This is a genomic window from uncultured Sulfitobacter sp., from assembly GCF_947499945.1.
Taxonomy (GTDB): Bacteria; Pseudomonadota; Alphaproteobacteria; order Rhodobacterales; family Rhodobacteraceae; genus Sulfitobacter.
Map to the genome: position 1 here is coordinate 283,933 of NZ_CANMQD010000003.1, position 54,732 is coordinate 338,664.

Genomic DNA, 54,732 nt, shown 5'->3' on the forward strand with positions numbered 1-54,732 from the left:
ATTGATATTATCCGCCGCGCGGCCTCTTTGGTGGACAAGCTGGTGATAGGGGTTGCGATCAACCGTGATAAAGGTCCGCTTTTTGATCTCGAAGAGCGTGTAGCGATGATCGAGGAGGAATGTGCAGCCCTTGCGCTGGACACAGGAATCGAGATTGTCGTCCATCCCTTCGAGAATCTGCTCATTGATTGTGCCAAAGATGTCGGCGCGTCACTCATTATTCGCGGCTTGCGTGCAGTGGCGGATTTTGAGTATGAATATCAGATGGTTGGCATGAACCGTCAGCTTAACAACGAGATTGAGACGGTTTTCCTGATGGCCGAAGCCCAACATCAGGCGATTGCCAGCAAGCTTGTAAAAGAAATTGCACGGCTGGACGGGGACGTCAGCAAATTCGTGACGCCCCGCGTAAATACCGAGCTTAAGGCGCGTTTCGGCAGGTAGGCCTCAGGCGGACATCATCGCCTTGGCCGTGTCGAGCATACGGTTGGAAAAGCCCCACTCGTTGTCGTACCAAGCGAGTATGCGGACCATGTTGCCGTCCTGAACCGCGGTCTGGTCCAGCGCTACGATTGTGCTGTGGGGGTCATGGTTAAAGTCGATCGAGACCAGTTTGCGTGCGGTAACAGCCATAACACCATGCATGCCTTTTGCCGCCTCAATGAGGGCCGCATTGACTGTATCGACATCTACATCACGGCCCAGTTCGACTACCAGATCCACACAAGAGACGTTGGGTGTGGGGACGCGAATGGACGTTCCCGAAACACGGCCTGCCAGTTCGGGAAGGACAAGGGCCAACGCCTCGGCTGCGCCTGTAGTTGTCGGAATCATCGACATGGCGGCAGCGCGCGCACGGTAAAGATCGCTGTGGGCGATATCGTGCACAGGCTGATCGCCCGTGTAGCTGTGCACGGTTGTCATAAAGCCGCGCTTGATCCCGAAGGCGCTGTGCAGGGCGTGGGCCACAGGGGCAAGGCAGTTTGTCGTGCACGATGCATTTGAAACGACAGTATCATCCGCAGTCAAATTACCTTCGTTCACACCGTAAACAATGGTTTTCATGTCACCTTTGCCTGGTGCGGAGATCAAAACCTTGCGCGAACCATTGGCGAGATGCTTGCCTGCGCTCTCCGTGCTGCGAAAAATACCAGTACATTCCAGCGCAATATCCACGTCGCCCCACGGCAGGTTTTCGGGTGCACGCTCGGCTGTGACACGGATCGGCCCGCGGCCCACATCCATCACACCATCGGAAAACGTGACTTCGCGGCCAAAGCGTCCATGCACGCTGTCGAATTCGAACAGGTGAGCGTTTGTTTCAAGCGGTGCCAGATCATTGATCGCAACGACTTCGATGTCTGTACGGCCACTCTCGATCAGGGCGCGCAGAACGTTGCGGCCAATGCGGCCAAATCCGTTAATTCCTACCTTGATGGTCATATTTAGCCCCTATAAAGCGATGTTTGCGCAAACATATGAGTAAACGAGCAATTGTCAATCGTTGAAGATGCGTCATTGGTCGGGATGTCGTCGGGGGTACTAGCGCCAGAAGGCGAGCCACTCGATCAGCTCGGTCATCTTCTTTGCGAGAAACACAATATGTTCTGTTCCGTAGTAGAAGTAGTCCATAACAATTGCGCCGACGATGATCAGGCCAAGTACAAATGCGATGGGATTGGTCATGGGGGGCGCCTTTAAAGTTGCCTGCCCCTTCTAGGGCAGGCAGATCATCGCGGCAAGGCTTAGGGTCAGCCCAGTTTGCCCATGGCAACGGCCACGTCGGCCATGCGTACAGAAAACGCCCATTCATTGTCATACCACGCCAGCACACGCACCGTGCGGCCCCCTGTCACGATTGTCTGGTCAGGGGCAAAGATTGCGCTGTGCTCGGTCTGGTTAAAGTCGATGGAGACTTTTTTCTCCGGATCATAGGCCATCACATGTGACATATGTCCGTCTACGGCTGCTTTTGCGGCGGCGTTAACTTCATCAATGGTGGTTTCGCGCGACGCAGTGAATGTCAGATCGACAACGCTCACGTTCGGGGTTGGAACGCGCAGGCATGTCCCGTCGAGTTTTCCTTTGAGCTCTGGCATGACCTGACCCAGTGCTTTTGCCGCACCTGTCGAAGTGGGGATGATCGCCATTCCGGCGGCGCGAGCGCGGTAGAGGTCCTTGTGACGCTTATCGAGCGTGTATTGGTCACCCGTATAGCTGTGGATCGTGGTCATGATACCACTCTCGATGCCGACGGATTCGTGCATGACTTTCGCCAGTGGAGCGAGACAGTTGGTGGTGCACGAGCCGTTGGAGATCATCACATCGCTCGCCAATATCTGATGGTCGTTCACACCAAAGACAACAGTGCGATCCACGTTTACGCCAGGGCCGGAAAGCAGAACCTTTTTCGCGCCGTTCTTGATATGCGCGATTGCGATTTCGCCATCGTTGAACTGGCCTGTGCATTCCAGCACGACGTCACAACCCGACCAGTCAAGCGCGTCCAGATCGTAGGAGGACATTACTTCGATGTCGTTTTGACCGATATTTACCGTGCCATCGCCAATCGTGATCTCATTGGGAAAGCGGCCATGCACCGAATCGTACTTCAGCAAGTGCATAGCTGTCTCGATGGGGCCTGTGGCGTTCAGCTTGATCACCTCAATGTCGTCGCGGCCAGAGCGTGCGATATGCGAAAGGGTGCAACGGCCGATGCGGCCAAAACCGTTGATGCCGACTTTGATGGTCATGATAGGCTCCTTTAGGGATTAGTTAAGGGTGCTATACCCCCGCGCTACACAAAGGGGCCAGAGCCAATGGCCCCCCAAATCCTCATGTTAGCGTTAAAATTTTCGGGTTAGCGGTAACGGCCTTGCCTCGGTCATGATCCAGTCCTGCATTGGCATTTTCGCGTCGCTGCTTTAGCTGTGTTTCAACCAAAAGCGGAGCGGATAGATGAGCGGATTGATTGCACTGTTGGACGATGTGGCAGCCATTGCAAAAGTGGCGGCATCCTCAGTTGACGATGTCATCGGGCAGGCGACCAAAGCTTCTGCAAAAGCGGCGGGTGCGGTGATTGATGATGCGGCTGTAACCCCCAAATACGTGCATGGCTTCGAGGCCAGCCGCGAGTTGCCGATCATCTGGCGTATCACAAAAGGATCTTTGAAGAACAAACTCGTCTTCTTGCTGCCCGCAGGCTTGGCTCTGTCTGCCTTCGCACCTTGGGCGATTGCACCGCTCCTGATGCTGGGGGGCGCATATTTGTGCTTTGAGGGGGCCGAGAAGGTTGCCCATGTGTTGGGATGGAGCCATGGCCACGAGGACCACCCTCATAAAGAGACAACCATTGATGATCCTGCTGCGCTGGAAGAGGAAAAGGCAAAAGGAGCGATCAAGACCGACTTTATCCTCTCTGCCGAAATTATGACCATTTCACTTGCTGCAATTCCCGAAAGCGGATTTTGGATGGAGGCCGCGACATTAGCTGCAGTGGCCGTCATTATCACCGTGGCGGTCTACGGCTCTGTGGCTCTTATCGTGAAAATGGATGATCTGGGACTTGCCATGGCGAATGGTGGGCGGCTTGCACCGACACGCGCCATTGGTCGCAGCTTGGTCAAAGGGATGCCGGGTTTTCTGAGGTTGCTAACTGTTGTGGGTACGGCTGCGATGCTCTGGGTGGGTGGCTCAATCATCGTTCACGGTCTGGAAGAGTTGGGCGTCGCAGGTCCGGCCCAAATGATCCACGATGTCGCCTATGCGATTGGCCATGCATTGCCAGAGAGAATCGCCGGCTTCAGTGAATGGCTCTCTAAGGCCGCGATTGATGGTGTGTTGGGGTTGGCTCTTGGCCTGCTGCTCATCCCACTAGGAGAGCGTATCGTCACCCCGATCTGGCGCAAGGTCTTTTCAAGTTAAAGTGGATCGGGCTGAGAGCCGCTGTATGGACTCAGCTGTCCGTATTGCGGTCAAAGCGGCGTGCAGTGATTGATGCAACAATAAGCGTCGCCATGCCGAGATGGCCGTAAATCACGTAGTTCAACATGACCTGACCGAACGTATCGCCAGCAAACAAAGACAGGATCGCGGCAACGCCGCCGGTCATAATTGCTGTCAAAAGATAGGCCATTCTCACACTCCGCACTCAAATAAACTGTTCAACTTTGGGTCGTCTCACTTTGGATCTTAAACGTTAACGAAGTATTAGTTTCGTTCAAGACCCCCTCTGTTTAGGCGGCGCATGTGGCCGAAGATCGCCCGAAATGTGGCGAAAGTGGCGCAAACTGGCTCATCCGGGCATTAATCCATTCCTGAATTGGAAACAAAAAAGGGGAAGCTTCTTTCGAAGCCTCCCCTTTGGGTATCTTATTTATATAGGCCTACAGCAGCGCTTTTGCCTTTGCGGCAATATTTTCGGCTGTGATGCCAAACTTCACAAACAGCTCTTCCGCGGGGGCGGATGCCCCAAATCGGTCCATGCCGACAAAATCTGCTTTGCCATATTTGCCGCGCTCGCCGAACAGCCAGCGGTCCCAGCCTTGGCGCACGCCAGCCTCGACACCGACACGCACAGCGCCGCCCGGCAAGACGCGTTTGCGGTAAGCATCTTCCTGCTCGGCAAACAGCTCCATACACGGCATGGACACAACGCGTGTGCCGATGCCTTCGGCCTGCAACAGGTCGCGTGCTTCAAGCGCGATCGCCACTTCGGAGCCTGTGGCGATCAGGATGACCTGACGTTTGCCTTCCGCATCAACCAATGTGTACGCACCCAGTGCGGCCATATTCTTGTTCTTATGCTCAAGACGTACTGTGGGCAGGCCTTGGCGCGTCAGGGATAAAACGGAGGGGCGGTTTTTCTCGGTAAACGCAACTTCCCACGCTTCTGCTGTCTCCACCGTATCCGCAGGGCGGAAGACAAGGGTGTTGGGCGTAGAGCGTGAGATCGCCAGATGCTCGACAGGCTGGTGTGTCGGGCCGTCTTCGCCCAGACCGATGCTGTCGTGTGTCATGACATAAACCACAGGCACCTGCATTAGCGCTGACAGGCGCATCGCGGGGCGTGCATAATCGGTAAAACACATGAACGTGCCGGAGTAGGGGCGCACGCCACCGTGCAGCGCCATACCGTTCATGGCAGAGGCCATCCCGTGCTCACGGATACCCCAATAGACATAGCGTCCACCGCGGCTATCCAGATCGAACACACCCAGGTCGGAAGTCTTTGTGTTGTTTGAACCTGTAAGGTCAGCAGAGCCGCCTACAGTCTCGGGCAGGATCGGGTTGACGACTTCGAGGACTTTCTCGGAGGAGGCGCGTGTCGCCAGCTTTGGCGCAGTCTCGGTGATCTGCTTTTTGAACGCTTTGATGGTGGCGCTTAGTTTCTTGGGCGCATCCCCTGCCAGCGCACGATTGAATGTCTCGCGCTTGTTGCCGGGCATTTTGTCGAAACGCTCTTCCCATGCGCGGCGGGTGTCTGCACCGCGTGATCCAATAGCTTCCCATGCGGACTTGATGTCTTTCGGTATGTCGAACGGCGCTGATTTCCAACCCCATGCTTCTTTCGCCGCGACCATCTGCGCAGGATCGGTCAATGCACCGTGACCTTTGGATGTGTCCTGTGCCGCGTGACCCAGTGCGATATGCGTTTTGCAAGCAATCATGCTGGGCGTGTCGGTCTTTTTGGCCGCTGTCAGGGCCGCATCAATCTCGTCAGGGTTATGACCGTCGATTTCCTGCACATCCCAACCCGCGGCGCGGAAACGTGCCGCTTGGTCAGTTGTATCGGAGAGGGACACAGGACCGTCGATGGTGATGTTGTTATTGTCCCACATGACAATCAGCTTCGAAAGCTTGTGACGCCCTGCGAGCGTAATCGCCTCTTGGCTCACACCTTCCATGAGGCAGCCATCGCCCGCGATGACATATGTGTGGTGATCCACAACTTTCGCGCCATAGGTGGCACGCTGGATTTCCTCGGCCATGGCAAAACCGACGGAGTTGGCGATGCCTTGTCCCAAAGGGCCAGTGGTCGTTTCAATCGCGTCCGCGAGGAAGTTCTCGGGGTGGCCTGCGGTGCGTGCACCCATCTGGCGGAAATTCTTGATCTCTTCGATGGGGAATTGTGCGTCGCCCACAAGGTGCAGCAAAGAATAGATCAGCATGGAGCCGTGGCCCGCTGACAGGATGAACCGGTCGCGGTCAGGCCAAAGCGGATTGGCCGCATCAAACTTGAGGTGGTTCTGAAACAGGACAGTTGCGACGTCTGCCATCCCGATGGGCATGCCGGAGTGGCCTGAGTTGGCCTCGGCTACGGCATCAAGGGTAAGCGCACGAATAGCGGCGGCCTTGGACCAGTGATCGGGGTGGGCGGCTTGGAGGGCTTTGAGATCCACGCGGGAGGGCTCCTTTGCAAGGTGAAAAGCTTTGAGGTTCCATATCAGGGCAGGGCAAAAGATCAAGCACGGCTGACGCCTCCTGAATTGACGCAAGAAGTGAGCATAGAGCGCCAAGTCGCTGATCTGAAAGGGGGGCAGTATTTTACCTGTGCTTTGGGTAGGATTGACGAATAAAAGCGTAAAGCGATTCGCCGATGCAACCAGTCGGCGCACGTTTGAGTGAGTGAGAGGTACTTATGAGCGATATTGAAGAACTACAGCGACGAATTACCGCCGCAATGGATCAGGTCGCGTTCGGGTTGGAAAAGCTGGGACCGGCGGCGGCCGCAGGCCCCGATGAGGACACGCTGCGCCAACTCGAAGAAGAAAAAACAGCCAATGCACAGTTGCAAGAGCGTGTGCGCGCCCTGCGCACCAAGACGGATGGCGAGATTTCCAGCCTGCGTGCCCAAGTCGACGAGGGACAAGGGCGTATGGCCGCGCTTGACGTAGAACTTCAGCGCGTGCGCCGCGCCAATGCCCAACTGTCAGAAGCCTGTGCTGCATTGCGGGCCGCCAATAGCGAAGGGGTGGGCGAGCCGCACCTTATCAATAAGGCGATGCTGGCCGAGCTCGAGGCCCTGCGCGCGTCGCGTGCCGCAGATGTTGCCGAGGCTTCGGTTATCCTTGCCAGCCTGCAACCGCTTGTGGATGCAGCCGCAACAGATACCCCCACGCAGGAGGACGCGTAATGCCAGAGGTCAAGATTTCCATTGGCGGTCGCCATTTTGATGTGGCCTGTCAGGAGGGGGAAGAAAGCTATCTGCACTCCGCCGCCAAGATGCTTGATGACGAGGCTCAGGTGCTTGCCGATGCGGTAGGTCGTATGCCAGAGGCGCGGATGCTGCTCATGGCGGGGTTGATGCTGGCTGACAAAACCGCCAGCGTCGAGGACAAGATCGTAGAAGTCCGTGCAGAGCTGGCCGAGCGTGAAGCAGAGCTGGAAGGCTTGCGTAACGTTGTGGTCGAGCCTGAGCGCGTCGAAGTCCCCGTTGTGCCGCAATCGGTCACCGACACACTGCAAGAGATTGCCGCACGCGCGGAATCACTTGCTGCGGAAGTGGACGAGAAGGTCGGCGGCTAACTGGCACTGCTAAAACACGCGATTGCAACGAAATAGGGAGGATGGCTTTCACCATCCTCCCTGAGTCATCCTAAGGCTGCGCTACGAGGCGTTAAACAGCCAAAAGACTTTTCTCCAAGCTCTGCTTAGAAGCCCAGAACCAGCGACACACCAAGAGTGTTATCTGTGGATTTCTGGCCCAGAACTGGATCAGTGTTATACTCGGTCCGGTAGCTGACGCGCGTGGACAGGTTGTTGGACAGCTTGTAGTTGATGCCCGCATCGTTAGAGACCAGCGTATTCACATCAGAACCCAGAACATCTGTATCCATGGTGAAGGACATCACGTCATTGATCGCATAGAAGTAACGCGAAGAAGCGATCATGCCTACTTCTGTTTCCGAGCTACCAGTTGCGTCTTTGAAGTACCGAACGCCGGGGCCTGCTTGAACGCGCCATGTTTGGTTTGGCTTGTTCAAGACACGGTAACCAGGACCAAAGCCCAAGAATGCGTTTGTCTCATCACCATCAAGGGCATTGTTTTCGTCATCAGTCAGGTAACCATCATACTGGTAGCGACCAACTGCAAAGGCATAAAGCTCAGGCGTGAAGTAGCGGTTGGCCTCATACGTCATGAAGAATTTCTCTTCTGACTTGATGCCATTGGCTTCGCCGTATTCAACTGCGAAACCGACGAGGTGGCTCCAGTTGCCGATGCCATATGTCAGACGCCCCGCGCCAGAAACTTCACCGTTGTCAGTGTTGCCCGAAGTGCCGGATGCAGACAGGGCAAACGAGCCTTTCCAGCCTTGTGCCACACCATTGGGGCCAAAACGATCAGTGTCATTGCCGCGTGCAAGATCTGTGTTCACGTCATCGGTGATATCGTCGATCTGGTCGTTGAGTGCCTCAACGCCTGTAATAGCTGTTTGTGCCATGGCAGGGGCAGCAACGATAAGTGCGAGGGCGGATACGGTCGCAAATTTAACGAAAGTATTCATAGTCGTTCCCTTTCGAGGAGTTGATCCGTCATCCAGCGCAGTGCTGAAGATCGGAAGCATCTCTGCTGTCCCCACATTATGATAAAGGCGAATATGACGGAAATTCGTATTAGTCGTGTCTGAGGTGATAATTACTCATTTGTAATTATGGGGAACAACCCAGGTTCGTAGTGTTCAACCAGTTCAAGGTCAGCAACAATATATTCTTGTTCAACTTCAGCAGCTTGCACCACTTTTGCGAGGGCGGCTTTGGCAACGGCAGAGATGTCTTCTTCGATGTCTTCACGCCAAACCACCCACGAGGGATAGGGAAACCGTGGTGCATCTGCCACAAGGTGGAGCTTTTTTTGGTCCATGTACCGCTTGGCGGTGCGCGCAGGCATATATGCGGCCGCTTTTCGATTCACGATATAGTCGGCGGCCAAGGCTCCCAATGCCATAGAGCGTCCTGAATCCGTCAGATGCGGCAGGTTCAACGCGAGCGCATGGGTGAATTCCGGCCCCCAATCAACAGAGACATAATCCCTTCCCAGATCAATAGGTGCGTCAGGATAGGAGGCGACGAGGATGAGTTCGTCGTCCAGTGCAGGTTCTGCGAGCAGGCCAGGGCGCAGTTGCGGCGTATACATCAATGCCGCCTGTACAACGCCCTCTACCAAGAACCGCGTCATCCGGTCTGTCATGCCCAGTTCTGCGTGAACGCTTAGCTCTGGCATGCGGGTCTGCATCTCGTCGATCCAGCGAAACCCCAGCCGCGGCCAGAGGGAGTATTGTGCACCAATGGTTATGGCACGGGTATAGCCGTCGGGAATGGCGATCTGCTGACGCGCCTCTTGCCAAAGGCGCAGCAGGCTCAGGGCATACCGTTCGAATTGAACACCCGCTGGCGTAAGTATAGCTCCCGCTTTGGAACGGGTGAACAATGCATGGCCCAGACTGTCTTCAAGACGCTGGATGCGCAGGCTCACGGCAGACTGGGTAACGAACAGCCGATCACAAGCCGCCACAAACGATCCCGTGTTTGCGACTTCGATGAATGTTTTAATGAGAGTGATGTCCATTCTTGATTTCCCATGAGTGATACGCGTTACAAACATAATTCTTATTCGTTTTTCTATTGTAAAGATAGTCGCTATCTCTGTCTCATCGGAAAAGGACAGAAGGTCTGCTCCGAAAGAGAAACACCAGCGCTTTGCTGAAAGGAATTGAAATGTTGAACACACGTAAAATGATGATCGTAGCCCTTATGGGCGCACTGGTATCTGTCTCTGCGTGCTCCACAGGGCAAGTGCTGGACAACACTGTGGACGCCACAGGCTTTGTCGCAAAGACAGCCGTAAAAGGCACCATTGGCGCAGGTAAACTGGCCGTCAAAGGCGTGAAAGCTGCCACTGCAGACGAGTAAGCCCGCTACCTCCTGAATGACGCAAGCGCGCCCCGATCCGGTGGCGCGCTTTTTTATGGTAAAGCTTGTGGCCTGATCAAACCTGCTTTGACTGCGCCCTCAATCAGATTGGGCGCGATAAGATGTCCCTGCGCGATGAGGGTTTTCGAAGGGGGGACAAGATCAGGTATCTGCACTGTGAGCGCACTAGAAGCCAAAGCCGCTCGCGTGCCCGTCTCACTGTCCTCGAATGCGATACACTGTGAGGCGGTAAGCCCGATGAGTGCCGCCGCCTTGTGATAGGTTTCGGGGTCAGGTTTGCCGCGCTTAACAAGATCACCACCAATGACATCACGAATGTGGGGCAGCAGGCCTGCCTTTGCCAAATGCGCACGCGCCGTTGCCGTTTTGGTAGAGGTCGCAACAGCCATTTTGTAGCCGGACGCAGCAAGCATTTGTAGCAGAGGCAGGGCGCCGTGCTTCAACGGGATATCCTCGGCGAAGCGGACCGCGATGCGTTTGTCCCACTGCGCGTTGAATTGATCCAGCCCAATCTCGCGGGGCAGGCTTTCGCGGATCACCTCATCGCTTTGATCTTGCCTCAGGCCGATAGAGCGCAGGTAAACCTCTGGTGTCTCTGGAAGGGCAAAATGCGCTCTGGTGAGGGTAAAGCACTCAAAGAAAAGCCGCTCGGTATCCAGCAACAGCCCGTCCATATCAAACAGCACGCCCTGTGCGGGTCTGGTCATGAGCGTATCCTTGCAGCGGTTAGCACTGAAAAACACGCCCCCCATGAGGAAGGCGCGTTATGTCGTTTCATAGCAGGAGGGAGAATTACGCGTTGGCTTCGCGAATCTTGTCTGCTGCTTCTTTGTCAAAGGTCACGCCGTTGTCAGCGAAGAACGTATCAAGCTCACCTGAGAGGGTCATCTCGGTGATGATGTCACAGCCGCCCACGAATTCGCCTTTGACATAAAGCTGCGGGATTGTGGGCCAGTCGGAGTAATCCTTGATGCCCTGACGGATGTCCTCGTCTGCGAGTACGTTCACATCGGCAAACTCTACGCCCATGTAATTCAGCACGCCTGCCACTTTGGAGGAGAAGCCACACTGCGGCATCTCTTTTGTGCCCTTCATGAACAGGACAACATCGTTATTGGTCACGGTCTCTTTGATTTTGGTGTTTGCGTCGCTCATAGGTCTAATCCTTGTTTTTCATAAATGCGGCATGGAAGCGCCGTGCATAGGTTTCATCATCAGGCATGGCGTCAACGCTTGTGTCGATCCTGCCAGAGGAGCCGTTCCCGCGTGTCCATATGTGATTGACGCGCTCAAGGCTCTCGTTGCTGCGTTGGGTGCGGCGAATCTCGGCCATGTCTATGGCTTCCATTCCCAGTTCGGGCGCCTGTGACGGGCGGCTTTGCGGCTGGCGGCTGGACAGGGGGCGGTATGTGCCGCTGGCAGCACGGTATTGCCGCACCCCGAGTATCACGACGCCCAGCAGAACAGCCCCCAGTATCAGCGGCCAGTCCATGTCTATTCCGGCACTTTGGTTGTCAGCGCAAGCGCATGAAGCTCGCCTGAGGGACCGTCCATCTTGCCCTTGAGGGCTGCATAGACGGCACGCTGTTGCTGCACACGGTTTTTCCCGCGAAAGCTTTCGTCCATCACCATAGCAGACATATGCACACCGTCATTGCCTTCAACCACGATCTGCGCGTCGGGAAAGGTCACCCGCAGCAAGTCTTCAATTTCAGTGGCTGTCATGGGCATGGGCAGTCTCCAATTGGGATGTCTTTGATTAGATGTAGTAGGGGCCGCGTCCACGTGCAAGGGAGAGCGATCACGTCTTGCGCATGGGGCGCGATTGTCAGACGGTAAGGGCAAATCACTCCACAGGAGGACAGACCCCATGAACCCCATATCAGGCGCCCCGGAACAAGCAATTGCATGGATCAAAGGCGGCAAACGCGCGGCATTAGCCACAGTGGTCGAGACATGGGGATCGGCACCCCGCCGCGTGGGCGCACAGATGGTTGTCTCCTCTGAAGGGGAGATGGAAGGCTCTGTCTCTGGCGGCTGTGTTGAGGGGGCTGTGGTGCTGGAAGCGCTTGAAGCGCTGGAGGAGGGCGAGACCAAGCTTTTGGAATACGGGATCAGTGATGGCGATGCCTTTGCTGTGGGGCTGGCCTGCGGCGGGACCATCCGAGTGCTGGTGGAGCCTATGGATGAGGGCGGTATGCCGCTTGATGTGTTAGAGGCGCTGGTGGAGGCCCGTGCTGCGCGCACGCCTGTCGCCTATGAGGTGGCGCTGGATGGGAGTAGCCGTGCATTGGTCAGTGAGGGTCATCAGGACCGCTTTCGCAGGGACCGCTCTGGCATAGACGAAGACACCAAGACATTTATCGCTATTCACAACCCACCTTTGCGCCTTATCGTTGTTGGGGCCGTTCACATCGCTCAAGCGCTTGTGCCAATGGCTCAGATTGCAGGGTTTGATCCCTTTGTTGTGGACCCGCGCGAAGCCTTCGGCTCGCAAGCGCGTTTCCCCGATGCCCTTGTGATCAACGACTGGCCCGATGCCGCGTTGAAGGAGGTGGGGGTAGACACCCGCACTGCCTTGGTCTTACTCACCCACGATCCCAAGCTTGACGATCCTGCGCTGCATGTTGGCCTGCGCTCTGGTGCGTTCTATATCGGGGCGCTGGGCTCCAAACGCACCCATGCGGCGCGGGTGGAGCGTTTGACCGAAGCGGGGTTTGATCCCCATACCATCGCACGGATCAACGGCCCTGTCGGTTTGGACATCGGTGCTGCTGGCCCCGCAGAGATTGCCGTCTCCATCCTCGCCCAAATGATCGAGGCCTTGCGCCAACCATGAAGTTTGGCCCGGTCCCCATCCACGCCGCGCTAGGCGCGATCTTGGCCCATTCCGTCGCTCTGCCCGAAGGACGTCTGCGCAAAGGGCTGGTGCTCGAAAAGGATGATCTGTCCGCTTTGGAGGCTGCTGATATACCTGAAGTCACTGTTGCCACGCTTGAAAAAGGCGACATAGACGAGAACGCCGCAGCCGACAGTCTGGCAGATGCGCTTATGGTGAATGGTATGGGCCTTCACCGGAGCGCGGCTTTTACCGGACGGGTCAACCTGATTGCGGATACCGCAGGCGTTGTTGTGTTGGATATTGACGCGCTGCACGCGATCAACAGTGTCGACCCGATGATCACAGTCGCCACTGTGCCGCCGCACCATCAGGTGCGCACAGGGGATATGGTCGCCACGATAAAGATTATTTCATATGCGGTCCCAGAGGAAGCGCTGGCCAGAGCGTTGGCCGCGGCGCAAGATGCCATTACTGTGGCTGCACCCAAGTTAACCGCCGCAACACTCATCATCACCGAGATTGCAGGGGGCGCGGGGGAAAAGGGGCGCAACGCGATAGAAGAGAGGCTTACCGCGCTGGGCGTGACGCTGGCCGATGTGCACACGGTGCCTCATGAGCGAGTTGCGCTGAGCGGTGCTATTTCAGCGACAACCACCCCTCTGGTGCTGATCCTCACCGGATCTGCTACTTCAGACATTCATGACGTAGCCCCTTCGGCGCTGGTGCAGATCGGTGGCCGTATCACGCGGTTTGGTATGCCTGTCGATCCCGGTAATCTGTTGTTTTTGGGGACGTTGGGCAAGCAGTGTGTGATTGGTTTGCCAGGCTGTGCCCGCTCTCCCGCGCTTAACGGCGCGGATTGGGTGCTGGCGCGGATGGTCTGCGGCGTAGACGTGAGTGCCGCTGACATTGCTGCCATGGGAGTAGGGGGGCTGCTCAAGGAAATCCCAACCCGCCCCCAGCCGCGCCGCCCGAAAACCGAAGCTAAACCAGCGTGAAATGACGACTTCGCGCGTCAAGCGATTTTTTTGGTTCTCAACGGCTCGGCGCCATGCTTAACTCAACTCAAACCATAAATACAGAAGTCTGGGAGGACGTGAATGACACAGCTAAAAATGACTGTGAACGGCAAAGCCGCATCGGGTGAGGTCGAAGGCCGCACGCTTTTGGTGCAGTTTTTGCGTGAAAACCTTGGCATGACAGGCACCCATGTTGGCTGCGACACAAGCCAGTGTGGCGCGTGTGTGGTGCATGTGAATGGCGAAGCGGTGAAATCCTGCACCATGCTGGCGGTTGAAGCCAATGGTGCGGAAGTGGCGACGATTGAAGGTCAGGCAGCGCCAGACGGCACGCTTAATACAATTCAGCAGGCGTTTCAGGACCACCACGGTCTTCAATGCGGCTTCTGTACTCCGGGTATGGTGATGTCCGCAGCAGCTCTGCTCAAGGACAATCCAAAGCCCACAGTTGACGATGTGCGTCATTACCTCGACGGCAACATCTGCCGCTGCACGGGCTACCACAACATTGTCAAAGCGATCATGGCCGCATCCGGTCAGGACGTTTCCGCCATCGCGGCAGAATAATTAGATAACGGTCTGCGGCCCGCGGGGAGGCGGGTGGCATATCTTGCGGTATTGTCCGCGAAACGATTGGGCGCGCAGAGCCGCGCCACCCCTAGGGAGGAATTGAAATGCCAAAGGATCATGGTATCGGCGCCAGCAGCAAGCGGCGCGAGGACGTCCGGTTTTTGACCGGAGAAGGTAACTACACCGACGACATCAACGTAAACGGGCAGGCCTATGTCTATTTTCTGCGCTCTGACATTGCCCACGGCACGCTGAACTCTGTCGACACTTCAGCCGCTGACGGTATGGAAGGTGTCGTAAAGATCTTTACCGGAGCGGACTTTGAAGCCGTTGGCTCGGTCCCTTGCGGCTGGCAGGTGACGGACAAGCACGGCGAAGTCATGCAAGAGCCACGCCACCCCGTGCTGGCCCACGGAAAAGTGCGCCACGTAGGGGAGCCGATCGCCGCCGTTGTGGCCGAAACGCTGGAACAGGCGCGTGATGCGGCTGAGGCGATTGTCCTCGACATCACCCATCTTCCGGCGGTTGTGGACATGAAAGAAGCCGTCAAAGAAGGTGCGCCAAAAGTACATGATGATCTAACCTCAAACCTCTGTTATGACTGGGGTTTTGTGGAGGAGAACAAGGCGGCCGTCGATGCGGCATTTGAGGAGGCGCATCACGTCACCACGCTTGAGCTGGTTAACAACCGCCTCGTCGCCAACCCGATGGAGCCGCGTGTGGCAGTGGGTGATTTTGCCCGTGGCACGGGCGATCACACACTCTACACCACCTCGCAGAACCCCCACGTCATTCGCTTGCTCATGGGGGCGTTCGTACTGGGCATTCCAGAACATAAATTGCGTGTTGTGGCCCCTGATGTGGGCGGCGGCTTTGGCACAAAGATCTTCCACTATCAGGAAGAAGCCTTTGTGACATATGCGGCCAAAGTCTGTAACCGTGCGGTCAAATGGACATCGTCACGTTCCGAAGCCTTCATGTCGGACGCCCATGGCCGAGACCATGTAACCAAAATCCAGCTCGCACTGGATAAAGACAACAACTTTACTGCTTTGCGCACCGATACCTACGCCAACATGGGCGCTTACCTATCGACCTTTGCACCATCAGTCCCAACATGGCTGCATGGCACGCTGATGGCGGGGAACTACAAAACTCCACTGATTTATGTGAACGTGAAGGCTGTTTTTACCAACACGGTCCCAGTTGATGCCTATCGCGGCGCGGGTCGTCCCGAAGCGACATACCAGCTTGAGCGGTTGGTCGATAAAGCGGCTCATGAGCTGAAAGTAGACCCCATCAAACTGCGCCGCCAGAACTTCATCATGGAATTCCCATATGCGACACCAGTGGCTGTGGAGTATGACACGGGTGATTATGTTGCCACGATGGACAAGCTCGAAGAGATGGCGGACATCGCAGGCTTTAAGAAGCGCCGTGAAGATTCTGAAGCCAAAGGCAAATTGCGCGGATTTGGTGTGAACTGCTATATCGAGGCTTGCGGCATTGCGCCATCAAACCTTGTGGGTCAGCTTGGTGCGCGTGCAGGTCTGTTTGAGAGCTGTACTGTGCGTGTGAACGCCACGGGTGGTCTGGTTGTCATGACAGGCAGCCATAGCCACGGGCAGGGGCATGAGACGTCCTTTGCTCAGGTCGTTGCAGACATGATTGGTATCCCTGAGGATATGGTCGAGATCGTGCACGGCGATACGGCCAATACACCAATGGGCATGGGCACCTACGGTTCCCGCTCTCTCGCGGTGGGTGGCTCTGCTATGGTCAAAGCCACTGAGAAGATCATCGCGAAAGCCACCAAAATCGCCAGCCATTTGCTGGAAGCATCGGAGGGGGATGTGGAGCTTAAGGATGGTGCGTTCACTGTTGCAGGCACGGATAAATCCGTTGCTTGGGGTGATGTGACACTCGCCGCTTATGTGCCGCATAACTATCCGCTGGAAGAGATCGAGCCAGGTCTGGAAGAGACAGCGTTTTATGATCCATCCAACTTTACCTACCCCTCGGGCGCCTATGCCTGCGAAGTTGAACTTGACCCTGAAACGGGTCAGGTCACGGTAGAGCGCTTCTCGGCTGCGGATGATTTTGGCAATATCGTGAATCCGATGATCGTGACGGGTCAGGTCCATGGCGGTCTGGCACAGGGTATCGGGCAAGCGCTGCTCGAAAATTGTGCCTACGACAGCGATGGCCAACTTCTGAGCGCGTCCTACATGGACTATGCGATGCCACGTGCGTCCGATCTGCCATTCTATGACGTCGATCATTCTTGCCAGACACCGTGCACGCACAACCCCTTGGGCGTGAAAGGCTGCGGCGAGGCGGGCGCGATTGGCTCTCCGCCAGCAGTGGTCAATGCTGTGCTTGATGCCATGCGTTCGGGTGGGAAGGATGTAGGCCATATCGACATGCCTGTATCGCCACACCGCGTCTGGGAAGCGATGAACAGCTGAGGTTGACTTACAACCGATGCCCGAGGGGCATCGGTTGTACATTGAGATTTGAAAAGGATGCAAAGGCTTCGGCCTGTATCCGAAAGGAAGATAAAATGTATAATTTTGATGTTGAGATGCCGACGTCGATTGCGGATGCAGTCAAAGCGTTGGGCCGTGAAGAAGCGCAGCCGATGAGTGGGGGGCAGACGCTTATTCCGACGCTGAAAGCGCGACTTGCTGCGCCTTCGGTTCTGGTGTCGTTGCACAGCATTCCTGAGATGAAAGGCGTCTGCAAAAATGACGCGGGTGACATTTGTATTGGCGGTGCGACCACCCATGCAACCGTTGCAGCAGAAGCGGTTGATTATCCTGCCTTGGCGTCTCTGGCGGCGCGGATCGGTGACCCAGCGGTGCGTAATCGTGGTACGATTGGCGGATCTGTGGCCAACAATGACCCGTCAGCATGCTATCCTGCTGGGGTGCTCGGCTCCGGTGCGACAATTGTGACCAATAATCGTGAGATTGCGGCAGATGACTATTTTTTAGGAATGTTCGAGACAGCGCTTGAAGAAGGCGAGATCGTTACCGAAGTGAAGTTCCCGATCCCCGAGGTCGCGCACTATGAGAAGCATTTGCAGCCTGCGTCGCGCTTTCCGCTTGTGGCGGTGTTTGTTGCAAAATTTGCGGACGGTGTTCGGGTCGCGATCACAGGGGCATCAGAGAATGGTGTGTTTCGCTGGACTGAGGCAGAAAATGCGCTGAGCGGCAATTTTTCTGCATCTGCACTCGACGGATTGTCTCTGTCAGGGGACAAAATGATCAGTGATTTGCACGGCTCGGGGAAATACCGTGCGCATCTGTGTGGTGTTATGGCAAAGCGGGCCGTCGCTGCAGCGAGTTGAGCCAAAACGTGAACGACTTTTGAAAGGGGCGCCAAATAGGTGCCCCTTTTTATTTCTCAAGCGTAGAAAAAAGGCCCGCTAGAAAGCGGGCCTTTGAAATCCATGTCAGAGGATGCTGCCGTTACTTGCTTGGCAATTGACCGATCAGCATGACCATCTGGCGGCCTTCCATCTTTGGAAAGTTCTCGATCTTGCCATGCTCTTTGACGTCTTCTGCGACGCGCTCAAGCAGCTCACGACCAAGGTTCTGGTGCGCCATCTCGCGTCCGCGGAAGCGCAGGGTGATCTTTACCTTGTCGCCATTGGCCAGAAACTTGAACACATTGCGCATCTTGATGTCATAGTCACCGCTGTCCGTATTTGGGCGGAACTTGACCTCTTTGATCTCAATGATCTTTTGCTTCTTACGGGCTTCGGCTTCACGCTTTTGCGTTTCGTACTTAAACTTGCCAAAGTCCATGATTTTGCAAACAGGCGGATTGGCATTTGGCGAGATTTCGACCAAGTCGAGCCCTGCCTCGTCAGCCATTTCCATGGCACGACCCGGAGTAACAACTCCGACGTTCTCGCCATCTGCGCCGATCAGGCGGATTTCGTTGGAGCGGATAAATTCATTGACGCGCGGGCCGGTGTCTCGTTGCGGCGGTGCGTTATGGGGTCTGCGAGCGATGATGGACGTCCTTTAATGGTGGTATTACCGAATTGGGAAGATAAACACCCGCGCCGCGCCCTTCAAGGCGAAAATCATGCAACCTTGCGCTTTGGTAGTGCGTTTTCCCCTTGAACATGCGGGAATGCATGCGCATTTGGGCGCCAATGGTGCGTGGAAAGGTATTTTGCTGTGCCACGCTACAAACTAGGGGAATAAATTATGAAAAATTTGGTATGGATTGTCGTCGCGGCCGTTATCGCGGTTGGCGGATACTTGCTGTATTCTGGACGGAGCGTGCAAGACCTTGCAACAGACGTGACCGACGCAGCCACATCTGCGGCAGATACCACAGCTGCAGTTGCAACAGATGCAGTTGATGCCGTTGCCGATACAGCAGCAGATGCAGCAGACGCGGTTGCTGATACCGCAGACGCAGTTGTCGATACAGCAGCAGAAGCTGTTGATGCAGTCGCTGAAACAGCAAACGATGCTGCAACCGCAGTGACAGATGCAGCCTCCGACGCCGCAGAAGCAACAAGCGAAGCAGCAGCAAATGCAGTTGATGCGACAACAGAAGCAGCATCTGACGCAGCAGCAGCTGTATCGGAAGCAACCTCTGGTGCTGTTGATGCGGCAACTGAAGTAGCCTCTGATGCGGCCACGGCTGTTGCAGAAACAGTTGACGCGGCAACCGACGCAGTTGCTGGTACTGCTGAAGAAGCGACTGAAACAGCTTCGGACGTAGCAGAGCAGGCGGCAGATGCGGCGGCAACAGCCGAAACCGAGGCTGCCATTGCAGAAGAAGTTGTCGCCGCAGAGGCCGCAGCGGATACAGCAGCGCAAGAAGCAGCCGAAGCATCAAGTGAGGCAGCTGAAGCTGCACAAGCAGAAGCAGAGAATGCAGCGACTGCAGCCGAAGAAGCAGCAGCGGAAGCCGTAGCACAAACCGAAGCAGAAGAAGCTGTGCGTCTGGCAGAAGAAGCAGCAGCCGCTGCAGACAGTGCCGCAACGGCCACAACTGAGGCAGCAGCAGAAGCCGCAGCAGCAGAAGCGGAGGCGGCAGCAAACGCAGCAGAGCAGGCCGCAAGCGAAGCAGCAGAAGCTGCAACAGATGCCGCGACTGGTTCCGGCGACACTCTGGCCGAACTGCTCACTGTGGAAGGTTTCAACTTCGAAAACGTTGCGACAGCGTTGGAAGAATCCGACCTTGGCATGGTGCAGAAAGGTCTGCTGACCAAAGGCCTTGAAGCCGCACAAAACAATCCTGAGTTGTTGTCTGCAACGCTGGAGCAGATCCGCGAAGCACTTGGTATGTAAGCCGAAACAAAGACACAGACAGAAGGCCGCCCTTTCGAGGGCGGCTTTTTTTATTGTGCCGTGCGGAACGCAATGTTGGTGGTAGCGCCCAACACTTTGCGAAAGCACCAAATGATGACAACCAAGCTCAGGCCCAGCCAGATCGCCCCCCAAATCATCGTTGTGCCGCCAAAGGCCTCGGCCAGCATATAGGCATCTGATCGTTGCGTTGAGCGTGCAATGGTATCGTCAAAAATGTCGTACGGTACATAGATTAGACTGCTTAGCCCAATGACACGGAGAGCCATATCATTGGCAGCGTGTCCCAAATAACGGGCCATAGCCAGCAGGGCCACACCAGTCAGTGCGCAAAACGCAGCAGCAAACAGATCCCGCACATAAAGCAATGTGACCAAGAGCATGACTGCCCCCAACAACGCCGTCACAGCGCGGTCAGCCTCGCTGCGCAAAGCGGCCAACAGCAGTCCAGTCCCAAGCACGAGCGACCCCAGATATCCCGCCGTGAGGATCGCAAACAGATTACCGCCACGGGTAATTGCAAAGCCGCCTTGTTGCAGCGAGAGCGATATCTGTTCGACCGAGCCGCCCGTAAGCCAAGCCGCAAGCGCGTGGCTCAACTCATGCAAAAACACCACGAGGATTTTTAAGGGCACCACAACGGGGGTCTGCCACAGGGCAAAGATGAGCGCGGTGAGGGCCAGCAACTGCCAATGTGATTTCAGGTATGTCATAGCCCCAGAACGCCTGCGGGCGCTACAAATGTCAATTCACAGCGCCCGCAAGATCACGTTTCTCTAAGTGATCAGCCGACAAATGCCTTTTCGATCACATAGTGTTTGGGATCGGAGTTGGCCCCTTCCTCAAGGCCAAACCCCTCAAGGATCACTTTGATGTCCGTGTTCAACCCCATAGAGCCGCAGACCATGGCGCGGTCCGTCTCGACGTTGATGCCGTCGATGCCCAGATCCGTGAAAAGTGTCCCATCCTCCAGCAAGGTGGTGATTCTACCCATCTTTGGCGATTCTTCCCGCGTGGTGGTGGGGTAGTAGCGGATTTTGGCGAGGTGATCGGCGCCGATCAATTCCTGCATCATCTCGTCGGCTTGCAGGTCCGCGATCAGCTTGCGCGAATATTCCAGCTCTGCCACATCGCGGCAGGTATGGGTGATGATGACTTCGTCGAATTTCTCGTACGTCTCCGGTTCGCGCAGCAGCGAGGCAAAGGGCGCAAAGCCTGTGCCGGTGGCAAAGAACCAGATACGCTTGCCCGGCAGCAAGGCGTCATGGACCAGCGTGCCCACAGGCTTGGGGCGCAGGATGATCTCGTCACCCACTTTGATATGCTGAAGGCGCGAGGTGAGCGGGCCATCCTGCACCTTAATCGAATAAAATTCCAATTCCTCGTCCCACGAGGGAGAGGCGATGGAATAGGCGCGCAACAAAGGCTTGGCCTTGCCCGTGTCGGGGTTAGGCTCGCCCATCAGGCCGATCATCACAAATTCACCCGAGCGGAAGCGCAAGCTCGCAGGTCGCGTCACCCGGAAGGAAAACAGACGGTCCGTCCAATGGGTCACGGCGGTAACAGTCTGCGCATCGGGCAGGGTGGGAACGGCTTTTGCAGTATCAAGGGTCACAGGGCTATGCTCGGTCATAATTTCTCCGCAGAGCGATGCTCCACGTTCCTTTTCTTAGATAATTCAGAGGGTCGGCGCAATGCGCAGCTTAGCCGCGCAGCCGTGCCTGATAGTTGTGGCCCTGCCAGTCGGCGCGGGCCTGCCATTGATCCACGGGCTGGCGTGCGGCAAGGGCATCGTCGATCTCGACCTCGTCAAACCCGCTGCGCCGCGCCATCGCGTATTGATCGGCCAGTACATGCCCCTTGGCGCGAAGGCGGCCCACGTAACCGCGCAGCCGCAAGGCCCGCGCAATCGTAAACCCGCGCCCGTCTGCCGAGGTAGGAAAATCAATGCGGATCATCTGGAGCGAAGGCGTCAGCGCAATCGCGTCAGGCTGCGCATCAGAGGCCAGATCAAGCGCCACACAATCATTGGCGGCCCCTGTTGTGCAATACCCATTGGTCCAGTCATCCGTGTTAAAGCCACTGTCGTTCACCAATACACTCATGTCGTCGCTCCAATCCGCACCATTTTACCATTTGCAAAATGGATGCCACATTCATCTTTTTCTTGATCACGCCAGCGCCCCGCACGGGGATCTTCGCCTTTCGCCACAGGTGAGGTGCAGGGCGCACATCCAATAGACGGGTAGCCCCGTGCCACCAGCGGATGGCGCGGCAGTGCATTCTCGGTCATGTAGTCCTGCACATCCGTACTAGACCAATGGGCTAGCGGGTTCACCTTGATCCGACCTGTGCGTTCCTCAATCTCAAATGCAGGAAGTTCGGATCGTTGACCCGATTGATAGCGTTTGCGTCCTGTGATCCAGCCGTCAAACCCGTCCAGTGCCTCGTTCAGCACTTGTGTTTTGCGTAGGTAGCAGCAGCCATCAGGGTCGCGCAGGTGCAGCGTATTGTCAGCATCTGCCGCCAGTGTATCCGCCCGTAGCACCCTTACCCTGTGCAGCCCGAGTGCTCTTGCGACCTCACGCTGATAGGTCAGCGTTTCAGGAAAAAGCAACATCGTGTCGATAAATAGAACCTGAACATTGGGCCTCACTGTTGCGGCCAGATGGAGGAGCGCCACGCTCTCGGCGCCAAAGCTGGAGACAAGCGCCAGATTGGGAACAGCCTGAAACGCGTGGCGCAAGACATCGGCCGCTGCGTGATGCTTCAGTGCGGTGTTAAGCGCATCCACTTTCAGGCCAAGCGGTTCATCAAGCGGCATTTGCCTTTGCCTCCGGATAGAGCGCTGCCTTGAAGGGGGCGAGACCCAAGCGGCGATAGGTCTCGAGGAATGTTTCTTCGCGCGCGGTGCGCAGATCAAGGTATGCCATGACCAGACGCTCGATTGCGGGGATGATTTCATCTGCCGAGAAACCCGGCCCCGCACGCTCCCCGATGGCGGCATTTTCGGTACCGTCACCGCCCAGCGTGATCTGGTAGCTTTCCACCCCCGCACGGTCGAGGCCAAGGATGCCGATATGGCCCACATGGTGATGCCCGCAGGCATTTATGCAGCCCGATATTTTGATCTTGAGCGGCCCCACATCATGCTCCAGCTTGAGGTCATCAAAACGGGTGGCGATCTCTTGCGCGATCGGGATTGAGCGGGCAGTAGCCAAGGCGCAATAATCCATACCAGGACAGGCGATGATGTCCGAGATCAGGCCGATGTTCGCAGTGCCAAGGCCCGCTTCCTTAAGCCGTGCATGAAGGGCAGGCAGATCAGCGCGGTGCACATGGGGCAGGATCACGTTCTGCTCGTGGGAAATGCGCAATTCGTTATGGCCATACTCTGCCGCGAGATCAGCCATTTCGCGCATCTGCGCGGAGGTTGCATCGCCCGGTGTCGCGCCATGCGCCTTGAGCGAGATGGACACGATGGCATAGCCCGCCGCCGCATGATCGGTCAGGTTGGTGTCAACCCATGCGCGAAAGACAGGATCGTTTGTATACGCGCTCTCATACGCCCCCAAGGACTTGCTCACAAACGCGGGTTTGGCAAAATCCGCCTCGATCCTCGCCAGCATCTGCTGGTCGATACCAGTGAACTGGGGCCGGATGAGTTTATAGCGCGCGTCGACACGGGCGCGAATATCCTCGATCCCGTTCTCATGCACGGTGATTTTGATCCGCGCTTTGTATTTATTATCACGGCGGCCCAGCAGGTTATAGACCGAGACAATGGCCTCCAATGTGGGCAGCAGGTCCGCCGAGGGTACAAAGTCGTAAAGCACTTTGCCAATCATCGGCGTGCGGCCAAGGCCCCCGCCCACGATGACTTCAAATCCGCGCAGGCCGTCACGCTCTACGATTTGCAGGCCGATATCGTGCGCTTTGAGTACGGCGCGGTCATGCCGTGCACCTGAAACGGCGACTTTAAACTTGCGCGGCAGGAACTGAAATTCAGGATGATCGGTAGACCATTGACGGATTAATTCCGCGACAGGGCGCGGATCTGCAATCTCGTCCGCCGCAGCGCCTGCGAAATGGTCGGCGGTCACGTTGCGAATGGTGTTTCCGCTCGTCTGGATCGCATGCATGTTCACTTCTGCCAGCGCATCGAGCATGTCTGGCACATCGCGCAATTCGGGCCAGTTATACTGGATATTCTGGCGCGTGGTAAAGTGGCCATAGCCTTTGTCCCATTTGTCCGCGATATCCGCCAGCTTGTGCATCTGGGCGCCGTTGAGCGTGCCATAGGGAATGGCGACACGCAGCATATAAGCGTGCAGTTGCAGATAGAGACCGTTCATCAGGCGCAGGGGCTTGAACTCGTCTTCGGTGAGGCTGCCGTCAATGCGCCGCTCCACTTGGGCGCGGAACTGTGCATTGCGTTCGGCCAGAAACTTGTCGTCGAAATCGGTATAGGCGTACATCAGATGCGCTCCTGTTTGCCGTGGGAATAGTTGGATGGACCGGTGGCGCGAAATGCCTCGCGGAAATGGATTGTTTGGGTGGTGCCTTTGGCCGTCTCAACGGGGATGAGGTAGACCCCGACGACTTCTGCGGTACGTGCTGAGGCTTCCAGCAGACGGATTTCGGCATCGGCCTCATCTGTGAGGACCTCGGCTTGCGCCAGATCGCGGACCCAAGTTAAGCCGTCGAGATAGACCACATCGCCGACCAGCAGGTCGTTTGCTGTAATCACGGATGGTTTGAAGTCTTTAGGCATTTGCAAATTCCTCTGAGGGGAGTGCGGGGAGAGCGGCGATAGCAGCGCGGGGTGCAAGGCCGAGGAAGGTGAGGGCAGGACCGTCGAGTTGCGCAGCATCCAGAGCGGCGGGAAGGGCGGCAAGTGTCGTCTCGATCACTCGCTGGTCGGGGCGGCTGGCGTTCTCGATCAGGGTGACTGGTGTGTGGCGATCGGCACCGTGCATCAGCAGGCGCCCTTGAATGAAACGCGCAGATTTTTTACCCATATAGATGGCAGCAACTTCGCCAGCGCGTGCCAACGTACGCCAGTCGTGATCGGCAAAGCCCTTTGTATCGTGACCTGTCAGGAACCGCACAGATGCGTTGCGCCCCCGTTTTGTCATGCTTTGCCCGATTGCGGCCACAGCGGCAGAGGCCGATGTAATACCGGGGACAATATGCCAGCCGATGTTATGATCATCTACCGCATCAATCTCTTCATCTAGACGGCCAAAGACAGTTGCATCGCCCGATTTCAGGCGTACCACCTGTGCGCCTGTTCGAGCATGCTCGACAATCAGCGCGTTGATATGCTCTTGGGGCGTGGAAGAGCCAAAACCTTCTTTTCCTACGTCAATCATCACTGCTTCCCGGCGGGCAAGCTCAAGGATTTCGGGTGTGATGAGGCGATCGTAGATTATGACATCAGCCTCGTCCAAGGCGCGACGTGCCTTTAACGTCAGTAATTCGGGATCACCCGGTCCGCCACCGACAAAGGCCACATGGCCTTCGCGGGCAGGTTTGGTCAGATGGGTTTGGAGCAGGGTTTCCAGTGCAGGAAGCACCTGTTTCTCGCCCTCCGCCACAGCCTTTGGACCAGCATCGAAATAAAAGGCCCGCCAGAAATCGCGACGCGCACGGCCAAAGGGCAGGGCGTAAGATGCAGTGCGAAAGGTCTTTCCGATGCGCGCAAGCGTGCCGAGCGATTGCGGCAAACGTTCCTCTAGATCAGCCTTTATCGCACGGGCCAGCACGGGGGCGGCCCCTTCAGTCCCGATAGCGATGGTCACGGGGGCACGGTCCACGATGGCGGGGGTGATGAAATGGCTATCATGGAGGTTATCCACGATGTTTACCAATGCGCCACAAGTCATTGCCAGATGTGCTGTTCTGGCATCCTCCTCAGCGTCCTCGGAGGCTGCATAAAACAGCTTTGCACAGAGCGCGTCACCGTAATCCATTGCACGGGTCACAAGGGTTAATTGCCCTGCGTGATGCCACTGCTCGATCTCGGGTGCAGGGTCAGCGGCAAAAACTGTGATCTTGGCGGCGGATTTCATCAGGATGCGCAACTTGGCCAATGCGGCGTCACCACCACCCGCTACAATGATGCGGGCGACCTTGGTGCTTAGGAAGATCGGGAAGTGGTCCATGAGGCGGTATCCTTTGCGTTACCCCTCAAGACATAGAACATTGTTCTGTATATGCGCCATATGGCTGGAGACATAAGAACAAACGTTCTATATTGATTCTGGCAAGGAACAGGCAGTCCAAAGAACAAGGAGAAATGGGATGAGCGTCCGGATAGACGAGATAGACAGGAAAATTCTGGCGGCATTGCAGGCAGATGCGAGCCGCTCATTAGATGAAATTGCCCGCGAAGTTGGCTCCAGCAAGACGCCGGTATGGAACAGGATTCGCAAACTTCGCGAGGCGGGAGTGATTGGTCAGCAGACTGTGGTGCTGGATGCAGAGGCGTTGGGATTCGAGGCGTGCTTCTTTGTCCTGATCCGCACCTCGGAGCATGAGGCCGACTGGCAGGCGCGGTTCCTCAAGGCATTGCAGGACCGTCCCGAGGTACAAGAGGCGCACCGTCTGGCAGGAGACATCGACTATATCCTGAAAGTGCGGGTCGAGAATGCGCGGGCTTATGACCGCTTCTATCAGGCGCTCATTTCCGAAGTGAGGGTACATAATGTTACCGCGCTGTTGTCGATGGAGCAGATCAAGTCCACAACCATGCTCCCTCTATAGGCTTTATCCAAAGGAGCGCTGACGCGCATTGCATATTTGGGGGGGATTGTTGATGGCTCGGCGATGATCTCGCAGGGCCGTCTTGGTGAGAGACTTTTTTAAAGATGCCTAGAGGGTGTTTAGGGCACTTTATGTCCTAAACGACCTGTTGCGATTTTGGGGTGTGCTGTCCACGCCTCAAGGACAAGCCGGACGATGTCCGGTCGCGTGCCGCGATCCTTGACCCGCTGCCATCTCACGGGCGTACCAATAGCCGGTCGAGTTTGTGAAAGTGGTAGCTGTTGGCAAATTTGGGGCGTTCGTCGAGCGTTAGGTGCGGGAAGCGGTCAAACAAGGCGGCAAGACCGATTTGCATCTCCATGCGGGCCAAGGGGGCGCCGATGCAAAAGTGCAAGCCACCCCCGAAAGCGGAATGGGCCTTTGGACTGCGGGTCGGAATGAACTCTGCAGGATTGTCGAGAAAGGCAGGATCGCGGTTGGCGGCGGCAAGAACAAGGCCCACGCGGCTGCCTTTTGGAAGGGTGACATTTGCAATCTCGACATCCTCATAGACGTAGCGGTCAAACATATGCAGTGGCGGTGTGAATCGGAGCAATTCCTCGCATGTGGCGGCAATGGCTGGGGGCGCAAGCGCGCTCAGGGGTGTGGTATGCTCAATCAGGCATTTGACCGCATTGCCGAGGCTGTGCACTGTCGCCTCATGCCCTGCATTGAGCAGCAGGACACATGTGCTGATGAGTTCGGATATGCTGAGGCGTGCGCCGTCCTGTTCTGCGGCGATCAACTCGGTGATGAGATCATCGGCAGGGGCCGCGCGACGTTTTTCAATATAGTCGGTGAGGAAGTCTGAGAATTCCCGTGCTGCCGTGGCTGCGGCATCCTCAGTAGCGCGTGTGCGCGTTGCCTGATAGATCGCGACCATATCGCTTGACCAGCGGAGCAAGTCGGGGGCCATCTGCTCTGGCACACCAAGTAAGCGTGCAATGATGCGTACGGGAAGTTGGCTGCAATACGTGGGGATCAGATCAAACGTGTGGTTGTCGGGGATATTTGACAACAACTCACGAGAGATTTCCACAATGTCGGGCTGCATTGCCTTGATCCTGCGAGATGTGAAGGCGCGTAATGCCAAACTGCGCAGACGGGTGTGATCAGGCGGCTCAAGCTCCAGCAAAGAGTGCTGCTCAACCGCGTAGAATGGCGTAAGATGGTCGGGTATGGGCCTGCGCTGCGCCTTTGGCACAGCACGGCCCAAGCGGCGGTCGCGCAGCAGCGCGCTCACGGTTGCCGCATCAAAGGCTGCCGCCATGCCGTAGTCTTCCCAGAACACAATCGGCCCTTCACGACGAGCTGTGTCATAGAATGGGTAGGGGTTTTGCACAAATACAGGGTCAAGCGGGGATTGGTGCAAATGTTTCATACAGCTATGAAGACGGGGTTGTGCTGGTCAATGCAAGCGCGGGCGCATAAATTGCCGCGTATGAAAAATGGATTTGGCATCAAAGAAGGGTTTGGCAGACGCGGCCTCGGCGTTGCGGTGTTTTTGATCTGCGTGGTGTTTCTGACAGGTGCCGTGTGGCGCTACGCGACCCATCAAGGGATGGCACAGCTTTCGGCGCGGGCTAATGCGGACTTGGCACTGGCCAGCGACCGGCTGGTTGGACAACTTCAGCGCTACCGCGATCTTGCAGTTGTCATGGCCGATCATCCGCAGGTCATCAGAGCAGTGCAGGGAACAGTGGTACCTCTGGATAGCACGCTGTTGCGTGGAGTGGCAGACCGCGCGGCGGCCCTTGATGTGATGGTGATTGATCGAAGCGGTCGTGTGTTGGTCGCAGCGCAGGATGGTGCTGGCAGCGTAAACGCGCGGGCCTTTGTAGCGCGCGCGCTCAACGGTGCCTTGGGGCGTGGCTACGGTGCTGATACGGCAACGGGTCGCAGTTATTTTTATGCCGCACCTGTTTTTGGCCCTGCGGGAAAAGTTCTGGGTGCGCTTGTTGTCTCAACGGACCTCAGTTCAGTCGATTATGCATGGCGCGGAGATACGGCACCGGTATTTTTCACCGACGGGGGCGGTCAGGTTCAAGTCTCCAATCGGTCCGAGCTGATTTTCTGGCAAAGGCCTACAGGCGAGATCGGTTTACGTTCCCCCCTTGGGATCGAGCCGGATTTCAGAGTGAGCAATGTCGGCACTCATGAGATTTGGCATCTGGGTTTGGGACCATATCTGCCCCGCGAGGCGCTTCATCTGACGCAAGATCTGCCTGTAATCGGGATGAAAGGCGAGGTGTTGATGAATGTGGCTCCTGTACGCCGTCTGGCTGCCTCTCAGGCTGCTGCGGTGGCCGCACTCTGTCTGGCTTTTGGGGCGCTCTTGTTTCTTGCGACGGAGCGGCGACGCACGCTTACCCGCGCAAATGTGCAACTCGAGGGCCGCGTGCGTGCGCGGACACAAGCGTTGCGCGACATCAACAACGAGTTGCGCCGCGAAGCCGCAGAGCGAACCGAGGCACAGTTGGCACTGGCCCGCGCTCAGGACGATTTGGTGCAGGCGAGCAAGTTGAGTGCTTTGGGGCAGCTGAGTGCGGGGATCAGCCATGAGTTGAACCAGCCGCTTATGGCGGTGCAATCCTTTGCTGAAAACGGCGTGCAATTCATAGAGCGTGGCAAGCCGGAGCGGGCGGCAGAAAATTTTGCCCGTATTTCCGACATGGCGAACCGCATGGGGCGCATCATTAAAAACCTTCGGGCTTTCTCCAGACAAGAAAGCGTGCAGCAAGTGCGTGTTGATCTGGGGGCGGTTATCGCATCCGCGCTGGAAATGACGCAACAACGCTGTTCCAAAATGGGCGTGCAAGTAGCCTATACGCCGCCGCCCGTTGCGATTTGGGTGCGGGGCGGAGAAGTGCGGTTGGGGCAAGTCTTTATCAATCTGATCACCAATGCCCTTGATGCGATGGAGGCAGCCGAGGTGCGCCGGTTGAACATCGAGATTATCCAAGGCAGCACGATTACCATTGAGATAAGTGATACAGGACCAGGGATCACAGCGCCCGAGCAAGTGTTTGATCCGTTCTATTCTACAAAGGATGTGGGGGCTGCGACAGGTGTCGGGCTGGGCCTGTCCATCAGCTATGCGATTGTGCATAGCGTTGGCGGTGAAATCAGGGCGCATAATGCAGCGCAGGGGGCGTGCTTCTGTGTGACATTGCTTCCCATGGCACAGGAAATTGCGGCATGAGTAATTTAGTTTTGCTTGTCGATGATGATGCGGCGGTTCGCGAAGCGTTGAGCCAAACTCTGGAGCTGGCCAGTTTAACGTGCATCGCGGCAGGCTCGTTTGTGGTAGCGGCCGATCATATTGCGCCAGAATTTGATGGCATCATCGTCTCGGACATCCGCATGCCGGGGCGAGACGGTTTTCATCTGTTGGCCCATGCCCAAGGGGTTGATCCTGATATTCCTGTTATCTTGCTCACGGGCGAGGGTGATATCCCCATGGCAGTAAAGGCGATGGGGGAAGGGGCGTTTGATTTTCTGGAAAAGCCCTGTGCGGCAAAGGATTTTGTGGCCGTTGTTGAACGTGCGCTCAAGACGCGGCGGCTGGTGCTGGAAAACCGTCAGTTGCGTCAATTGGTCGAGAGCGGTGACCCTGCCGCGCGTATGATTTTTGGCGCCTCCGATCTGGTGCAGGGTCTGCGTGCGCATGTCCGCCGCGTGGCCCAAGCGCAAGGCGATGTGCTGGTTACGGGGCCACAAGGCTCTGGCATTTCCAAGATTGCAGAAGTGATCCACCTCAGTTCCCTGCGCTCCAAACGTCCCTTTCTGAAACGCGCCGCTGTAGATCTGGATGCGACGGCGCTGGCGGGTGCATTTGCGCAAGGCGAGGGTGGCAGCCTTTTTATAGACGAAATTTCAATGCTGCCCGCGCAAAGCCAGCTTGCCCTTGCCGAAATCCTTGATGATGCGCCGCAAGCTCGGCTTATTGCCGGAACCACACGCGATTTGGCCGCCGAGCTTGAGGCGGGGCGGTTTAACGCAGACCTCTATTACCGTCTTACGGTGATGCCTGTGCGCATTCCGGCTTTGTCAGAGCGGCCAGAGGATATTCCTGTGCTTTTTCGCCGCTATGTGTCCCAAGCGGCAGAGCAAAGCGGGCAGGCCGCACCCCCTGTGAGTGCACAGATTGATGCCGATCTGATGGCACGCGAATGGCCCGGCAACGCGCGGGCATTGATGACCGAGGCGATGCGCTTTGTTATGGGCATGTCGGGTCTTGACGCAGCCCACTCAGGGGAAGTCGATATTCCGCTTGGTCTGACAGCACATTTGGCGCAAGTTGAGCAGTCTTTGATCGAGGGGGCGTTGCGCCGTGCAAAGGGCCAAGCCACGGAGGCAGCCCGTGCACTCCAACTGCCGCGCAAGACATTTTATGACAAATGTACCCGCTACGCGATCAAACCCGAGGATTTTCGCGCCTGAGTCGCTGTCTTTGGGTGTGCGGAATTCCGCACAGCCATGGGGGGTGGGGTGCGATATTCCGCACGGTGCACAAAATATGCTTGCGCTAACACATCTTGTGGCTGTCGCTATCTGTATGAATTAGTGCTGAAAAATACTATTTTATAGGGGGTTCTATCGACCCCTTGCGATGTGCCGCTTCCAGCATAATAGTACCTCATCGCGGCAAAAAATCGCCGTATCACTATTTCTCTGGGAGGAGACATCATGAAATTTGTAACTGCGGCCGTTCTGGCCATTTCCCTGTCCGCCGGTGCCGTATCGGCAGCTTGTGATGACGGCGAGATCGTTATCAAGCTGAGCCACGTCACAAACACCGACAAACACCCTAAAGGTATCGCGGCCAGCTTGCTTGAGCAGCGTATCAACGACGAGATGAACGGCAAAGCCTGCATGGAAGTCTTCCCGCAGTCCACGCTTTATAACGATGATCAGGTTCTCGAGGCGCTTCTGCAGGGCGATGTCCAGATGGCGGCACCGTCGCTGTCCAAGTTCGAGCAGTTCACCAAGCAATTCCGCATCTTTGACCTTCCGTTCATGTTCAAGAACATCAACGCCGTTGACGAGTTTCAGAACTCCGAGACAGGTCAGGCGATGAAAGAATCCATGACAAAGCGCGGCCTGCTGGGTCTGGCGTTCTGGCACAACGGTATGAAGCAGATGTCGGCCAACAAGCCGCTGAACCTGCCATCCGATGCCGATGGTCTCAAGTTCCGCGTGCAGAACTCTGACGTTCTGAAGGCACAGATGGCGGCGATGGGTGGCTCACCCCAGCCGATGGCATTCTCCGAAGTATATGGCGCCCTTCAAACTGGCGTTGTTGACGGCCAAGAAAACACATGGTCCAACATTTACGGCCAGAAATTCTTTGAAGTCCAGGACGGTGTCACCGAGACAAACCATGGCATCATCGACTACATGCTTGTGACGTCCACAGACTGGTTCGAGGGTCTGCCAGAGGACGTACGCACACAGTTGACCACAATCGTCAACGAAGTGACCGAAGCGCGTAACGCTGAGTCCACAAACGTAAACGCAGCCGCCAAGGCCGCGATCATCGAAGCAGGCGGTGTCGTTCGTGAGTTGGACGCAGCAGGCCGTGACGCATGGGTCACCGCGATGAAGCCGGTTTGGGAAGAGTTCAAGGCCGACGTAGGCCAAGAGAACATCGACGCAGCACAAGCGATCAACGCAAAGCACTAAGACCTTTTAGGTCTAACCGCACCCCGCCCGACAGTATCGGGCGGGGTGTCTTTTACGCGAAGTCGCGTCCCCCCTATGAGTAGGAGTGTTTTCATATGGCACATGCTTACGTGGCAAAATCGGCCCTTGGCCGCGTCGTCAACGAGATTGAGGAGACGGCAATTGCTGTGATCCTTGGACTGATGACGATCATTACATTTATCAACGTTGTGTTGCGCTACGGGTTTAACACCGGATTGATCTGGGGCCTTGAAGCGGTGACATTTCTGTTTGCGTGGCTGGTTCTGTTCGGGGTTAGCTATACCGTCAAAGTGACAGCCCAGTTGGGTGTGGATGCGGTGATCAATCTGGTATCACCCTCTACCCGCAAAATTTTGGCATTGGTCGCAGGAGCGGTGTGCATTGCCTATACCGCATTGGTGCTAAAGGGTGCATGGGACTATTGGGCACCTTTTGCAAATTTGAATGCAACCTCTGGCCACTGGTTCCCTACAGGGTTCGAGAACAGTCGCAATCAGGGTTGGTATGAAGTGATCGACATCCCGTTCCCTGAATGGCTCCGCTGGATCGAGCCGTTTATGAACGATGGCGATTCTTACGAGAAACTTCCGCGTTTCATCCCCTATGCGATGTTGCCCTTTGGTATGGCGCTGCTGCTGTTTCGCTTTGTCCAAGCGTTCATGAGCGTATGGCGTGGGCACACGACCAGTCTGATCGTAAGCCATGAAGCCGAAGATGACATCAAAGATGTCCAACACATGAACGCAGGGGACTGATCACATGGAAGTTGTTGTTCTATTTACGATGGTGATCGGTTTGATGCTGATAGGTGTGCCGATTGCGGTGGCCCTCGGCACGTCCTCCATCATCTTTTTGCTGGTTTTGTCTGATACTTCGCTGGCGTCGATTGCGCAGACGTTGTTTCAGGCCATGGCAGGGCACTATACCTTGCTTGCGATCCCGTTCTTTATTCTCGCGTCATCATTTATGTCGACGGGGGGCGTGGCACGGCGGATCATCCGCTTCTCCATCGCCCTAGTAGGACACTTGCCAGGTGGTTTGGCGATTGCGGGTGTCTTTGCCTGTATGCTTTTCGCAGCACTCTCAGGCTCGTCTCCTGCGACAGTTGTTGCCATCGGCTCCATCGTTATCGTGGGCATGCGTGAAGTCGGCTATACCAAAGACTTTGCGGCTGGGGTGATCGCAGTTGCCGGTACGCTTGGCATCCTTATCCCGCCAAGCATCGTGATGGTGGTCTATGCCTCCGCCACGGACGTGTCGGTGGGACGGATGTTCCTTGCGGGAGTTATTCCGGGTTTGCTGGCGGGCTTTATGCTGATGCTCACCATTTATATCATCGCACGGGTGCGTGATCTGCCCAAGGGTGAATGGAAGGGCTGGGGCGAAGTACGCCGCAGCGGTATGGAAGCGGGTTGGGGTTTGTTCCTGATCGTGATCATTCTGGGCGGTATCTATGGCGGTGTGTTTACACCGACCGAAGCAGCAGCGGTCGCGGCGGTCTATGCCTTCTTTATCGCGTCGTTTGTCTACCGTGATATGGGGCCACTGCATGTGAAGGGGGACGAGAAGAACATCCCCTTCCTCTCGCGCCCATGGGTGCTGATCACAGCATTCTTCCACAAAGATACGCGCAACACGCTGTTTGATGCAGGCAAGCTCACCGTCACGCTCATGTTTATTATCGCCAACGCGCTGATCCTCAAGCATGTGCTGACGGACGAGCAAATTCCGCAGCAAATCTCGGCTGCGATGCTGGATGCAGGATTTGGCCCTGTGGTGTTCCTGATCATCGTGAACATCATCCTACTGATCGGTGGCCAGTTTATGGAGCCATCGGGCCTGCTCGTTATCGTGGCACCACTTGTGTTCCCTATCGCAATCGAGTTGGGGATCGATCCGATCCACCTCGGCATTATCATGGTAGTGAACATGGAAATCGGGATGATTACGCCGCCTGTGGGGCTCAACCTCTTTGTGACCTCCGGCGTGGCGAATATGCCGATGATGAATGTGGTGCGTGCTGCACTGCCATTTCTCGCCGTGCTCTTTGTCTTCCTGATTATGGTGACCTACATTCCTGCCATCTCGACGTGGTTGCCCACGCTCATGATGGGGCCGGAGATCATTGTGAAATAGGTGCTCACAATACAAGTAACAGTAAGCGAGGGCGCGACACCGTTTTGGGGTCGCGCCCTTTGGTTTTGGGAAACTGAGTTTATTCAGAAAGATGGAGGGGGGGGGGCGGTTTTGCCTCAGCTTTGTGAGAGTGCCGTGATAATGGGGGCAAAATCTGCCGCCTTCAGGGAGGCACCACCAACAAGAGCGCCGTCCACATTTGCGGCCTTGAAGATGGTGGCCGCATTGTCGGGTTTGACAGAGCCACCATAGAGCAGGGGGATCATGTCAGCAATCTCTGTGCCATAACGGCTGGTGAGGCGCTCTCGAATGAAATCATGAACTTCGACAATTTGCTCAAGCGTTGGCACTTTGCCTGTGCCAATGGCCCAGATCGGTTCATAGGCGATAACAGTGTTGGTGGGCGTCACCGCACTGGGCAGGGAGCCTGCAAGCTGGCCTGCGATGATGTCGAGGGTGTTGTTTGCCTCATGGTCCTCAAGCGTCTCACCGATGCAGATGATTGCGGTGAGGCCTGCGGCCCAAGCGGTTTTGGCCTTCTTGCGCACATCGCGGTCGCGTTCCTCATGGGCATCGCGCCGCTCCGAGTGGCCCACAATGACATGGGTAGCCCCTGTATCTGCGATCATGGAAGCAGAAACATCGCCGGTAAACGCGCCGCTTTCCTGCATGTGGCAATCCTGTGCGCCAATCTGGATACCGGTCTCTTTTGCAGCCTGTGTGGCACGGTAAAGCAGGGGTGCAGGAGGGCAAATCACAACATCAGGGGCGTTGGTTGGGAGTGACGATTTGAGGGCTTCCAACTCGGTCAGGCTTGCTGCTGTGCCGTTCATCTTCCAGTTGCCTGCTGCCAGTTTACGTCGCATGCCATGTCCTTCGTTGGGTTGATTGTGCTTAGCATTGGCATCGCGCGGGTTCAACGATGGCGTTATGTAACGCTGCAGGTTAGAGAGACACAAACAAGTATGGAGGGGGGCATATGATCCCGTCAATCGATCTTAAAGCGTTGCAAGCAGGTGAGAGCGCTGCGCTGAAGGCCATGCGCGACGCGGCCACGGGTGTAGGATTTGCCACTGTGTACAATACGGCGCTTGGTGCGCCGCGCGTGCGCGAGGTGATTGAAATGTACCGCGCGTTTTTCAAACTGCCAGAAGCGGACAAGCAACCCTATAGCATGGCGGGAACAGGGGCAAACCGTGGCTGGGGGGCCGCCGGAACCGAGCAGGTCGATCCAGATGCAAACCCCGATTACAAACAGTATTTCGACAGCGGCGTAGTGCTGGAAGCGGGTGATCCGCGCAGTGCGATGCCCGTTTATGCACCCAACATCTGGCCGGCCAAACCTGCCGCGTTCGAGGCGGTGATTACGGGTTATTATGAAGAGGCATGCGGAGTTGCAATGTCGGTACTGCGCGGTGTAGCGCAATCGATTGGTGCGCCGCGCGATGCGTTCGACTCAGGCTTCGAGACACCGATGGCTTTGTTGCGTGGTAATTATTACCCCCAAAGGCCCGATTGGGCGGGGGCAAAGGATTTCGGAATTGCGACCCACACTGACTATGGCTGCTTGACCTTACTGGCCACGGACGGCTCACCCGGATTGGAAGTGCGCAAACGCGGGGGCGGATGGATTCCCGTCAGTGCGGAGCCCGGGACATTTGTGATCAACTTTGGCGAGATGATGGAGGTCTGGACAGACGGGCTGGTTCGGGCAACGCCGCACCGCGTGGTGGGCGGCGTGAACGAGCGGATATCCGTGCCGCTGTTCTTCAACCCTGCCCACGATACCAATGTGGCACCCTTAGGATCGGGCGAAGTGGTTCTGGCTGGAGAACATCTGGCAGCGCGTTTTGGCGAGACATATTTGCACCTCAAGAAGTAAGCGCATCCAATGCTTCACGGGCAAGGGCGCAGGCCACTTGGGGATTATCGAGGGTGGCATCCGGCAAGGTCCAATAGGGCATGGCTGATTGTTTGCCGTCCTTGCGCTCAAAGGTCCATTCGTCGCCTCCCAGCGCGTCCATGCGTTTTGCAAAGCCGCCTTTTGCCTTGAGCATGAGGCGGCCGTCAGAAAGTTGCACCGCAAATATCGTCGAGCCGCTATAGAGGCCCATACCGCCGAACATGCGGCGGGTATTCAGGTCAGGGATGTCGTCGAACAACTCGCGCGCAAAGGCCATATCGCCTTCGCTCAAGCTCATTTGGCGAAGAGTGTCTCGTCGAATTTGATGGATTCACCGCAACCGCAAGCCTCTGAGACATTGGGATTGTTGAATTTGAACCCGCTCTCAAGCAGGGAGGTTTCATAGTCGATCTGGGTGCCAAAAAGGAACATCTGTGCCATGGGTGCGATCATGACGCATGCGCCGTCCTGCTCGACCACTTCGTCATTGGGGTCGGCCACATCCACATATTCCATGGTGTATTCCATACCCGCACAGCCGCCTTTTTTCACGCCGATGCGTAGGCCTGCGTGGCCTTTGGAGGTCATCAGCTTGATGATTTGTGCTGCTGCTTTGTCGGTCATGGTGACCGCTTGCTTGCCTGGAATGCCGAACATGTTGGTGCTCCTTTGATCCATAGATAAGGGCGCTGTGGCGCAATCTCAAGGGTTTAGTAGCCTAATGCGCGCATCGTTGCGATGGTCGCGAAACTTGCGGCTAGTGCCCAGCCGAATGAGGCAAGCGTGCCGATGATCACATATTCGCTCAGCTTTTGATCGCGTGACACAGTGTCGAAACGCAGAATCGACTTTGCCGCGATGAGAAACCCGATGCCAGACGGTTCTCCGATCATGACCATGAGGAAGATTAGCCCGCGTTCCATCAACCCGATTATGCGGCCTGCGTATTCCAGTCCTTCAGGCTGTGCATCAGATTTGAACCGCGCCATGAGGTGGCCTACCGCCGGGCCACCTGCCATGGTTGCAGTGATCAAGCCGCTTACAACAAGGGCCACCTGTATCATATCGGTCGAAAGGGGTGGCCACCAATGGGCGAGGATCTCATTAGGCAGCCACGTGACCGCCAGCAGCAGCACGACCAGATGCGCACCCTGATCAACCAGATAACTGCGCAAATCATCAGGTGCGAGGTGGACCTTGATGGCGTCAATCAGCACATGGCTCAGTGCAATGCCAAGGGCCAACAGCATGGCACCGCCAGACAGAAGTGCGGTGAGCGCAAATACATGAACGCCGTGCATGAGCAGGATCAGAGGGCGATGTTTGTTCAGCACCATATACGTGGTTTGGAACACAAAATCTGCCAGTAGATGTGCAGTGACCAGCGCGATCAACAACTCAATCGTGAGGAGGGGCATTACGGGCATCGTCATGGAAATAATCTGAGCATATAAAAAGGGTTGCTTTCACATGATGCAATAAAATTTAGTTGCATTTTGAATCTTCGAAAACGGTGCAGCAGTCCAATAATGCAGAAACGCCTGCAGCATCTGCCTGCTTCTGGACCATCTGCCGACTGCGGCCAAAAATTTGGGCGAGTGCCTCATGCGTCGGTCCATCGGGAGCCAGAAGTGCCTGTGCGACTTGGGCTTGTTTCGGGGTCCAGCCCTGTATGATGTGATCGGCCAGGGGCAGGGCTGCCCGTAAGATGGCAGGCCCATTCGGCGCCGCCATGAGGGGCGTACGTTTTAGACTGTCGAGAGCGCGGCCAGACAGGACAAAGGCAGGGCCATCTGCGCCTGCAAGGTCGCCATTTTGCAACGTGCCTTGGCCCAGCCCAATCCCGATGCGGGTATCGCGTGCTTTGCCAGTTGTCCTGACAGCGGCCCGCAGGATGAGAGCGCCGCGCAATGCAAAGCGTGTTGGCAGCGCCATTTGCCAACCGTCCCCGCGAAAACGGGCAAACGGGGCAGTGCTGTCGGGCCATTCCGCGATGACCTGTGCGGCTGCTTCCAGAGCGGCAAAGATATCATCCAGACTACCCGCCTCCAAATCACTGGAGCGGACAATATCGCCTGTAAACACGGCCAGATTTTTCATAGTCATCCTTTGGAGCACTTTTATCTCGGTCACCAGTTTGACAGGGGGAGCAGAGAGGGGCAACAACGCAAACGGGCCACCCCAATATGAGGTGGCCCGCCAAACAGTCACATCTTGAAAACTTACATGAAGCCCAGCTCAAGCCGTGCTTCATCCGACATCATATCCATGCCCCACGGCGGCTCCCAAACCAACTCGACGTCCACTTGTTTGACGCCGGCCAGTGGCTCGACCGCATCCGCAACCCATCCGGGCATTTCACCCGCCACAGGACAGCCCGGCGCCGTCAGCGACATCTTAATGGAAACAGCATTCTCGTCGTTGATATCAATAGTATAGATAAGGCCCAACTCATAGATGTTCACTGGAATTTCTGGGTCATAGACCGAGCGGCAGGCCTCAACCACTTGCTCATAGAGCGGGTGATCGGTGCTTGACGGCGCGATCAAAGGGGTGCCTTCAAGAGGGGGAATTGAATTGGTCATCTGCGCCTCGTTCATAAACTTGACTATTTATATATGGATTAGCAGCTTCAAGGTCCAGAGGGCCTGTGCCAAGAGTTCGGACTGCTGTCATAATTACCCTTCGTTGATGTCGCGTGTGACGACACGTGCACCGCTCGACTGGTTCTTAAAAGCAAGTTTGAGCACGATCCAAGCGATCAAAGACAGTCCGGCAAACAATGCCAGCAGGGCGGAGGTGTTTGTGATGGCAGTAAACGCCACCACACCTGTCATCACAAGTGCCCCAAGGGCGAAGCCGAGGAAGATCGAAGTAGGTAAGATAAGTTCAATCAACGCAAGCGCCAGAGCCGCACTCAGCCAGACCCACCAAATGTGCAGCAGACTGGTCACATCCATTAGCCGCGTCCCTTCAGTAGTTTAAACGCATCACCGAAGGCGGCGAGTGCCTCTGAAGGGACGATGACAGTGTTGCTGCCTTGTCCGTTGCTCATGGTGCCAAGAGCTTCGACCTGCTTGAGCGCGATCTGGTATTGCGCCGCCTCAAGACCGTTTTCGTTGATTGCGGTCGCGACCACTTGGGTTGCATAGGCTTCGGCGTCGGCCAGCACGCGGCGGGCTTTGGCGGTCTGCTCAGAGGCATAGAGTTCCGCATCCGCAGCAAGCTCAACAGCGCGTTTGGATCCTTCGGCCTCGGTCACTTGGGCGCGGCGCGCACGCTCGGCATTCAACTGCTGCATCATGGCCGCACGGGTTGCGGCATCAAGGTTTACGTCCAAAATCTCGGCGCGGGTTACTTCAATGCCCCAGTTCTCGACCGATTCCACGACGTTGTTCTTGATCGTAGCAATCAGGGCAGAGCGGTTGGCTTGCACTTCGTCGAGGTCCATCATGCCAATCTCGGCACGCACAATACCTGCAACAGTTGTGGCAATGGCACTGTCCACGTCGCGGATACGGTAGACTGTCTTTTCCGGCTCAATAATGCGGTAGAATACGGATGTGTCGACTTGCACCAGCACGTTGTCACGGGTAATTGCGTCCTGAGACGCAGTGGGCAACTGGCGCTCCAGAATGGAAATCTGATGCGCGATTTTGTCAAAGAAGGGCACGATCAGGTTGATCCCTGGCCCAAGAACCGCACGCAATCTGCCAAAGCGCTCAACGACATGCTGCTCTGATTGCGGGACGATTTTGACGGCCTTAAGGACGACCACAATCAAGACAATAGCCAGCAAAAGCCATCCGAGGTTCCTCTGGATGATGCTCAGGATAAGTTCTTCGGTGCTCAAGGCGATATTCCTTTGGTTGATTTCCCTGTCTATGTGGTGATGATATGCGCCGATTGCAAGACGCGGGACAGTGGGTTAGGCCAGCGCAACTGCACTGTGAGGGGCCAAAGATGACCGCAATTACATACCAGATCGACGCAACGGACGGGCGTGCACGCACAGGCAAGATTAATACGCCACGCGGTGAAATACGCACGCCTGCGTTTATGCCTGTTGGCACGGCGGCCACGGTTAAGGCGATGATGCCCTCATCGGTGCGTGAAACGGGTGCGGATATCCTGCTGGGCAATACCTATCACCTGATGCTGCGCCCCACCGCAGAACGGATAGCCCGCCTTGGCGGGTTGCACAAATTTATGAATTGGGATCGGCCTATTCTGACGGATAGCGGTGGTTTTCAGGTGATGAGCCTTGCGAATTTACGCAAATTGACCGAGCGCGGCGTGACATTCAAAAGCCATATCGACGGTTCCAAGCATGAGATTACGCCAGAGCGCTCTATGGAAATCCAAGAGCTGCTCGGCTCGGATATTGTCATGTGCTTTGATGAATGTCCGGCGCTGCCTGCGGACCGTACGCGCATTGCCGAGAGTATGGAGCTGTCGATGCGGTGGGCGAAACGGTCCAAGGATGCTTTTGGTGATCGCCCCGGTCATGCGCTTTTTGGTATTCAGCAAGGCGGACTGGAGCAAGACCTGCGGCAGCAGTCAGCGGAAGCGCTGCGCGAGATCGGCTTTGATGGATATGCCGTGGGCGGTCTGGCCGTGGGTGAGGGTCAGGAGGCCATGTTCGGTTGTCTTGACTATGCGCCAGAACAACTGCCGCAGGATAAGCCACGCTACCTGATGGGGGTGGGCAAACCAGACGATATCGTTGGCGCTGTGGCGCGGGGCATTGATATGATGGATTGTGTGCTGCCGTCCCGCTCTGGCCGTACGGGGCAGGTGTTTACGCGCATGGGTGTGCTTAACATTAAAAACGCCCGCCACGCGGATGATCCGCGCCCGCTTGATGAGAACTGCGATTGTCCAGCGTGCCAGAATTACTCCCGCGCATATCTCCACCATGTGTTCCGCAGCCAAGAGATGATCAGTTCAATGCTGCTCACATGGCATAACCTGCGGTATTATCAGGATATTATGGCGGGTATGCGGGAGGCGATTGCAGCTGGCACCTTCACCCAGTGGCAAGCGGAATTTCACGCAGGCCGTGCGCAGGGCGATATTGATCCGCTGTAACTTTCGGTTGGCTTAGAACGGTTGGTTTGTGTGCTGCTGCTTGACTGATGCGGGCACACGGATGGGGATACCCATCCCGCCGCGTGGTCCGTCATCCTTGTCATCGCTGCCGGACATGAGCATGATCGCGACACCAAATTGGACGCCTGCAAAGACAATGCCGTTCAAAACCCAAAACACGACGATCGCCATGATGCCGATATCGGAGCCGCTGACGAGCTGCCATAGGTTTGCCACGTTGAACCACATAATAGCGGCTGTAAACACGCCCGAGACGGTAAAGCCGATGATGCAATTGATAATGTAGAACCGGATAAATTTTGGCATGATACGCTCCTTGTTCACACGTTAAGGTAACTCTTCTATAGGCAGGTTCAAGATTGACCCCTTAGACCAGCGGGAACAGGCCTAGGGCAAATAGCTACACAGTCTCATAGGCATTCATGGTCAGCAATTCGTATTCCGCAACCAGATCATCATCCTGATTGGTCACAGTCACATGCCAGCGCACCTGACCGTACGTATTCGTACGGGGCGTCTTTTTCTTGACCGTCAGACGAACTTTAATCTCTTCGTCTGGCGAGACAGGCTTCATAAAGCTCAGATTGCCAAGGCCTGTGTTGGCAAGTACCGGACCCGGATCAGGTTGCACGAATAGACCCGCAGCAAAGCTCAGCAGCAGGTAGCCGTGGGCCACACGACCAGGGAAGAAGGGGTTGGCTTTTGCAGCCTCCTCATCCATGTGACCATAGAAAGTATCACCTGTGAAATGCGCAAAGGTTTCAATGTCTTGAAGTGTGACTTTGCGCGATGGCGTATAGAGCGTCTCACCTAGTTTCAGCTCATGGAAATTGCGGGTGAAAGGGTGGGGGCCGCCTGTATGCTCAGCCGCACCCGGCACCCATTGCTCACCGATCGCGGTGAGAATGTCAGGACTGCCTTGGATTGCCGTGCGCTGCATGTAATGCATGACACCGCGAATGCCGCCCAGTTCCTCACCGCCACCCGCACGACCCGGACCGCCATGAACCATGTGGGGCATGGGCGCGCCGTGACCTGTGGAGTCCGCCATTGAATCCGCATTGTTGAAATAAAGACGCCCGTGCCACGCCGCAGCACCCATGACCATTTGGCGCGCCAGCGCACCATCGCGGGTGATAACCGACGCGACAAGCGAGCCCTTGCCACGGTTGAGCAACTCAATCGCGTGATACACATCGCGGTAGGGCATGACGGTGCTCACCGGGCCAAATGCCTCGGTGTCATGCAGGCGCTCTGCCACATCGGGATCGGCACAATGGAACAGCATGGGGGGCAGGAACGCACCCTTGTCGCGGTCCGCACCATGAACTTCAAAATTGTCAGGATCGCCAAAAACACGCTCGGCCTCTGTGCCAAGGGTTTTCGCCTTCTCCAGAACATCATCGCGCTGCGAACGGCTTACCAATGCGCCCATGCGGGTGGCCTTGTCACGCGGATCACCAATCACGGTTTTGGCCAAACGGGACGAGAGTGCTTCGATCACCGCTTCCACATGGTCCGCAGGAGCCATGATGCGGCGGATTGCAGTACATTTCTGCCCCGCCTTGGTGGTCATTTCGCGATGGGCCTCTTTGATGAACAGATCAAACTCGGCCGTGCCGGGGACAGCATCAGGGCCAAGGACGGAGGCGTTTAAACTGTCCTGCTCCGCCACGAACGTCACAGCGTTTTCCAACAGATGCGGGGTAGAGCGCAACATGAGTGCGGTCTGCGCCGAGCCGGTAAAGCTGATCACATCCTGCGCGTCCGTGTGCAGCAGCAGATCGCCCACACCGCCTGAAATCAACTGCAACGCGCCATCGGGCAGGATTCCACTGTCGAGCATGAGCTTCACGCAAAGGTGCGTGACATAACACGACGCAGTGGCGGGTTTTACGATAGAAGGGACGCCTGCAAGGAAAGTCGGCGCGAATTTCTCCAACATGCCCCAGACGGGGAAGTTATAGGCGTTGATATGGATGCCGACGCCTTGCATGGGCACGCATACATGTTGGCCCAGAAACGTGCCTGTTCGGCCCAACTGCTCAATCTCGCCGTCCAGATAAATCTGCGCATCCGGCATTTCGCGCCGCCCTTTGGAGGCAAAGACGAACATCGTTCCGATGCCACCGTCGATGTCAAAGGCGTGGTCGGATTGCGTGGCCCCAGTCTCGAACGACAGGTCATAAAGCTGTTGCTTATGTTCCGTCAGGTGCATCGCCAGCGCCTTGAGCATCCTTGCGCGGTCGTGGAATGTCAGCTTGCGCAGGTTTGGGCCACCAACCTCACGGGCATAGGCATGCATGCCTGCCACATCGAGACTGCTGTTGCCCGCCTGGGCGATAATCGCACCCGTAACAGCCGAAGCAATCGTGCGGGCGCCGCTATCAGGCGCGACCCATTGGCCAGCCGCAAATGAGGAGACATTCAACATCGGGTATTCCTTATTGGTCGCAATTCTTACTGATCATAGTCAAAGCGGACAGTGTCGGTGAGCGGATAACACTGGCAGGTCAGCACAAAGCCGTCTGCGACCTCGTTGTCCTCAAGCGCGTGGTTGGTCAGCATCTCGACTTCGCCCTCGGTCACACGGGCACGGCAGGTGGAACAGACGCCCGCCTTGCAGGCAAAGGGCGCGTCCATCGCATTGTCGAGTGCAGCGTCAAGCAGGCTCATATCGCGGGGCATTTTGAAGCTGCGTGTAGCACCGTCCATCGTGACAGTCGCCTCTGTCATCGCTCCTGCAAGGGCGGCATCCGCGGCAATCGCCTGCTTCTTGGCGCGGCCCGGTTGGGAGGAGCCAAAAAGCTCGAACTTGATCTGGTCATCCGTTAGGCTGTGCGCCCGCAGCGAGGCGGCAATGCCCAGCATCATCGGCTCAGGTCCGCAGATAAACGCGGTATCCACGGAGGCGATATCAATCCAGCGGCTAAAGAGTTGGGCGCATTTCTCCTCGTCCACGCGTCCTGTAAACAGATCAATATCCTGCGCGTCCGCCTCCAACACATGGATCACATTCACGCGGCCCATGTAGGTGTTCTTTAGGTCCTCCAACTCGGCGCGGAACATGATCGTGCTCACGGCGCGGTTGGCATAGACAAGGGTAAAGCGAGAGTGTGGCTCACGGGTGAGCACCGTGCGCATGATGGACAAGACGGGCGTAATGCCGGAACCACCCGCAAACCCAAGATAGTGTCGATGGGCATCGGCGTCTAAGGCCGTGTGAAACTTGCCCATCGGCGGCATCGCTTCCAGCGTATCACCGACTTTGATCTGGTCATTGGCCCAAGTGGAGAAGGCTCCCCCCTCGACCCGTTTGATCCCGACCTGCAAGACGCCATCATCCAGCCCCGCACATATGGAATAACTGCGGCGCAACTCCTCGCCGTCAAATTCACGGCGAAAGGTGAGGTACTGGCCTTGGACGAAATCGAAGTCCGACCCCTCGGGCGGAGCCAAGCTCACCACGACAGCATCGCGAATGGTTTTATGGACGTCTGTGACCGTAAGCGGATGGAAGCGGGCCATGGGTTACCTCAGATACATTTGAAATAGTCGAAAGGCTCAAGGCAGCTGAGACAGCGCCAATGAGCCTTGCAGGGGGTTGAGCCAAACTGGCTCACGCGTTCTACGTTTGCCGATTGGCAGCGCGGGCATTTGGACGGGCCTCCCGCAGCGGAAGGCGGGGCGATTCCATACTCTTCCAGCTTGGCCGCACCCTTGGCGCTGAGCCAGTCGGTGGTCCAAGGCGGCGAGAGTTGCTGCTTGAGCCTGATTTTTGTCAGGCCAAGGTCGCGCAAGGCCGTCTCAACATCCAGGTTGATGATCGAGGTGGCGGGACAGCCCGAATAAGTGGGGGTGATCGCCACCACAACTGTATCGTCCTCCCATGTCACATCACGAATGATGCCCAAATCCACAACCGAGATCACGGGGATCTCCGGGTCCGGCACCTCGTCGAGCCACGCCCATATGGTGTCAACGTCAGGTGTCACCAGTTTGCACCCGGATAAGCACGCTGAAGCCATTGCATTTGGGTCAGAAGGTGACCCAGATGCTCCGTATGCTGACGACCTGTGCGCCCGCCTTTGTGGGCGAAATCATCTTGGGGGATCGCAAGGGTCGCTTCGGTCAGCGTGTCACTGACCAGCGCTATCCATGTGTCACGCAGGCTTATGGGATCGGGGATCACACCCGCCGCTGCCATCTCGGCATCTATCGCGTCACACTCGAACATCTCGCCCGTAAACGGCCAGAGCAGGTTGAGGCCATTCTGCATGAACTCATGGCTCTCGGGGGTGCCATCACCCAAAGCGATCACCGTCTCGGCAGAGCGTTCGAAATGATAGGTCGCTTCTTTCACCGCCTTCGCCGCAATCTCGGCAATGCGCGGATTGGTGGAATCCTTGAGGGCCGTGAGCAGGGTGCGGTGATAGGCGTCAAACAGAAACTGGCGCATCATGGTGTGGCCGAAGTCGAGGTTAGGACGCTCCACCATCAGGATATTGCGGAAATCCCAAACATCGCGCAGCATCGCCAGATCATCGGCGGAACGGCCCTCATTCTCGATTTCCGCCGCATAGCCCAGCCACATCTGCGTTTGGCCAATCAGGTCCAGCGCGGTGTTCGCCAGTGCGATATCTTCCTCCAGAACAGGTGCCTTGCCGCACCACTCCGAAACGCGGTGCCCAAGCACAAGTGTATTATCCCCCAGCCGCAGCAGGGTCTGAAAAAGTGCAGCATTACTCATTACATATGGCCCACTTCGTCAGGCACATCAAAGAAGGTGGGGTGGCGATAAACCTTGTCGTTGGAGGGATCATACAGCGCCTCCTTGTCACCGGGGGCGGAGGCATGGATCGCCTCGGCCTCAACAACCCAGATGCTCACGCCCTCATTGCGGCGGGTATAGACATCGCGCGCGTTCTTGATCGCCATTTCGGCGTCAGGTGCATGGAGCGAGCCTACATGGCGGTGGCTTAGGCCGTGCTGGCCACGAATGAAAACTTCAAAGAGAGGCCATTCACCTGTGCGTTTGGGTGGGGTTGTGGCTTGGTCGGTCATATCGGTTACTCCGCTGCTGTGGCGCATCGACGCCATTGGGATGCGTCTATGGCGTCCCAGCCAAACGCTTGCTCGGTTGAGCCGTTGGCCTGAAGGTGGTGCAGGCGGTCCATCGCCTCCGCAATATCTGGAATGTGGCCCTCGACGATATGCCACATGACAAAATGCGGCTGTTTCATCGGGACAAACCACGACTCGCCCTTTTCGTAAAAGCGGGCGTGGACCGTGTTGAATACGTAGTGCCCGAGGGAGCTAACATCGGTCCACACAGACATGTTGGCGATCATATCTGTATCGCCGGGAACCGAAATGTCGGTGGCGTTGCCGCTGTCTGATTGCATCCGCCAGACGAAGCCTGGGCTTCGCTCTGCCAGCACGTTGATGCGCTCAAGGTTGTCCATGAACTCGGCCATGCGGGCGTCGTCCGTAGGGTGTCGGGCATATCCGACGTTGAGTTGGGCAAGATTCATTCCGCAGCCAACCTTGTCGCGCGCTTCTTTGCGGCGTGGGCCAGCATGCCCTCGCGCACCCATGCACCGTCTTCCCATGCAGATTTGCGGGTTTGCAGGCGTTCCTGGTTGCAGGGGCCATTGCCGCGCAGCACGTCAAAGAATTCGGTCCAGTCCGGCTGGGCAAAGTCGTAGCCACCTTTTTCCTCGTTCCATTTGATCGTCTCGTCAGGGATGGTGAGGCCGAGGTATTCTGCCTGTGGCACGGTCTGGTCCACGAATTTCTGGCGCAGCTCGTCATTGCCGTTCATCTTGATCTTCCACGCCATGCTCTGCACGGAATGCACAGAGTCCTCATCCGAGGGACCGAACATCATCAGGGACGGGAACCACATGCGGTTAAGGGCATCTTGGGCCATCTTCTTTTGCGCTGCTGTGCCGTTCACCATTTTCATCATGATGTCGAAGCCCTGGCGTTGGTGGAACGACTCTTCCTTGCAAATTCGCACCATCGCGCGGGCATAGGGGCCGTATGATGTGCGTTGTAGCGGCACTTGGTTCATGATCGCGGCACCGTCCACCAGCCAGCCCACAGCACCCATATCGGCCCATGTGAGGGTAGGGTAGTTGAAGATGGAAGAGTATTTCATCCGACCCTCATGCAGCGCTTCGTACATTTCGTCGCGGGTGATACCAAGCGTTTCCGCGGCGCAATAGAGGTAGAGGCCGTGACCTGCTTCATCCTGCACTTTGGCTAGCAGGATTGCCTTGCGCTCCAGTGTGGGCGCGCGGGTAATCCAATTGCCTTCCGGCAGTTGCCCCACCACTTCGGAGTGGGCGTGCTGGCCAATCTGGCGGATCAGGTTCTTGCGGTAGCCGTCGGGCATCCAGTCTTTCGGTTCGATCTTGCCGCCTGCATTGATCCGCTCCTGAAAGGCGCGTTCCTGCGGGTCCATCTCGTCAAGGGTTTTGACGCCCTTGCCTGTGGATTGAATCATCTGTGCATACATCAGTTCAGGTCCTTTCAAGAATGAGTAAATTCATTAGTCTGCGCGCTCTAGTATGATCGCGACACCTTGGCCTACGCCCACACACATGGTGCAGAGCGCATAGCGGCCTTGGGTACGCTGGAGTTGGTAGGCGGCCGTCAGCACAAGGCGTGCGCCAGACATGCCAAGGGGGTGGCCGATGGCGATGGCGCCGCCATTTGCGTTCACATGGGGTGCATCATCAGCGACACCAAGCGCACGTAGTGTTGCGATGCCTTGTGAGGCAAACGCCTCATTGAGTTCGATAACGTCCATCTGGTCAATGGTCAGGCCTGCACGCTTGAGCACTTTTTCGGCGGCTGGAATGGGGCCAATGCCCATTACGCGCGGGGCAACCCCTGCGGCGCACATGGCCACCACACGCGCCATAGGCTTAAGGCCATGCTGGCTTGCCGCAGCCTCGGACGCGATAAGCATCGCCGCCGCACCGTCATTCACGCCAGAGGCATTGCCCGCGGTTACAGTCTTGTCCGTGCCATTGATACCGCGCAGTTTGGCCAAACCGGCTGCGTCTGTTTGCGGGCGGGGGTGTTCATCTTTATCAACGACCACTGCATCGCCTTTGCGCTGTGGGATAGTGACGGGCACGATCTCCTCTGCAAAGACACCTGCCGCATCCGCAGCAGCCCAACGCGCTTGAGAGCGCAGCGCGAAGGCATCCTGATCCGCGCGGCTCACGCCATGGTCTTCGGCCACGTTATCGGCAGTCTCGGGCATGGATTCGACGCCGTACATCTCTTTCATCTTCTTATTCACAAACCGCCAACCGATGGTCGTATCGTAAACAGCATTGGCGCGGCTAAACGCTGTCTCGGCTTTGGGCATGACAAACGGGGCGCGGCTCATACTCTCCACACCACCTGCAATGGCGAGGTCCATGTCCCCTGCACGAATTGCACGGGCAGCTTGGCCCACTGCATCAAGGCCCGAAGCGCAGAGGCGGTTCACCGTTATCCCGGGAACATCAACAGGTAGACCTGCGAGCAGGGCAGCCATGCGTGCGACGTTTCGGTTATCTTCGCCTGCCTGATTGGCGCAGCCCATGACCACATCGTCCACACGCTCCCAATCGACATCTGCATTCCGCGTCATCAAAGCCGCCAGAGGTGCAGCAGCCAGATCATCCGTGCGTACAGACGACAGCGCACCGCCAAACCGCCCGATAGGGGTCCGGACAGCGTCGCAGATAAAGGCGTCAGTCATGAAAGTTCTCCCGAATTAAAGTCCTAAGTGTGATAATAGCGTGCGAACACCGCCCAATCAACATTTATGTTACTCAGCGACGCTCTTATTGATGTATTTGGTAACGCAATTGCTGGATATTGCCGCGCTAGGTCAAATTTCCGTCAAAGACACCTCAATCCGCAGTTGCCGAGGGTGGGGGTTCGCGCCATGTTAGAGAAAACCGCCCTGCGAACGGGGCTACCATTGAAACAGGCGGGCAGGGACACCACATCTCTACCCATACAGGAAACGGCCCAAACGTTGCCTCATTGAGGGACTAAAGCCGTTTTGCCAAGATTAAGGAACTGAGCATGCAAGAGCCTCTGAACGCGAGCTATCCCGTACTTCCGCTGCGTGATATTGTCGTATTTCCCCATATGATCGTACCGCTTTTTGTGGGCCGCGACAAATCCGTACGCGCTCTCGAAGAAGTCATGGCCGACGACAAACAGATTCTGCTATCGAGCCAGATCGACCCCGGCATTGATGATCCCGACAGCGACGGCATCTTTAAGGCGGGTGTGCTGGCCAATGTGCTGCAACTGCTGAAACTGCCCGACGGCACCGTAAAGGTGCTGGTTGAGGGGCAGGCGCGTGTACGCATCACCGAATACCTTGAGAATGACAATTTCTTTGAAGCGCGTGCCGAGTATCTCACCGAGATGCCGGGCGACGCGGCCACCACGGAAGCGCTGTTGCGTACTGTGGGCGAAGAGTTCTCACGCTATGCCAAGGTCAAAAAGAACGTGCCCGAAGAAGCCCTTACCGCTGTGGGGGAGGCGACTGATCCTGCGCGTCTGGCAGACCTCGTTGCGGGGCACCTCGGGATTGAAGTCAATCAAAAGCAAGATCTGCTTGAAACGCTGAGCGTGTCTGACCGTCTCGAGAAGGTCTATGGCTTGATGCAGGGCGAACTCTCCGTCTTGCAGGTTGAGAAGAAGATCAAGACGCGTGTCAAAACGCAGATGGAAAAGACACAGCGCGAATACTATTTGAATGAGCAAATGAAGGCCATTCAGAATGAATTGGGTGATGGCGAGGACGGCAAGAACGAAGTTGTCGAGCTCGAAGAGCGTGTTGCCGCTACCAAGCTGAGCAAAGAGGCCCGCGAGAAGGCGGACGCCGAGATCAAAAAGCTCAAGAACATGAGCCCGATGTCTGCTGAAGCGACTGTTGTGCGCAACTACCTCGACTGGATGCTTTCCATCCCGTGGGGCGTGAAGTCGCGCGTTAAGAAGGACTTGGGCAAGGCCGAGGCCGTTCTTGATGCCGATCACTATGGCCTTGAAAAGGTTAAGGAACGCATTGTCGAATACCTTGCGGTTCAGCAACGCTCGACCAAGCTGAAGGGGCCAATCATGTGCCTCGTCGGCCCTCCAGGTGTGGGTAAAACCTCGCTTGGTAAATCTGTCGCGAAGGCGACGGGGCGTGAATTCATCCGCATCTCCCTTGGGGGCGTGCGCGACGAATCCGAGATCCGTGGCCACCGCCGCACCTATATCGGCTCTATGCCCGGTAAGATCATTCAGGCGCTGAAAAAGGCGAAAACCACGAACCCGCTTATCCTGCTCGACGAGATCGACAAGATGGGTCAGGACTTCCGTGGTGATCCGGCCTCTGCGATGCTGGAAGTGCTTGATCCCGAACAGAACTCCACATTTGTGGATCACTATCTGGAGGTCGAATATGATCTTTCGAACGTGATGTTCCTGACCACATCTAACAGCTACAACATGCCCGGCCCGCTGCTGGACCGCATGGAGATCATTCCGCTGTCGGGCTATACCGAGGACGAAAAACGCGAGATTGCCAAACAGCATCTGGTGGCCAAGCAGATCAAGAACCACGGCTTGAAGGCCAAGGAGTTCAAGATCGAGGACAGTGCTTTGACGGGCATGATCCGCTACTACACCCGCGAGGCGGGCGTGCGGAACCTTGAGCGCGAGATCGCAAAGGTGGCGCGTAAGTCATTGACCAAGATCGTGCGCAAAGAAGTCGATAGCGTCACTGTCACAGGTGATAACCTGCACGAGTTCCTTGGCGTGCAAAAGCACCGCTACGGTCTGGCCGAGCTGGAAGACCAGATCGGTGTGGTAACGGGGCTTGCCTATACGTCCGTGGGCGGGGAGCTTCTGCACATTGAAGCACTGCGTCTGCCGGGTAAGGGTCGTATGAAAACAACGGGTAAGCTGGGAGATGTGATGAAGGAATCCATCGACGCAGCAAGCTCTTACGTGCGGTCGATTTCGCCTCAGATCGGGGTAAAACCGCCAGTTTTCGATACCATCGATATCCACGTGCACGTACCTGATGGCGCGACGCCAAAGGATGGGCCAAGTGCGGGTTTGGCTATGGTCACGTCGATCGTGTCCGTCTTGACTAAAATCCCGGTGCGTAGGGACATCGCCATGACGGGCGAAGTTTCCCTGCGTGGGAACGCGATGCCGATTGGGGGTTTGAAAGAAAAACTTCTGGCCGCGTTGCGGGGCGGAATCAAAACGGTTCTGATTCCCAAGGAGAACGAAAAGGATATGGCTGATATTCCTGACAACGTGAAAGAAGGGTTGACGATCATCCCTGTGAGCCACGTTTCAGAAGTGTTGGAGCATGCCTTGGTGCGCAAACCCGATCCGGTTGAGTGGGATGAGGCGGCTGAAGAAGCGGCAGCTGCCGCTGCGCTGGCTGCTCGTTTGGGCTCAGGGGATGCTGCGACGGCACATTAAGTCCGCAGTCTACCTCGTTGAAATTAAAAGACCCCGCAGGCAGCTGCGGGGTCTTTTTGGTGTTAAAACAAGATCTGCTGGTATTGCGCGTCTGACTTAGTCGAGTACGGGGATCATCAGCAAAAGTGCAAGCAAGGCAACAGTAACTGTGCCGCTGCTGGAGCTGGATGCTTCGTGTACGATCAGCGGCGCTTCGATGATCGGATCGGCCAAGGAGCCAGCTGTGGCAGTTGTTGTAAATGCGACAAAGGCCGCCAGTGTCATTATGGACTTCATTCTATCCCCCAGTTTGTGTTGACGTGTTTATGTCACGCTAAATGTAGTTATCATCAAGCCTGACTGGATTTTCAAGCCCGTCTGCGGTAGGGATAAAAGAAAACAATTCAAAATCGAGCAACAGAGCAGGGATACCCATGCCAACTTCATCAAAATCACTACCTAAAACCATTGCACCAAAACCAAAATCCAAAGGTCCAGTCGCGGAGCCCGTCAGCAAAGTGGACACGTCGACGGCGCCCAAAACTGATATTGCCGCACCTTCAGTGGTCGAGAAGCTTTCTCCTGTGGTAGTTAGTAACGAATTGAAAAAGAAAGAGCTTTTCGATTTGGTTGTGGCGCGTTCAGGAATGAAGAAGAAGGATGTGAAGCCTGTGGTTGAGGCCATGCTCGGCGTGTTGGGCGATGTGTTGGCTGAGCAACGTGAATTGAACCTGCAACCGCTTGGAAAGTTGAAGGTCCAGCGGGCCAAGGAATTGCCTGACGGTCGTGCACTTGTGCTTAAGCTGCGCCAGAAGTCGGCCCATTTGAATGCAGCAGCTGCGGCGGCCGTTCCCGGTGCGGTACCTAAGCCACCTATGCCAACAGTAGACTAAATGCAGCAGGTTATGCGCGGTTCATCTTGCTGCGCATAACCGCAAAATTGGTATTATGGATCAGGAGTATCTCAGCCTGATCCATCATTGAGATTTCCAATCTGTAATTGAAAACAATGTGATGAGCGGGGTCGTGCAGAGTGGTGCATTTGCCTTCAATTTGGATAATCCGATACGATGACGACATATCCGGAACTGTTTATTTTACGCCACGGGGAGACCGAGTGGAATGCACAGGGGCGAATGCAAGGTGCGCTGAACTCTGCTTTGACGAACACAGGCAAGACGCAGGCCCAGCGGCAGGCCGAGATTTTACAGCAATTTGATCTGAGCGCATTTGACATCCTGAGCAGTCCGCAAGGCCGCGCTTTTGAGACGGCGGCGATTGCGTTGGCGCGGCAGGTTACACATCTTCGGACCGACGAGCGCTTGCGCGAGATTGGTGTCGGGACATGGGCGGGTAAGATCCGTAGCGAATTGCCGGGTGCCGGTGGTTTTGAGGAGGGACCTGACGGCGCTCTAGAGCTCTATGAGCGCGCGCCTGAGGGAGAGGGATTTGCAGCACTAGAGCAGCGATGTGCGGGCTTTCTTACTTCGCTTACGCGGCCTTCGGTGCTTGTAACGCATGGAATAACCTCACGAATGTTACGTGCAATTGTGACAGGTGAGGGGGCTGCGGGCCTTGCAAATATGGGCGGTGGGCAGGGGGTTGTGTACCACTTGAAAAATTCTGTGCAAAAACGTCTCGAATGAGGCTTGCCATGGCTGATATCTTTGACTAAACCGCCGCTATCGGGTCGTTAGCTCAGTTGGTAGAGCGCTTCGTTTACACCGAAGATGTCGGGAGTTCGAGCCTCTCACGACCCACCATTCTTCCCTCAGGGGCGGGAGCACATATCCTCCGAACTGGAGGCACTCTATTGCGCGGTTGTAGCTCAGCTGGTTAGAGTATCGGCCTGTCACGCCGAGGGTCGCGGGTTCGAGCCCCGTCAACCGCGCCACTTCTCTCCCAGATTATCCTTTGCAGCGTTGTCCCAACGGCTTTGGCCGTCCATCGATACTTTGTCGAAAATAGGGGTTAACAAGTTGAAAAGAGGTTTTGTGGAGGTGTTATTCCTTAGTTTTTTGTGCAAACGGCGCAAACTCCCTACGCAATATCTGTGGGCGCAAAGGAGCCATGCGAAGTTGTTTGTTAAGAGGAGTTTGACTGGGATGAAGGCACGTGAGACTTGGTTTGATCTGGAGCAACTAATTTAACAGCAAGCGCCGCGAACCTCCGCAGTTAGCCCAGGTTAGCAAAGCCCTGCGCCATAGACAGAAGACCGTAAATTGCAAAAAAACCAATGCAGAATCGTGTGTCATGTTGGCCGAGGGATACTTCGATTTCGCTCCCTTTGAGGAAATGAACAGGGCAACCAAAGGATTTTCTTTGACTTGTTCTGTGTCCAAGTTGGCAAGATCGGAGAGCATCGAGACACTTTTTCGGATCTCCCTACCGTCATCCCGGATTGAAACGGCAAATTCTAGTTTGGAACACCTCCTTCCGAAGGGGGATGCTATTCCAAAACAGCAATGACACGGCTGCAACTTGGCCTCGTGGCTGGCAAGTCTAACGTGGTTGGATTCTACGTGATTATTTCCGAAAAATATGATCCCGTGGGCGCAATCGCGCGCGAGATCAGAGGTGACTAAATTTGCCACAACCCCAATGTAGTTTCTGGAACGCATGGTTTCATCGTTACCTTTCGCCCCGATACGAAAGGTAAGCTCATCGCGCATCGGGCGTGCTTTGAGAACTCCCTAACACAATAAAAACCGAAACGTGATGTTTCAAAACGATCAATCAGCAGAGTCGATGCGCACGAGATCTGATACAGTTCCGCCGATTTCATCCAGCAAGAAATCGATAAACACCCGCACCTTGGCTGTCAGCACATTTGACTTGGGATAAACCAGCCACAGCGCTGTGTGTTGGTCCAGTCGA

The 54,732-nt window shown here is 56.3% G+C and carries 62 protein-coding genes and 2 tRNA genes (2 of these 64 cut by a window edge); 24 read left to right on the top strand and 40 right to left on the bottom strand.

From position 1 onward, the window contains the following. Positions 1-444, top strand: the 3' portion of a protein-coding gene (coaD, locus tag Q0775_RS14925) for a pantetheine-phosphate adenylyltransferase (RefSeq protein ID WP_298862546.1). The gene continues 51 nt to the left of window position 1, outside the view; the window shows 444 of its 495 coding nt (coding positions 52-495); the start codon falls outside the window, past its left edge; the stop codon is at positions 442-444. Between the two features lie 3 nt (positions 445-447). On the opposite strand, the gene gap (Q0775_RS14930) is transcribed toward coaD, so the two are convergent. The 3 genes from gap (Q0775_RS14930) to gap (Q0775_RS14940) all read right to left on the bottom strand — a co-directional run bounded on the left by gap (Q0775_RS14930) (position 448) and on the right by gap (Q0775_RS14940) (position 2,753). After that, positions 448-1,443: a type I glyceraldehyde-3-phosphate dehydrogenase gene (gene gap / locus Q0775_RS14930; protein WP_298862549.1), complete on the bottom strand. Its 996-nt coding sequence runs from the start codon at positions 1,441-1,443 to the stop codon at positions 448-450. 99 nt (positions 1,444-1,542) lie between these two features. Further along, positions 1,543-1,686, bottom strand: a complete 144-nt coding sequence (locus Q0775_RS14935) for a hypothetical protein (protein ID WP_298862552.1) — start codon at positions 1,684-1,686, stop codon at positions 1,543-1,545. A gap of 65 nt (positions 1,687-1,751) precedes the next feature. Then, on the bottom strand, positions 1,752-2,753 hold the full coding sequence (gap, locus tag Q0775_RS14940) for a type I glyceraldehyde-3-phosphate dehydrogenase (protein WP_298862555.1): 1,002 nt from the start codon (positions 2,751-2,753) through the stop codon (positions 1,752-1,754). 205 nt (positions 2,754-2,958) lie between these two features. Between gap (Q0775_RS14940) and Q0775_RS14945 the strand changes: the two genes are divergently transcribed. After that, entirely contained in the window at positions 2,959-3,924 is a 966-nt protein-coding gene (locus Q0775_RS14945; RefSeq protein ID WP_298862559.1) for a DUF808 domain-containing protein, read from the top strand. A 31-nt stretch (positions 3,925-3,955) separates the two neighbouring features. On the opposite strand, the gene Q0775_RS14950 is transcribed toward Q0775_RS14945, so the two are convergent. Next, positions 3,956-4,135: a hypothetical protein gene (locus tag Q0775_RS14950; RefSeq protein ID WP_298862562.1), complete on the bottom strand. Its 180-nt coding sequence runs from the start codon at positions 4,133-4,135 to the stop codon at positions 3,956-3,958. A 250-nt stretch (positions 4,136-4,385) separates the two neighbouring features. Further along, on the bottom strand, positions 4,386-6,401 hold the full coding sequence (gene tkt, locus Q0775_RS14955) for a transketolase (RefSeq protein ID WP_298862565.1): 2,016 nt from the start codon (positions 6,399-6,401) through the stop codon (positions 4,386-4,388). Between the two features lie 239 nt (positions 6,402-6,640). Here tkt and Q0775_RS14960 point away from each other — a divergent pair, with 239 nt between their 5' ends. Next, positions 6,641-7,135: a hypothetical protein gene (locus Q0775_RS14960; RefSeq protein WP_298862567.1), complete on the top strand. Its 495-nt coding sequence runs from the start codon at positions 6,641-6,643 to the stop codon at positions 7,133-7,135. Further along, positions 7,135-7,527 (top strand): cell division protein ZapA, encoded by a 393-nt coding sequence (locus Q0775_RS14965; RefSeq protein WP_298862570.1) that lies wholly within the window; start codon positions 7,135-7,137, stop codon positions 7,525-7,527. Before Q0775_RS14960 ends, Q0775_RS14965 begins: the two co-directional genes overlap by 1 nt. A 125-nt stretch (positions 7,528-7,652) precedes the next feature. Here the strand turns inward: Q0775_RS14965 and Q0775_RS14970 are convergent, their stop codons facing one another. Beyond that, positions 7,653-8,507, bottom strand: coding sequence for a YdiY family protein (locus Q0775_RS14970; RefSeq protein ID WP_298862573.1), 855 nt, complete (start codon positions 8,505-8,507; stop codon positions 7,653-7,655). A gap of 131 nt (positions 8,508-8,638) precedes the next feature. Beyond that, a complete protein-coding gene (locus tag Q0775_RS14975; protein WP_298862576.1) occupies positions 8,639-9,568 on the bottom strand; it encodes a LysR family transcriptional regulator in 930 nt (309 codons plus the stop codon). 149 nt (positions 9,569-9,717) lie between these two features. On the opposite strand from Q0775_RS14975, the gene Q0775_RS14980 reads away from it, so the two are divergent. Continuing rightward, a complete protein-coding gene (locus tag Q0775_RS14980) occupies positions 9,718-9,912 on the top strand; it encodes a hypothetical protein (RefSeq protein ID WP_298862579.1) in 195 nt (64 codons plus the stop codon). Positions 9,913-9,965: 53 nt separating this feature from the next. On the opposite strand, the gene Q0775_RS14985 is transcribed toward Q0775_RS14980, so the two are convergent. The 4 genes from Q0775_RS14985 to Q0775_RS15000 all read right to left on the bottom strand — a co-directional run bounded on the left by Q0775_RS14985 (position 9,966) and on the right by Q0775_RS15000 (position 11,664). Beyond that, a complete protein-coding gene (locus Q0775_RS14985; protein ID WP_298862583.1) occupies positions 9,966-10,640 on the bottom strand; it encodes an HAD family phosphatase in 675 nt (224 codons plus the stop codon). Between the two features lie 85 nt (positions 10,641-10,725). Then, entirely contained in the window at positions 10,726-11,088 is a 363-nt protein-coding gene (grxD, locus tag Q0775_RS14990; RefSeq protein ID WP_298862586.1) for a Grx4 family monothiol glutaredoxin, read from the bottom strand. 4 nt (positions 11,089-11,092) lie between these two features. Further along, on the bottom strand, positions 11,093-11,425 hold the full coding sequence (locus Q0775_RS14995) for a hypothetical protein (protein WP_298862589.1): 333 nt from the start codon (positions 11,423-11,425) through the stop codon (positions 11,093-11,095). Between the two features lie 2 nt (positions 11,426-11,427). Further along, a complete protein-coding gene (locus Q0775_RS15000; RefSeq protein ID WP_298862592.1) occupies positions 11,428-11,664 on the bottom strand; it encodes a BolA/IbaG family iron-sulfur metabolism protein in 237 nt (78 codons plus the stop codon). Between the two features lie 139 nt (positions 11,665-11,803). On the opposite strand from Q0775_RS15000, the gene Q0775_RS15005 reads away from it, so the two are divergent. From Q0775_RS15005 to Q0775_RS15025, 5 genes are all read left to right on the top strand, one after another. Further along, entirely contained in the window at positions 11,804-12,772 is a 969-nt protein-coding gene (locus Q0775_RS15005; RefSeq protein WP_298862595.1) for an XdhC/CoxI family protein, read from the top strand. Next, positions 12,769-13,773, top strand: coding sequence for a molybdopterin-binding protein (locus Q0775_RS15010; protein WP_298862598.1), 1,005 nt, complete (start codon positions 12,769-12,771; stop codon positions 13,771-13,773). Before Q0775_RS15005 ends, Q0775_RS15010 begins: the two co-directional genes overlap by 4 nt. 102 nt (positions 13,774-13,875) lie before the next feature. Continuing rightward, positions 13,876-14,361 (top strand): (2Fe-2S)-binding protein, encoded by a 486-nt coding sequence (locus Q0775_RS15015; RefSeq protein WP_298862601.1) that lies wholly within the window; start codon positions 13,876-13,878, stop codon positions 14,359-14,361. Positions 14,362-14,468: 107 nt separating this feature from the next. Next, entirely contained in the window at positions 14,469-16,832 is a 2,364-nt protein-coding gene (locus Q0775_RS15020) for a xanthine dehydrogenase family protein molybdopterin-binding subunit (protein ID WP_298862604.1), read from the top strand. Between the two features lie 95 nt (positions 16,833-16,927). After that, positions 16,928-17,716, top strand: a complete 789-nt coding sequence (locus tag Q0775_RS15025) for a xanthine dehydrogenase family protein subunit M (RefSeq protein ID WP_298862607.1) — start codon at positions 16,928-16,930, stop codon at positions 17,714-17,716. Between the two features lie 121 nt (positions 17,717-17,837). On the opposite strand, the gene infC is transcribed toward Q0775_RS15025, so the two are convergent. After that, the gene (gene infC, locus Q0775_RS15030) at positions 17,838-18,386 is read right to left on the bottom strand and encodes a translation initiation factor IF-3 (RefSeq protein ID WP_366863708.1); all 549 of its coding nucleotides are present in this window, start codon (positions 18,384-18,386) and stop codon (positions 17,838-17,840) included. A gap of 201 nt (positions 18,387-18,587) precedes the next feature. On the opposite strand from infC, the gene Q0775_RS15035 reads away from it, so the two are divergent. After that, on the top strand, positions 18,588-19,685 hold the full coding sequence (locus Q0775_RS15035; RefSeq protein WP_298862609.1) for a hypothetical protein: 1,098 nt from the start codon (positions 18,588-18,590) through the stop codon (positions 19,683-19,685). A 50-nt stretch (positions 19,686-19,735) separates the two neighbouring features. On the opposite strand, the gene Q0775_RS15040 is transcribed toward Q0775_RS15035, so the two are convergent. From Q0775_RS15040 to cysG, 7 genes are all read right to left on the bottom strand, one after another. Beyond that, positions 19,736-20,416: a M50 family metallopeptidase gene (locus Q0775_RS15040; RefSeq protein WP_298862612.1), complete on the bottom strand. Its 681-nt coding sequence runs from the start codon at positions 20,414-20,416 to the stop codon at positions 19,736-19,738. Between the two features lie 71 nt (positions 20,417-20,487). Next, on the bottom strand, positions 20,488-21,336 hold the full coding sequence (locus Q0775_RS15045; protein ID WP_298862615.1) for a ferredoxin--NADP reductase: 849 nt from the start codon (positions 21,334-21,336) through the stop codon (positions 20,488-20,490). A 70-nt stretch (positions 21,337-21,406) separates the two neighbouring features. Continuing rightward, a complete protein-coding gene (locus Q0775_RS15050) occupies positions 21,407-21,808 on the bottom strand; it encodes a DUF934 domain-containing protein (protein WP_298862618.1) in 402 nt (133 codons plus the stop codon). Next, on the bottom strand, positions 21,805-22,527 hold the full coding sequence (locus Q0775_RS15055; protein ID WP_298862621.1) for a phosphoadenylyl-sulfate reductase: 723 nt from the start codon (positions 22,525-22,527) through the stop codon (positions 21,805-21,807). Before Q0775_RS15055 ends, Q0775_RS15050 begins: the two co-directional genes overlap by 4 nt. Next, the gene (locus Q0775_RS15060; RefSeq protein ID WP_298862623.1) at positions 22,517-24,181 is read right to left on the bottom strand and encodes a nitrite/sulfite reductase; all 1,665 of its coding nucleotides are present in this window, start codon (positions 24,179-24,181) and stop codon (positions 22,517-22,519) included. Before Q0775_RS15060 ends, Q0775_RS15055 begins: the two co-directional genes overlap by 11 nt. After that, the gene (locus Q0775_RS15065; protein WP_298862626.1) at positions 24,181-24,477 is read right to left on the bottom strand and encodes a DUF2849 domain-containing protein; all 297 of its coding nucleotides are present in this window, start codon (positions 24,475-24,477) and stop codon (positions 24,181-24,183) included. The genes Q0775_RS15060 and Q0775_RS15065 overlap by 1 nt, the downstream gene beginning before the upstream one ends. Next, positions 24,470-25,870, bottom strand: coding sequence for a siroheme synthase CysG (gene cysG / locus Q0775_RS15070; RefSeq protein ID WP_298862628.1), 1,401 nt, complete (start codon positions 25,868-25,870; stop codon positions 24,470-24,472). The genes Q0775_RS15065 and cysG overlap by 8 nt, the downstream gene beginning before the upstream one ends. Before the next feature lie 139 nt (positions 25,871-26,009). On the opposite strand from cysG, the gene Q0775_RS15075 reads away from it, so the two are divergent. Next, the gene (locus Q0775_RS15075) at positions 26,010-26,471 is read left to right on the top strand and encodes an Lrp/AsnC family transcriptional regulator (protein ID WP_298862631.1); all 462 of its coding nucleotides are present in this window, start codon (positions 26,010-26,012) and stop codon (positions 26,469-26,471) included. Positions 26,472-26,706: 235 nt separating this feature from the next. Here the strand turns inward: Q0775_RS15075 and Q0775_RS15080 are convergent, their stop codons facing one another. Then, the gene (locus Q0775_RS15080; RefSeq protein ID WP_298862634.1) at positions 26,707-27,891 is read right to left on the bottom strand and encodes a cytochrome P450; all 1,185 of its coding nucleotides are present in this window, start codon (positions 27,889-27,891) and stop codon (positions 26,707-26,709) included. Between Q0775_RS15080 and Q0775_RS15085 the strand changes: the two genes are divergently transcribed. The 5 genes from Q0775_RS15085 (at position 27,883) to Q0775_RS15105 (ending at position 34,352) form a co-directional block, all read left to right on the top strand. Beyond that, positions 27,883-29,712 carry an ATP-binding protein gene (locus Q0775_RS15085; protein ID WP_298862637.1) on the top strand — a complete coding sequence of 610 codons (1,830 nt, stop codon included), beginning with the start codon at positions 27,883-27,885 and terminating at the stop codon, positions 29,710-29,712. The two genes, Q0775_RS15080 and Q0775_RS15085, sit on opposite strands and share 9 nt — an antisense overlap. After that, positions 29,709-30,953, top strand: a complete 1,245-nt coding sequence (locus Q0775_RS15090; protein ID WP_298862640.1) for a sigma-54 dependent transcriptional regulator — start codon at positions 29,709-29,711, stop codon at positions 30,951-30,953. The genes Q0775_RS15085 and Q0775_RS15090 overlap by 4 nt, the downstream gene beginning before the upstream one ends. A gap of 246 nt (positions 30,954-31,199) precedes the next feature. Beyond that, entirely contained in the window at positions 31,200-32,195 is a 996-nt protein-coding gene (locus tag Q0775_RS15095) for a DctP family TRAP transporter solute-binding subunit (RefSeq protein WP_298862643.1), read from the top strand. A 95-nt stretch (positions 32,196-32,290) separates the two neighbouring features. Further along, entirely contained in the window at positions 32,291-32,971 is a 681-nt protein-coding gene (locus Q0775_RS15100; RefSeq protein ID WP_298862646.1) for a TRAP transporter small permease, read from the top strand. Between the two features lie 4 nt (positions 32,972-32,975). Beyond that, complete coding sequence (locus Q0775_RS15105; protein WP_298862649.1) at positions 32,976-34,352, top strand: TRAP transporter large permease; 1,377 nt, start codon at positions 32,976-32,978, stop codon at positions 34,350-34,352. A gap of 116 nt (positions 34,353-34,468) precedes the next feature. On the opposite strand, the gene tpiA is transcribed toward Q0775_RS15105, so the two are convergent. After that, positions 34,469-35,218 carry a triose-phosphate isomerase gene (tpiA, locus tag Q0775_RS15110; RefSeq protein ID WP_298862652.1) on the bottom strand — a complete coding sequence of 250 codons (750 nt, stop codon included), beginning with the start codon at positions 35,216-35,218 and terminating at the stop codon, positions 34,469-34,471. Positions 35,219-35,331: 113 nt separating this feature from the next. Here tpiA and Q0775_RS15115 point away from each other — a divergent pair, with 113 nt between their 5' ends. Further along, positions 35,332-36,234: a 2OG-Fe(II) oxygenase family protein gene (locus Q0775_RS15115; RefSeq protein ID WP_298862655.1), complete on the top strand. Its 903-nt coding sequence runs from the start codon at positions 35,332-35,334 to the stop codon at positions 36,232-36,234. Here the strand turns inward: Q0775_RS15115 and Q0775_RS15120 are convergent. The 7 genes from Q0775_RS15120 to Q0775_RS15150 all read right to left on the bottom strand — a co-directional run bounded on the left by Q0775_RS15120 (position 36,224) and on the right by Q0775_RS15150 (position 40,108). Beyond that, a complete protein-coding gene (locus tag Q0775_RS15120) occupies positions 36,224-36,553 on the bottom strand; it encodes a TfoX/Sxy family protein (RefSeq protein ID WP_298862658.1) in 330 nt (109 codons plus the stop codon). The genes Q0775_RS15115 and Q0775_RS15120 overlap by 11 nt on opposite strands. Further along, complete coding sequence (locus Q0775_RS15125; protein WP_298862661.1) at positions 36,550-36,912, bottom strand: iron-sulfur cluster assembly accessory protein; 363 nt, start codon at positions 36,910-36,912, stop codon at positions 36,550-36,552. Before Q0775_RS15125 ends, Q0775_RS15120 begins: the two co-directional genes overlap by 4 nt. A gap of 53 nt (positions 36,913-36,965) precedes the next feature. Beyond that, complete coding sequence (locus Q0775_RS15130; protein ID WP_298862664.1) at positions 36,966-37,688, bottom strand: DUF3307 domain-containing protein; 723 nt, start codon at positions 37,686-37,688, stop codon at positions 36,966-36,968. Between the two features lie 52 nt (positions 37,689-37,740). After that, positions 37,741-38,355, bottom strand: a complete 615-nt coding sequence (locus Q0775_RS15135; protein ID WP_298862667.1) for a hypothetical protein — start codon at positions 38,353-38,355, stop codon at positions 37,741-37,743. Between the two features lie 122 nt (positions 38,356-38,477). Then, positions 38,478-38,840, bottom strand: a complete 363-nt coding sequence (locus Q0775_RS15140) for an SUF system Fe-S cluster assembly protein (protein ID WP_298862670.1) — start codon at positions 38,838-38,840, stop codon at positions 38,478-38,480. A gap of 93 nt (positions 38,841-38,933) precedes the next feature. Then, positions 38,934-39,215, bottom strand: a complete 282-nt coding sequence (locus tag Q0775_RS15145) for a hypothetical protein (RefSeq protein WP_298862673.1) — start codon at positions 39,213-39,215, stop codon at positions 38,934-38,936. Beyond that, positions 39,215-40,108: an SPFH domain-containing protein gene (locus Q0775_RS15150; RefSeq protein WP_298862676.1), complete on the bottom strand. Its 894-nt coding sequence runs from the start codon at positions 40,106-40,108 to the stop codon at positions 39,215-39,217. Before Q0775_RS15150 ends, Q0775_RS15145 begins: the two co-directional genes overlap by 1 nt. Positions 40,109-40,218: 110 nt before the next feature. On the opposite strand from Q0775_RS15150, the gene tgt reads away from it, so the two are divergent. Further along, positions 40,219-41,346, top strand: coding sequence for a tRNA guanosine(34) transglycosylase Tgt (gene tgt / locus Q0775_RS15155; RefSeq protein ID WP_298862679.1), 1,128 nt, complete (start codon positions 40,219-40,221; stop codon positions 41,344-41,346). A 12-nt stretch (positions 41,347-41,358) separates the two neighbouring features. Here tgt and Q0775_RS15160 read toward each other — a convergent pair whose 3' ends face one another. The 9 genes from Q0775_RS15160 to pcaF all read right to left on the bottom strand — a co-directional run bounded on the left by Q0775_RS15160 (position 41,359) and on the right by pcaF (position 49,132). Then, a complete protein-coding gene (locus tag Q0775_RS15160; protein WP_298862682.1) occupies positions 41,359-41,673 on the bottom strand; it encodes a hypothetical protein in 315 nt (104 codons plus the stop codon). A 94-nt stretch (positions 41,674-41,767) separates the two neighbouring features. Then, a complete protein-coding gene (paaZ, locus tag Q0775_RS15165) occupies positions 41,768-43,801 on the bottom strand; it encodes a phenylacetic acid degradation bifunctional protein PaaZ (RefSeq protein ID WP_298862685.1) in 2,034 nt (677 codons plus the stop codon). Between the two features lie 26 nt (positions 43,802-43,827). Next, entirely contained in the window at positions 43,828-44,895 is a 1,068-nt protein-coding gene (locus Q0775_RS15170) for a 2Fe-2S iron-sulfur cluster-binding protein (protein ID WP_298862687.1), read from the bottom strand. A gap of 8 nt (positions 44,896-44,903) precedes the next feature. Next, the gene (gene paaD, locus Q0775_RS15175; protein ID WP_298862689.1) at positions 44,904-45,362 is read right to left on the bottom strand and encodes a 1,2-phenylacetyl-CoA epoxidase subunit PaaD; all 459 of its coding nucleotides are present in this window, start codon (positions 45,360-45,362) and stop codon (positions 44,904-44,906) included. After that, on the bottom strand, positions 45,359-46,117 hold the full coding sequence (gene paaC, locus Q0775_RS15180) for a 1,2-phenylacetyl-CoA epoxidase subunit PaaC (protein ID WP_298862691.1): 759 nt from the start codon (positions 46,115-46,117) through the stop codon (positions 45,359-45,361). The genes paaD and paaC overlap by 4 nt, the downstream gene beginning before the upstream one ends. Continuing rightward, a complete protein-coding gene (gene paaB, locus Q0775_RS15185) occupies positions 46,117-46,431 on the bottom strand; it encodes a 1,2-phenylacetyl-CoA epoxidase subunit PaaB (protein WP_298862693.1) in 315 nt (104 codons plus the stop codon). The genes paaC and paaB overlap by 1 nt, the downstream gene beginning before the upstream one ends. A gap of 5 nt (positions 46,432-46,436) precedes the next feature. Further along, positions 46,437-46,901 carry a DUF3291 domain-containing protein gene (locus tag Q0775_RS15190; RefSeq protein WP_298862695.1) on the bottom strand — a complete coding sequence of 155 codons (465 nt, stop codon included), beginning with the start codon at positions 46,899-46,901 and terminating at the stop codon, positions 46,437-46,439. Next, positions 46,898-47,890, bottom strand: a complete 993-nt coding sequence (gene paaA, locus Q0775_RS15195) for a 1,2-phenylacetyl-CoA epoxidase subunit PaaA (protein WP_298862696.1) — start codon at positions 47,888-47,890, stop codon at positions 46,898-46,900. Before paaA ends, Q0775_RS15190 begins: the two co-directional genes overlap by 4 nt. A gap of 33 nt (positions 47,891-47,923) precedes the next feature. Beyond that, complete coding sequence (gene pcaF, locus Q0775_RS15200) at positions 47,924-49,132, bottom strand: 3-oxoadipyl-CoA thiolase (RefSeq protein ID WP_298862697.1); 1,209 nt, start codon at positions 49,130-49,132, stop codon at positions 47,924-47,926. 332 nt (positions 49,133-49,464) lie between these two features. Here pcaF and lon point away from each other — a divergent pair, with 332 nt between their 5' ends. After that, positions 49,465-51,876: an endopeptidase La gene (lon, locus tag Q0775_RS15205; RefSeq protein ID WP_298862699.1), complete on the top strand. Its 2,412-nt coding sequence runs from the start codon at positions 49,465-49,467 to the stop codon at positions 51,874-51,876. A gap of 96 nt (positions 51,877-51,972) precedes the next feature. Here the strand turns inward: lon and Q0775_RS15210 are convergent, their stop codons facing one another. Both Q0775_RS15210 and Q0775_RS15215 read right to left on the bottom strand, forming a co-directional pair. Further along, positions 51,973-52,152 carry a hypothetical protein gene (locus Q0775_RS15210; protein WP_298862702.1) on the bottom strand — a complete coding sequence of 60 codons (180 nt, stop codon included), beginning with the start codon at positions 52,150-52,152 and terminating at the stop codon, positions 51,973-51,975. A gap of 37 nt (positions 52,153-52,189) precedes the next feature. Beyond that, complete coding sequence (locus Q0775_RS15215) at positions 52,190-52,540, bottom strand: hypothetical protein (RefSeq protein WP_298862705.1); 351 nt, start codon at positions 52,538-52,540, stop codon at positions 52,190-52,192. Between Q0775_RS15215 and Q0775_RS15220 the strand changes: the two genes are divergently transcribed. The 4 genes from Q0775_RS15220 (at position 52,518) to Q0775_RS15235 (ending at position 53,749) form a co-directional block, all read left to right on the top strand. Next, a complete protein-coding gene (locus tag Q0775_RS15220; protein WP_298862707.1) occupies positions 52,518-52,748 on the top strand; it encodes a hypothetical protein in 231 nt (76 codons plus the stop codon). The genes Q0775_RS15215 and Q0775_RS15220 overlap by 23 nt on opposite strands. A gap of 177 nt (positions 52,749-52,925) precedes the next feature. Further along, entirely contained in the window at positions 52,926-53,501 is a 576-nt protein-coding gene (locus tag Q0775_RS15225; protein ID WP_298862710.1) for a histidine phosphatase family protein, read from the top strand. 41 nt (positions 53,502-53,542) lie between these two features. Continuing rightward, positions 53,543-53,618, top strand: a tRNA-Val gene (locus Q0775_RS15230). A 54-nt stretch (positions 53,619-53,672) separates the two neighbouring features. After that, positions 53,673-53,749, top strand: a tRNA-Asp gene (locus Q0775_RS15235). Positions 53,750-54,587: 838 nt separating this feature from the next. On the opposite strand, the gene Q0775_RS15240 is transcribed toward Q0775_RS15235, so the two are convergent. Continuing rightward, positions 54,588-54,732: the 3' end of a LysR family transcriptional regulator gene (locus Q0775_RS15240; protein ID WP_298862713.1), read on the bottom strand. The gene runs 779 nt beyond the window's last position; 145 of the gene's 924 nt are visible here — the last part of the coding sequence; its start codon lies beyond the right edge, outside the window; it ends in the stop codon at positions 54,588-54,590.

Coding starts and splice junctions, on each gene's coding strand:
- gap (WP_298862549.1), bottom strand. CDS start 1,443: ATGACCATCAAGGTAGGAATTAACGGATTTGGCCGCATTGGCCGCAAC.
- Q0775_RS14935 (WP_298862552.1), bottom strand. CDS start 1,686: ATGACCAATCCCATCGCATTTGTACTTGGCCTGATCATCGTCGGCGCA.
- gap (WP_298862555.1), bottom strand. CDS start 2,753: ATGACCATCAAAGTCGGCATCAACGGTTTTGGCCGCATCGGCCGTTGC.
- Q0775_RS14945 (WP_298862559.1), top strand. CDS start 2,959: ATGAGCGGATTGATTGCACTGTTGGACGATGTGGCAGCCATTGCAAAA.
- Q0775_RS14950 (WP_298862562.1), bottom strand. CDS start 4,135: ATGGCCTATCTTTTGACAGCAATTATGACCGGCGGCGTTGCCGCGATC.
- Q0775_RS14960 (WP_298862567.1), top strand. CDS start 6,641: ATGAGCGATATTGAAGAACTACAGCGACGAATTACCGCCGCAATGGAT.
- Q0775_RS14965 (WP_298862570.1), top strand. CDS start 7,135: ATGCCAGAGGTCAAGATTTCCATTGGCGGTCGCCATTTTGATGTGGCC.
- Q0775_RS14970 (WP_298862573.1), bottom strand. CDS start 8,507: ATGAATACTTTCGTTAAATTTGCGACCGTATCCGCCCTCGCACTTATC.
- Q0775_RS14975 (WP_298862576.1), bottom strand. CDS start 9,568: ATGGACATCACTCTCATTAAAACATTCATCGAAGTCGCAAACACGGGA.
- Q0775_RS14980 (WP_298862579.1), top strand. CDS start 9,718: ATGTTGAACACACGTAAAATGATGATCGTAGCCCTTATGGGCGCACTG.
- Q0775_RS14985 (WP_298862583.1), bottom strand. CDS start 10,640: ATGACCAGACCCGCACAGGGCGTGCTGTTTGATATGGACGGGCTGTTG.
- grxD (WP_298862586.1), bottom strand. CDS start 11,088: ATGAGCGACGCAAACACCAAAATCAAAGAGACCGTGACCAATAACGAT.
- Q0775_RS14995 (WP_298862589.1), bottom strand. CDS start 11,425: ATGGACTGGCCGCTGATACTGGGGGCTGTTCTGCTGGGCGTCGTGATA.
- Q0775_RS15000 (WP_298862592.1), bottom strand. CDS start 11,664: ATGCCCATGACAGCCACTGAAATTGAAGACTTGCTGCGGGTGACCTTT.
- Q0775_RS15005 (WP_298862595.1), top strand. CDS start 11,804: ATGAACCCCATATCAGGCGCCCCGGAACAAGCAATTGCATGGATCAAA.
- Q0775_RS15010 (WP_298862598.1), top strand. CDS start 12,769: ATGAAGTTTGGCCCGGTCCCCATCCACGCCGCGCTAGGCGCGATCTTG.
- Q0775_RS15015 (WP_298862601.1), top strand. CDS start 13,876: ATGACACAGCTAAAAATGACTGTGAACGGCAAAGCCGCATCGGGTGAG.
- Q0775_RS15020 (WP_298862604.1), top strand. CDS start 14,469: ATGCCAAAGGATCATGGTATCGGCGCCAGCAGCAAGCGGCGCGAGGAC.
- Q0775_RS15025 (WP_298862607.1), top strand. CDS start 16,928: ATGTATAATTTTGATGTTGAGATGCCGACGTCGATTGCGGATGCAGTC.
- Q0775_RS15035 (WP_298862609.1), top strand. CDS start 18,588: ATGAAAAATTTGGTATGGATTGTCGTCGCGGCCGTTATCGCGGTTGGC.
- Q0775_RS15040 (WP_298862612.1), bottom strand. CDS start 20,416: ATGACATACCTGAAATCACATTGGCAGTTGCTGGCCCTCACCGCGCTC.
- Q0775_RS15045 (WP_298862615.1), bottom strand. CDS start 21,336: ATGACCGAGCATAGCCCTGTGACCCTTGATACTGCAAAAGCCGTTCCC.
- Q0775_RS15050 (WP_298862618.1), bottom strand. CDS start 21,808: ATGAGTGTATTGGTGAACGACAGTGGCTTTAACACGGATGACTGGACC.
- Q0775_RS15055 (WP_298862621.1), bottom strand. CDS start 22,527: ATGCCGCTTGATGAACCGCTTGGCCTGAAAGTGGATGCGCTTAACACC.
- Q0775_RS15060 (WP_298862623.1), bottom strand. CDS start 24,181: ATGTACGCCTATACCGATTTCGACGACAAGTTTCTGGCCGAACGCAAT.
- Q0775_RS15065 (WP_298862626.1), bottom strand. CDS start 24,477: ATGCCTAAAGACTTCAAACCATCCGTGATTACAGCAAACGACCTGCTG.
- cysG (WP_298862628.1), bottom strand. CDS start 25,870: ATGGACCACTTCCCGATCTTCCTAAGCACCAAGGTCGCCCGCATCATT.
- Q0775_RS15075 (WP_298862631.1), top strand. CDS start 26,010: ATGAGCGTCCGGATAGACGAGATAGACAGGAAAATTCTGGCGGCATTG.
- Q0775_RS15085 (WP_298862637.1), top strand. CDS start 27,883: ATGTTTCATACAGCTATGAAGACGGGGTTGTGCTGGTCAATGCAAGCG.
- Q0775_RS15080 (WP_298862634.1), bottom strand. CDS start 27,891: ATGAAACATTTGCACCAATCCCCGCTTGACCCTGTATTTGTGCAAAAC.
- Q0775_RS15090 (WP_298862640.1), top strand. CDS start 29,709: ATGAGTAATTTAGTTTTGCTTGTCGATGATGATGCGGCGGTTCGCGAA.
- Q0775_RS15095 (WP_298862643.1), top strand. CDS start 31,200: ATGAAATTTGTAACTGCGGCCGTTCTGGCCATTTCCCTGTCCGCCGGT.
- Q0775_RS15100 (WP_298862646.1), top strand. CDS start 32,291: ATGGCACATGCTTACGTGGCAAAATCGGCCCTTGGCCGCGTCGTCAAC.
- Q0775_RS15105 (WP_298862649.1), top strand. CDS start 32,976: ATGGAAGTTGTTGTTCTATTTACGATGGTGATCGGTTTGATGCTGATA.
- tpiA (WP_298862652.1), bottom strand. CDS start 35,218: ATGCGACGTAAACTGGCAGCAGGCAACTGGAAGATGAACGGCACAGCA.
- Q0775_RS15115 (WP_298862655.1), top strand. CDS start 35,332: ATGATCCCGTCAATCGATCTTAAAGCGTTGCAAGCAGGTGAGAGCGCT.
- Q0775_RS15120 (WP_298862658.1), bottom strand. CDS start 36,553: ATGAGCTTGAGCGAAGGCGATATGGCCTTTGCGCGCGAGTTGTTCGAC.
- Q0775_RS15125 (WP_298862661.1), bottom strand. CDS start 36,912: ATGTTCGGCATTCCAGGCAAGCAAGCGGTCACCATGACCGACAAAGCA.
- Q0775_RS15130 (WP_298862664.1), bottom strand. CDS start 37,688: ATGACGATGCCCGTAATGCCCCTCCTCACGATTGAGTTGTTGATCGCG.
- Q0775_RS15135 (WP_298862667.1), bottom strand. CDS start 38,355: ATGAAAAATCTGGCCGTGTTTACAGGCGATATTGTCCGCTCCAGTGAT.
- Q0775_RS15140 (WP_298862670.1), bottom strand. CDS start 38,840: ATGACCAATTCAATTCCCCCTCTTGAAGGCACCCCTTTGATCGCGCCG.
- Q0775_RS15145 (WP_298862673.1), bottom strand. CDS start 39,215: ATGGATGTGACCAGTCTGCTGCACATTTGGTGGGTCTGGCTGAGTGCG.
- tgt (WP_298862679.1), top strand. CDS start 40,219: ATGACCGCAATTACATACCAGATCGACGCAACGGACGGGCGTGCACGC.
- Q0775_RS15160 (WP_298862682.1), bottom strand. CDS start 41,673: ATGCCAAAATTTATCCGGTTCTACATTATCAATTGCATCATCGGCTTT.
- paaZ (WP_298862685.1), bottom strand. CDS start 43,801: ATGTTGAATGTCTCCTCATTTGCGGCTGGCCAATGGGTCGCGCCTGAT.
- Q0775_RS15170 (WP_298862687.1), bottom strand. CDS start 44,895: ATGGCCCGCTTCCATCCGCTTACGGTCACAGACGTCCATAAAACCATT.
- paaC (WP_298862691.1), bottom strand. CDS start 46,117: ATGAGTAATGCTGCACTTTTTCAGACCCTGCTGCGGCTGGGGGATAAT.
- paaB (WP_298862693.1), bottom strand. CDS start 46,431: ATGACCGACCAAGCCACAACCCCACCCAAACGCACAGGTGAATGGCCT.
- Q0775_RS15190 (WP_298862695.1), bottom strand. CDS start 46,901: ATGAATCTTGCCCAACTCAACGTCGGATATGCCCGACACCCTACGGAC.
- paaA (WP_298862696.1), bottom strand. CDS start 47,890: ATGTATGCACAGATGATTCAATCCACAGGCAAGGGCGTCAAAACCCTT.
- pcaF (WP_298862697.1), bottom strand. CDS start 49,132: ATGACTGACGCCTTTATCTGCGACGCTGTCCGGACCCCTATCGGGCGG.
- lon (WP_298862699.1), top strand. CDS start 49,465: ATGCAAGAGCCTCTGAACGCGAGCTATCCCGTACTTCCGCTGCGTGAT.
- Q0775_RS15210 (WP_298862702.1), bottom strand. CDS start 52,152: ATGAAGTCCATAATGACACTGGCGGCCTTTGTCGCATTTACAACAACT.
- Q0775_RS15215 (WP_298862705.1), bottom strand. CDS start 52,540: ATGGCCTCAACCACAGGCTTCACATCCTTCTTCTTCATTCCTGAACGC.
- Q0775_RS15225 (WP_298862710.1), top strand. CDS start 52,926: ATGACGACATATCCGGAACTGTTTATTTTACGCCACGGGGAGACCGAG.